Below are 55,106 nucleotides of genomic sequence, written 5' to 3'. Positions count from 1 at the left end.
GCAGCTCCTGCCCGCCGAGGTCGGTGGCCCGGAAACCGAGGATCTGCGCGGCCGAGGGGTTGACCAGGACGATCTTCCCGTCGGTGTCGACACCGACCACGCCCTCGCTGGCGGCGCGCAGGATCATCTCGGTCTGGCGCTGCTGGCGGGCGAGTTCGGCCTCGGTGTCCAGCGTCCCGGTGAGGTCCCGGACGACCAGCATCAGCAGCTCGTCACCGGTGTAGCTGTAGGTCTCGGCGAAGGGTGTGCGGGCGTCGTCGAGGTTCGCGCTCGTGACCTCCACCGGAATTTCACTGCCGTCGGTCCGCCGGGCGACCATCCGGGTCGGCTTGGTGCGGCCCACGTCGTCGTCGGGACGGCGCATCGAACCCGGGATGCGACGCGCGTCGAACGACGGCAGGAGGTCGAGCAGCCCGCGGCCCACGAGGGCGGTGCCCGGCGACTCGAAGGTCTCCAGGGCGATGGAATTGGCGTTGACGACGGTCCCGTTGGCGTTCACCAGCAGCAGGGCGTCGGGGAGCGCGTCGAGTATTGCCGCGAGGCGAGCAGCGCCTCGGGATGGCCTGCTGCTCACGAGACGCGTCCTCCCTGGAAACCGCACTTGCTGCCGCGCCACCACCCGCGAAGGGGGCATCCACCGGTGGTGGCCAATCTTGCCGCCGACCGGGGGGCATGTCACTAGAGCGAGTGTACGGGCAGCCGTTGGCGGCGAGGCTCCGGATGCCCATGTCCCTTACGCGTGAGTAGTGTTCGTGGCCGAGCCGTGCGGATGTGGTGTCGGTCACCTCCGCAGGTCGGGCTGCCGGCCACCTGACCCCTCGTGCACCGCGGGCGCGGGCAGCACGGGGGCCATCCGCCGCCAGCGCGCCGTCTCGCAGCCGTTGCTGCGGTCGTAGCGGGCGTCCACGGGCCGGCCGCGCCAGCTGCCCCGGACCGTCGCCCGCTGCGGGCCGCTGTAGATCATCGTGCACATCGTCCCCTCGGGCTCCGGTCCCACGGGACCGCCCAGCCGTTCCAGGAGGGCGCACGCCTCCGACGCCTCGGGGTGGGTCCCGCCGACGGGATCGCAGCGCAGGTCGTACTCGGACAGGTGGCCGCCCCCGTCGTCCACGGTCACCCGCAGCACGTCGGGGGGCCCCAGCGGCCCGGGAGGGCAGGCCAGGGCCGGCGCGGCCGCCGTCAGCGGCAGGCCGAGCGCGAGCGCGGCAGTCATGGGCACACGAGCCAATCGCATGCTCCGTCCCTACCTCCCCGCCCCGGCCCGCGCCTCCCAATCCACCCGATCGTGGGCGCGTCGCCCCGGCGCCCGCCGCAACGCCTTTGCCCTGGCCGCACGCGGCCTAGTAATCTGGTCAGCGATTGGTCCCAGCCCGGTGGGCTGTGCCATCATCTGCACACACCCGCTCGCGCGGGCACATCAGGAGGCGTCGCCTAGTCCGGTCTATGGCGCCGCACTGCTAATGCGGTTTGGGTCTTACCGCCCATCGAGGGTTCAAATCCCTCCGCCTCCGCTCCACAGAAGCCCCGGCCACCCGGCTGGGGCTTCTGCCGTTCCCGGGACCCCTGCTGGGCCGCCGTTCCGGCGTTTCCGCAGGTCAGGCCGGGTGCGGCTAATGGATTTCACCTCACGGCGCGGGTCATGTAATGTTGTTCCCGCAACGCCGACCGGCAAGAAAACGCCGGGAAGCACAAGCACTCGTAGCTCAACGGATAGAGCATCTGACTACGGATCAGAAGGTTGCAGGTTCGAATCCTGCCGAGTGCACAGCAGACCAGAAGGCCTCCGGGATCACCCCGGGGGCCTTCTGGCATTAGTGGCCGGCACCAACACGTCGTTCCGCGAGTGACGGCTCTCGATCACCTGCGTCGGGCAACCCCGAGGACGTCAGGGTTGTGGCCATCACGTGTCCGTAGGTGTCCGGAGTTATCGCGATGATGATGCTGTACCCCAGCGTCTCCATGATCGTCCGAGTGCCGACGCTGTGAGCTAGCAACGGCGACTCGCAGGTGTGACTGAGGTGAACCCGTACGCGGCAGACTGTCTCGTCGCCACTGAGGACCGTGGGCATGCTGTTGAGGCTCCGGGGGCCAGCGGCCGTGGTGAAGATCAGTCCACTCGGTTGCTGGAGTAGGGGCACTACTCATCGCCGGCCAGAGCTCGTCCACGGCCGAAGTGACCTTGTGGCGAGTGCGGCGACGTAGCGCTTTCGAAGCAAGATGGTTCGTGCCGAGCGCAGCGTCTTCGACGTCTCGAAGATCAACTCACTCCTGGTGTAATGAAGATTGCGCCGGACTCTGAGCTGATCGTTGGCGAGGTCGATGTTTGCCCACGTGAGGCCCAATATGCGGATGCCGTGTGACGGGCAATCCACACCGAGAGCGCGCACTTGAGGTTGGCGTACCTCGATCTTCCTGCGGGCCGAGACTGGGGCACGTAGCGCGGGTGGGTTCGGCCCACCAGAGGCTGAGGCTGCCTAGCTGTAGGCGTCGCCTCTGCCCCATGCTCACGCTCAGTTCCGTGTGTCGGTATTCGGGTGAGCTTCACTCTCCGTGTCTCAAGTCGGCCTGGATCAAGGGGAGTAGCGCCTATGATGACGCCCAGTCATATGGAGAAGGGGGTGGGGCGTGGACGCCGAATTGATGGCGCTCGCCTCGGCAGCCGGGACCACGGTCGTGACAGTGCTCACGACCGATGCTTGGGGGAGGGCCAAGACTGCCATCGGCGCCCTCTGGCGGCGGGCTTACCCCGACCGCGCGGAGACCATCGAAGCCGAGCTTTCGGAGACCCGGGAAATGCTCCTTGCCGCGCAGGAGCGGGCACAAGAACAGGGCGACGACGTTGTCCTTGGTGAGCAAGAGCTTGCAGAAGGAATGGCCGACGAGTGGCGTGGCAGGTTTCGGAGGCTGCTTGCAGCCAACCCCGACATTGCTCGGGAGGTGCGCCGCATCCTGGAGGAGGAACTAGTGGTGTCTCCCCAGGAGGAAGATCAGATTACGTCCATCGTCTTCCACGCCAACCCGACCGGGCACGCCCGTGTCTACCAGGCTGGCCGCGATCAGCACATTGCCGAACGATGACCGAAAAAGCACCCCAGCCCGAGGGCTCCGCTTCCTCGTCCTTCACCTCTACGCCGTCGTCCAGCGGGCGGGCGTATCAGACGGGCGGGAACCAGAATATTTATGAGTATCACTACCACGGATCGGCGGTGCCGCCGCCTGTTCCTCCCCCCGCTTCCGCCCCGCAAAAGGCTTCTGGGCTCAACCTGACGTGGGCTCTAGCCGCGACGGCCGTTGTCTTGGCGCTCCTGCTCGGAGGGGGCGGGGCCTGGCTTTGGCTGAAGGACACGTCATCCACCGATGCTTCGAACAAGGCGGATGTCCTGCGTTCCACAGGACCGAAAACGCCCGTAGCGTCACATACGCCCACGCCTTCCACCACACCATTGTCGAGTGCACCGAGCGCTGCTGCAGCCACCAAGGTTCCTCCCTCACCCAAGCCGGACCGTGCGGTTCAAAGCAGCCCCGCTTCGGCTCCGTTCGCAAAGAATCCGGCAGATGGCTGCCGCGCGTGGGCGGCGACCAGCGTGCCTAATGTTGAGGCCCGTCCATGTTGGAGGGTGGACGGTGATCGCGCGTACATGATTGCTGAGTGGCGCGCGACATCGAGCACTGCCCTCGTGGACGTCTTCCTTTGGCTGGAGGACAGCGCCAGCAAGCAGGTCGTCTACCCGGATGGCCCGAGTGCGAAGGGGTGGCATGGCATGGGCGCCTACCCGGCGAGCGCCGGCAAGAAGCAGTGGCTTGAATGGGAGATTCGTGCCGATTTGAGTCGGGGTGTCACTTACGAGGTCTGCCTCAGTGTGGGCCCCCAGGGATCCGGCGCTGGTCCGAACATCCAGAGCACGAACGTGGGTGGCTCGCAGGTTCACTTCGAGTACTAGCGGGGAGCTCTCAGGACCGCACTTTTCGCGGGCAGTTCGGGGGCCCGGAACGGCGGGGCCTGACATCAACGTGCGCAGACCTGCGGCGACAGTGGCTTACGAGTGGAGAGTCGCCACCGCGTTCTGAGGCGGTTGCAGGTTCGAATCCTGCCGAGTGCGTAGCAGGCCAGAAGGCCCCCAGGATCATCCTGGGGGCCTTCTGGCCTCAGTGACGCGCATGTGGCGGAGATCGTGCATTCCGATGCGGCGGAGCTTGGTGTTGCTGCAGAGGGCGGCGGCCGCCCTTGTTGTCACTTAGGGGCGGGACAGGTCGTGGAGAGATGCATGGATGTCTGGCCCGTCGTGGACGACGCTGACCGCGCGTAGTTGACGCTCGTGCCGCATGAGAGCGTCGGGCCGCTTCGATATGGGATGAGTGTCGAAGACGTGGCGGCGGTGATGGACGCCAACGGCTTTGAGGTGAGGAGGCGGGAGGGCCCCGGGACGACCCGGGGGCCTCTCGCGTCGGGGCGTCGTCGCGGCGGCTAGGGTGTGCGCAGTCAGGACCGGGTTCACACAAGGAGGGGTGGTCACGATGGCGGACATCGAGGCGGCCAAGAAGGCGTTCACGCGATTCGATGTCGACGGGGACGGGCTCATCACGGCGAGCGAGTACAAGAGCGTGATGGCACAGCTCGGGGACTTCAACGTGACCGAGACCGTGGCGCAGAGCGTCATCAAGGCCGTCGACGCCAACGGCGACGGCAAGATCTCGTGGGACGAGTTCTGGGCGGCCCAGCAGGTCTGACGCCGGGCCGGGGGTCAGGTCTCCTCGAGGAGGAGCTGGGGGACCTCGGTCGCGCCGCAGAGCCGCAGGGTGCGCGCGTGAAGTCGCGGGCAGCGCAGGGTGACGCGGTCGGCGGGGCCGAGGGACGCCGCGTGGCGGATCAGGACGGATGCGCAGCGGGCGTCGATGAAGGACAGCCGGGTGAGGTCGACCCGGGACGGCGGGCCGGCGGGCGCCGCGAAGGCGTGACGGACGGCCAGTTCGAAGTCGTTGCGCGTGGCGAGGTCCGCGTCGCCGCGGAGGGTGAGGGTTCCGCCGGAGCGTTCCGCGCGCAGTGATCCGTGGCGCGGGCGTACGCAGACCGGGTGGGCGGCCCGGACCCGGTCGAGGAGCGAGGCGGCGAAGCGCCGCTGGTCGTACTCGCAGATGGCGGTGAGGCCGAGGCCCGCGAGGACCGGGGTCATCGCGGTCTCGTGGCCCAGCAGGCGCTCGCGGTCGAGGCCGGGACCCAGTGCCCAGGACATGTCGCCGGCGACGCGCAGACCGGAGAAGCCCTGGCGGTGGGCGGTGTTCGTCAGCGCGGTCCAGGCCTCGGCTGCGTCGTAGCCGGGGATCTCGGGGGTGATGACGAGCGCCCGGTGCCGCAGCGCGCCGGCGGCGCGGACCCCGTGGGCGGTGAGGCGGGTGACGGCCTCCGCCGGGGACGTGCCGGGGTCGGCGGAGAGCAGAACGCGTTCGCCGCGGGCCAGGCCGATCGAGGTGAAGGCGGCGCGGATCTCCCAGCGGTCTTCCTCGTCCTGGAAACCGAGGCAGGCGTGGTCACCGGACGCCATGCGGTCGACCGGGACGGTGCGGGTCGTGGTGCCGCTGTCCATGCGGCCGAACATACGCCCGGCCCCGTGGCGGGGCCGGGCGCTGAACGCCTTTGAGCGGAGCGTTCCGTTCCTGTTCGGCGGGCTGTCCCCGATTGCCTCCGCGCCGACCTTCAGTGACCGGTCGGCTTGAGCGCCGCGGCCAGTCGGCGCCACTGCTCGCGCGGCAGTCCGGACCGGTCCTCGCCCGAGGCCAGTACCTGGACGGCGACGTGGTCGGCGCCCGCGTCGAGGAAGGCGTCGATCCGCTGCCGGACCCGCTCCTCGTCACCCCAGCCGAAGAGCGCGTCGACCAGGCGGTCGCTGCCGCCGTCGGTGAGGTCGTCCTCGCCGAAGCCCAGCCGCAGCCAGTTGCCGGTGTAGTTGGGGAGCGTCAGGTAGAACGCCAGCATCTCCCGGGCGGTCTCGCGGGCCCGGGTCGGATCGGTCTCCAGGACGACCGTGAACTCGGGGGCCAGCAGGGGCCCTTCGCCCAGCGTGGCGCGCGCCTGCGCGGTGTGCTCGACGGTGACCAGGTACGGATGGGCGCCCGCCGAGCGGTCGCGGGAGAGCTCCAGCATCCTCGGGCCGAGCGCGGCGAGCACGCGGGAGCCGGCCGGTGCTCCCGCGGCGTCGAGTTCGTCGAGGTAGCGGGTCATCGCGGCGTAGGGGCGCTTGTACTGCTCGGCGAGGCGGGCGTGGCTGACGCCCAGGCCCAGCAGGAAGCGTCCGGGGTGGGCGGCCTCCAGCGCGGCCTGGCGGGCGGCGGTGTCCCCGGCCCCGTACTGCCAGATGCTGAGGATGCCGGTCGCGACGGTGATCGAGGAGGTGGCCGCGATCAGGGGGGCCGCGTGCTCGACGCCGCTGCTGCCGCCGAGCCACAGGGCCCCGTACCCCAGCTCCTCCAGCTCGGCCGCGGTCTCGGCGAGTTCGGCCGCGCGGGCCGGGTCCGGGTCGCGCAGCCCGGCGTTCCACAGGCCGTAGCGTCCGATCGCCGGTGTCTGGCTGTCGCTCATGGGTCTTCTCCCGCCACGAAGTCCGTGTGAAGTCCGACTGGGGTCCGCGTCCTTCGTAGCAAAGCGCCGTCCGCGGCCGGCGCATTCCCCGCCCGGCGGCGCGTCAGGCTGCCGGGCCGGCCTCGCGACCGGCCCCGCGACAGGCGATTCTCAGGGAATTCACAGACGGCGGAAAGGGTGTTCTCAGCGGCCGCTCACAGGATGCGGGCATGACCGCGTCTCCCTCCGCCGCCGCCGACCTCACACGTCCGGACGGCTCCCCCGTCCGGGTTCTCGTCGTGGACGACGAGAACGCCCTCGCCGACCTGCTCTCCATGGCCCTGCGCTACGAGGGCTGGGACGTCCGCACCGAAGGCACCGGCTCCGACGCGCTGCGCACCGCGCGCGAGCTGCGGCCGGACGCCGTGGTCCTCGACGTCATGCTGCCCGACATGGACGGGCTGGAGGTCCTGGCCCGGCTGCGCCGTGAACTGCCGGACGTGCCGGTGCTGTTCCTCACCGCCAAGGACGCCGTCGAGGACCGCATCGCGGGGCTGACCGCGGGCGGCGACGACTACGTCACCAAGCCGTTCAGCCTGGAGGAGGTCGTGGCCCGGCTGCGCGGCCTGCTGCGCCGGGCCGGGGCTGCCGCCGTCCGCCAGGACTCCCTGCTGGTCGTGGGCGACCTCGTGCTCAACGAGGACAGCCACGAGGTCAGCCGCGGGGGACAGGGCATCCACCTCACGGCCACCGAGTTCGAACTGCTGCGGTACCTGATGCGCAATCCGCGCCGGGTGCTGAGCAAGGCGCAGATCCTGGACCGGGTCTGGTCCTACGACTTCGGAGGCCAGGCCAACGTCGTCGAGCTCTACATCTCCTACCTGCGCAAGAAGATCGACGCGGGCCGCACCCCGATGATCCACACCCGGCGCGGCGCCGGCTACCTGATCAAGCCCGGCGAAGCGGCGTGAGCCCGGCCCGCCGGCGCCCCTCCCTGCGGACCCGGCTGGTGGTCTCCTCGGTCGTGCTCATCGCGGTCGTGTGCGCGGTCATCGGTACGGTCACCACGCTCGCCCTGCAGTCCTTCCTCTTCACACAGCTGGACAAGCAGGTCGCGGCGGTCGCCGACCGGGCCCGGACGGACCTCGGCCACGGCGTCCTCCGACCGGGTGGGCCGCCGGTGGCCCCGGGGACCACCGGGACCACCGGGGCGGTGACCGGCGGCTCCGGCGACGACCCCCTGCGTTTCATCACCGGGCCCGGCACCGCCCCCGGAACGGTGGGCGCCCGGCTCGACGCGACCGGCGCGGTGACCGTCGCCGGCCTCAGCGTGCAGCCCAGCAGCACCTCGCAGGAACGGCTGGGGGCCCGGCCGCTCACCGCCGCGCAGCGCAGGGCGTTCGCCGCGGTCCCCCTGGACGGGCTGCCGCACACGCTCGACGTCCCGGGGGCCGGGGGCTTCCGCGTCCAGTCGGTGACCGACGGCACCGGCGGACGGTTCCTGGTGGGACTGCCGACGAAGACCGTGCGGGACACCATCGGCACCCTCGTGGTCGTCGAGGTCTGCGTCACCGCCGCGGGCCTGGCCGCCGCCGCGATGGCCGGCTTCGTGGTGATCCGGCTCAGCCTGCACCCGCTGCGCCGGGTCGCGGCCACCGCCACCCGGGTCTCCGAACTCACCCTCCACCGCGGCGAGGTCGCCCTCCACGAACGGGTGCCGGACGCCGACACCGACCCGCGCACCGAGGTCGGCCAGGTCGGAGCCGCCCTCAACCGCATGCTCGACCACGTCGGCAGCGCCCTGCACGCGCGGCAGGAGAGCGAGACCCGGGTCCGGCTGTTCGTCGCCGACGCCAGTCACGAACTGCGCACCCCGCTGGCCTCCATCCGCGGGTACGCCGAGCTGACCCGGCGCGGCCGGGAGGAGATCGGCCCGGACACCCGGCACGCGCTCGGCCGGATCGAGTCGGAGGCGGGCCGGATGACCACCCTGGTGGAGGATCTGCTGCTGCTCGCCCGGCTGGACGCCGGGCGGCCGCTCGGCCTCACCGGGACGGACATGTCCCCGCTGGTCGTCGACGCCGTCAGTGACGCCCGCGCGGCCGGCCGCGACCACCGCTGGCTGCTGAGCCTCCCGGACGAACCCGCCGTCGTGCACGGCGACCCTCAGCGGCTGCACCAGGTGCTGACCAACCTGCTCGCCAACGCCCGCACCCACACCCCACCGGGCAGCACCGTCGTCGCGCGCGTCGTGCCGTGCGGCCGGGAGGTGCTGGTCGAGGTCGAGGACGACGGTCCCGGCATCCCGCCCGCCCTGCTGCCGCACGTCTTCGAGCGCTTCGCCCGTGGTGACGCCTCCCGCTCCCGGACGGCCGGCAGCACCGGCCTGGGGCTCGCCATCGTCCAGGCCGTGGTGGCCGCGCACCGGGGCGCTGTGTCCATCGACAGCGTGCCCGGCCGCACCGTCTTCCGCGTCCACCTGCCCGTCGGGCACTCACAGCCGCCGCTCAGCGTCGCCACAACGTCATGACAGCGCGCCCGCCGAGGGTCGTGGCCATGCGAACACAACAGCTCCCGCCGACCGGCCGGCCGGCCCGGGGCCCGGAGGCCCTCCCCGCCCGCGAGCACCTGGCCGTCCCGCAGACCGAACCGGTGCTCGACGTCGTGATCCCCGTGCACAACGAGGAGAAGGACCTCGAAGGGTGCGTTCGCCGGCTCCACACGCACCTCCGGCGCACCTTCCCCTACCCGTTCCGGATCACCGTCGCCGACAACGCCAGCACCGACCGCACCCCGCTGATCGCCACGGCCCTGGAGGCCGAACTCCCCGAGGTCACCGCCTTCCGGCTGGAGGGCAAGGGCCGCGGCCGCGCCCTGCACGCGGTCTGGTCGGCCTCCGGCGCGCCGGTGCTGGCGTACATGGACGCCGACCTGTCCACCGACCTCAACGCGCTGCTGCCGCTGGTGGCCCCGCTGATCTCGGGCCACTCCGACCTGGCGATCGGCTCGCGGCTGACCCGCAGCTCGCGCGTCGTGCGGGGCGCCGGGCGGGAGTTCGTCTCCCGCTCCTACAACGTCCTGCTGCGGACCTCGCTGGCCGCGCGCTTCTCCGACGCGCAGTGCGGCTTCAAGGCGATCCGCAAGGACGTGGCGGAGCGGCTGCTCCCGCTGGTGGAGGACACCGGCTGGTTCTTCGACACCGAGATGCTCGTGCTGGCCGAACGGGCCGGGCTGCGCATCCACGAGGTGCCGGTCGACTGGGTCGACGACCCCGACTCGAGCGTGGACCTGGTCAGGACGGCCGCCGACGACCTCAAGGGCGTGTGGCGGGTGGGCAGGGCCCTCGCCACGGGCGCCCTCCCGCTGGACCGGCTGCGCAGGCCCTTCGGCGACGATCCGCGCGACCGCGGCATCGCCGACGTACCGCCCGGGCTCGCCCGGCAACTGGTCGGCTTCTGCGTCGTCGGCGGGCTGAGCACGGTCGCGTACCTGCTGCTGTACACGCTCCTGCGCACCCTCACCGGTGCCCAGGCGGCCAACGCCCTGGCCCTGCTCCTCTCCGCGGTGGGCAACACGGCCGCGAACCGGCGGCTGACCTTCGGTGTGCGCGGCAGGGACAAGGCCGTGCGGCACCAGGCGCAGGGGCTGGCCGTCCTCGGCATCGGCCTGGCGCTCACCGGCGGATCGCTGGCCGCGCTGCACACCGCCGACGCCACGCCCGCGCACGGCACCGAACTCGCCGTGCTGGTCGCGGCCAACCTCGCCGCGACCGTGCTGCGCTTCCTGCTCTTCCGGGCCTGGGTCTTCCCCGACCGCGCCGCCGGCCGGCCCGTAACCGCCACCGACCCCGTCCGGGACGCCGCCGTCCCCCCGCCGGCAGTGCGTCCCGGCGCCCACGACCCGAGGAGCGACCGATGACCACGTCGCGCAGCGACGAGGCCCGGGACCGGGCCGTGCCTGCTCCGCGCCCCCTCCCCCCGCCCCCGGCCCACGCCCCCGCGGTCGTGAGCCGTACCCCTGTCCCGGCGGACGCAGCACCGCCCGGTACGAGCGGGCGCAGCCCCGTCCCGGCGGACGCCGCGCCGCCGGGGGTGGTGGCACCCCCCGCGCCGCAGGACCCGCGCTGGGCACGGCCCGCCTTCCTGACACTGCTCGCCCTCACGGCCTTCGTGTACCTGTGGGACCTGAGCGCCTCGGGCTACGCCAACAGCTTCTACTCGGCGGCCGCCCAGGCGGGCAGCGCGAGCTGGAAGGCGTTCTTCTTCGGTTCGTCCGACGCGGCGAACTCCATCACGGTCGACAAACCCCCGGCCGCGCTGTGGCCGATGGCGCTGTCCGTGCGGCTGTTCGGCCTGAACTCCTGGGCGATCCTGGTGCCCGAGGCCCTGATGGGCGTCGCCTCGGTGGGCGTCCTCCACGCCGCTGTGCGCCGCCGCTCCGGCCCGGCCGCCGCTCTGATCGCCGGAGCGGCCCTGGCCGTCACCCCGGTCGCGGCGCTGATGTTCCGCTTCAACAACCCCGACGCGCTGCTGTGCCTGCTGATGGTGACGGCGGTGTACTGCGTCCTGCGCGCTCTGGAGGACGCCCGTACGAAGTGGCTGCTGCTCGCCGGCGTCGCGTTCGGCCTCGGCTTCCTCACCAAGACGCTGCAGGCCTGGCTGATCCTGCCGCCGCTCGCTCTGGTGTACGCGTTCTGCGCCCCGGCGACGGTGAAGCGGCGGTTCGCCCAGCTCGGCCTGGCCGGTCTGGTGACCGTCGCCTCGGGCGGCTGGTGGGTCGCGATCGTGGAGCTGTGGCCGGCGTCCTCCCGCCCCTACATCGGCGGTTCGCAGGACAACAGCTTCCTGTCGCTGACCTTCGGCTACAACGGCCTCGGCCGGATCACCGGCGACGAGACCGGTTCGGTCGGGGGCGGCGGCCCGGGCGGCGGCGGGCAGTGGGGCGAGACCGGATGGGGCCGGCTGTTCGGCTCGGACATGGGCGGTCAGATCGCCTGGCTGCTGCCCGCGGCCCTCGTGCTCCTCGCCGCCGGTCTCTGGCTGACCCGGCGTGCGCCGCGCACGGACACCGGCCGCGCGGCCCTCCTGGCCTGGGGCGGTGCGCTGGTCTTCACCTTCCTGACCTTCAGTTTCATGTCCGGGATCTTCCACCAGTACTACAACATCGCATTGGCGCCCTACATCGCGGCGCTGACCGGCACGGGCGCGGTGCTGCTCTGGGAGCGGCGTGCGCACCCCGCGGCCGCGGCCGTCCTCGCGGGCACGGCCTTGCTGACGGCGGTCTGGTCGTACGTTCTGCTGGGCCGTTCCGCCGACTGGTACCCCTGGGTGCGGTACGCGGTCCTGGCCACCGGGATCGTCGCGGCGGCCGGGCTGCTGCCCTGGCCCCGGCCGGTACGGCGGCTCGCACCGCTCGCGGCCGCGGCCGGCCTGGCGGCCGTCCTCGGCGGGCCGCTGGCGTACACGCTGCAGACCGCCGGTACTGCGCACACCGGCTCCATCGTGACCGCCGGCCCGGCCGTGCGCGGCGGCGGCCCGGGCGGCATGCGCGGCGGGTTCCCCGGCGGCACGCAGAACGGCAACGGACGCCAGGGCCAGGGCGGGCAGGGCTTCCCCGGCGGCGGCCCCGGCGGCACGGGCGGCTTCCCCGGCGGCATGCCCGGCGGCGACGGGCAGCAGGGCCAAGGCGGCCGGGCCCAAGACGGCCAGGGTCTCCCCGGCGGCGAGAACCGCCGCGGCGCCGCGGGAGGCTTCGGCGGGCTGCTGGGCGGCGCCCAGGTCGCCGACGCCGCCAAGGACGCGCTGCTGGCGGACGCCGACGCCTACACCTGGGTCGCCGCCGCCGTCGGCTCCCAGAACGCCGCGAGTTACCAGCTGGCCACCGGCAAACCGGTGATGGCGATCGGCGGCTTCAACGGCAGCGACCCGTCCCCGACGCTGGATCGGTTCAAGGAGTACGTGGCCGCGGGGAGGATCCACTACTTCATCGCCTCCGGCGGCACGGGCGGGGGCGGCGGCCGGGGCGGCAGCGGAACCTCCTCGCAGATCAGCTCATGGGTGGAGGAGAACTTCGGCTCCACCACCCTGGGCGGAACGACCGTCTACGACCTGACCGACCCGAGCTGACCCCAGGTCGTGGGACGCGGAAGGGGCGGCGGCCACCGGGCCGCCGCCCCTTTCCGGCATCCCGGAAGACCCGGGTGCCGGACGGCCGCTAGTCCTTCGGGGCCAGCCGGGCCGGGAAGCCGCCCGTGGCGATCGGGCCCCAGCGCTCGGGGGTCACGCGCACCAGGGACTTGCCCTGCCTGAGCATGGCGGCGCGGTACTCGTCCCAGTCCGGGTGCTCGCCCGCGATGTTGCGGTAGTACTCCACCAGCGGCTCGACCGAGTCGGGCGAGTCGATGACCTCGGCGGTGCCGTCGACCTGCACCCAGGGGCCGTCCCACTCGTCCGACAGGACGATCACCGAGGCCCGCGCGTCGCGGCGGGCGTTGCGGGCCTTGGCCCGCTCGGGGTAGGTCGAGACGACCAGGCGCCCCGCGTCGTCCACTCCGCAGGTGACGGGGGAGCCCTGGGGGCGGCCGTCGGCGCGGGTGGTCAGCAGCAGGGCGCGGTGGCGCGGTCGTACGAATTCCAGCAACTGGTCGAGTTGCACGTCGGTGTTGGTCGCGATGTTGGCAGCCATGGACGGCAGCCTATGCGGCCCGCCGCTATACGGCGGGGAGGGCCGTGCCCTGGACCGCCTGGATGTCGAGGGTGACCCTGAGCGTCGTCCCCATGGTGGCGATGCCGGCCCGGACGACCTGGTTCCAGTTCATCGCGAAGTCCTCGCGGCGCAGTTCGGCCGTCGCGCGGAAGGCGGCGCGCACGCCGCCCCAGGGGTCCGGGCCGGTGCCCAGGTAGGCGAGGTCCAGGTCGACGGGGCGGGTGATGCCGCGCATCGTCAGCTCTCCGTGCACGGTCCAGCGGTCGCCGGCGGCAGGCACCATCGAGGTGCTGCGGTAGGTGACGGCCGGGTGCTCCGCGGCGTCGAGGAAGTCGGCCGAGCGCAGGTGCGCGTCGCGGGTGCCGTTGCCGGTGTCGATCGACGCGGCGTCGATGACGGCCTCGACGGAGGACGCGAGCGGCTGCTCCGCGACGTCGATCCGGCCCGCGAAGGTCGTGAAGCGGCCGTGCACGCTGGACAGGCCCAGGTGCTGGGCGACCGCGCCGACCTCGGAGTGCGCCGGGTCGATCGTCCACGGCCCGGGCGGCGGCAGTTCGAGGCCGCCCGCGCGTGCCAGCAGCAGGGTCCCCAGGTCCGCCGAGCCGGAGGCGGTCACCAGCGCCGTCGCGGCGGCCGGACGGTAGCCCACGGCGGTCACGATCACGGTGTACGCCCCAGGGGCCAGCGCGGCGCTGCGCACGGCGCCCTCGGCGTCCGCCGCCTCCCGCGCGATCTGCTGCCCGGTCATGTCGGTGACGGTGACCACGGCGTGCGGCACCGCCCAGCCGTCCTTCGTCCGGATCCGCCCGCGCAGCCCGGCTCCTGCCCTCGTGTTCATGTACCTCGTTCGCCCTTCGGTGCGTTCCCCCGGCCGGGTCCGGTCCGGACGGCCCTGGCCGTCCCCTGCCCCGGCCGCCGGACCGGACCCGTTCTCCCCCGTCCACCGGTCCGTGCGTCTCCGCGGCGCACGGACCGGCCGGTCGTTCACCCCTCGGGGTGGTTCAGCTCGACGTCGAAGCCGTCCTCGGGGCCGGCCGTGGCGCCGTTGCCCACGGTGACCTGGGTTGCCACCGGCGGGTAGCCGCTCGCGACCAGCGAGTACTCGCCGGCGTCCAGGTCGCCGAAGGCGTAGGCGCCGTCGGTGCCGGTGGTGGCGGTCGCCACCACGTTCCCGGCCGCGTCGACCAGCGTGACGCGGGCCTCCGGGAGCGGCGTCCGCGCGGTGCCGCCGAGGACGGTGCCGTGCAGGCGGGCTCCGGGGCGGAGCGGGACCTCGACGTGGGTGGGGCCGTTGCCCGCGACCTCGACGGGCAGTGCGGCCGGGCGGTAGCCGGCGGCGTTGACGGCGAGGGTGAAGTCGCCGGCGGGCAGGTCGTCGAAGCCGAAGGCGCCGTCGGTGCCGGTGCCGCCGGTGGCCAGGACCTCACCGCGGACGTCGGTCACCACGACCATGGCGCCCGCGACGGGTATGCCGCTCGCCTCGGCCACCACCGTGCCGGTGAGCCCGCTGGTGCCGGCCAGGACCACGTCGTACGGGACGGGCTCCTCGCCGACCAGCACGGTGGAGGCCTGCGGCTGGTGGCCGTCGGCGGCGGCGATGAGCACGTACGAGCCGGCGCCGGGCGCGATCAGCTCGTAGCCGCCGTCCGCGCGGGTGGAGGCCCGGCCGAGCTGCCGGCCGGTGAGCGAGATCAGGGTGAGCGTGGCCCGCTCGACGCCCGCGCCGTCGGCGTTGCGCACCTGGCCGTGGACCGTGGTGCCCCCGGCGGGCAGGGGGATCACCGGCGCGGCCACGCCGGCCGCCTCGGCCGCGGTCTCGGCCGCCGCTTCGGCGACGGTCTCGGCCGCGGAGGCCTGGGCCGGTATGACCGGGGCCTGCTCGGTCTGGCCGGAGACACCGGCCGCCTGCTGCAGACCGCTCGCGGTCTTCAGCGGCACTTCCTTGATGAAGAGCACCAGCAGCAGCGCGAGGAACGCGACCGGGGCGGCGACCAGGAAGACGTCGCCGGCGCCGTGGCCGTACGCGCTCTCCACGACGTGGCGGATCGGCGCCGGCAGTGTGGCCAGGTCCGGGATGGCGCCGTCGGACTGACCGGTGGACTTCACGCCCAGGGCGGCCAGGCCGTCCTTGACGTAGTGCGTCACGCGGTTGCCGAGTATCGCGCCCAGCGCGGAGACGCCGATCGCGCCGCCGAGGGTGCGGAAGAAGGTGACGACGGAGCTGGCGGCACCGAGGTCGGCGGCGCCCACCTGGTTCTGCACGGCCAGCACCAGGTTCTGCAGCATCATGCCGACGCCGAGGCCCAGCAGCGCCATGAAGAGCGCCAGGTGCCAGTACGTCGTGTCGGCCCGCATCGAGCCCAGCAGGGCGAGACCGCCGGTGAGCAGCACGCCGCCGGAGACCAGGAACGCCTTCCAGCGGCCGGTGCGGGTGATGATCAGACCGGAGGCGGTGGAGGAGAGGAAGAGACCGGCGATCAGCGGGATGGTCATGACCCCGGACATCGTCGGCGACTCGCCGCGGGCCAGCTGGAAGTACTGGCTGAGGAAGACCGTGCTGCCGAACATCCCGGTGCCGACGAACATCGAGGCGACCGAGGTCAGGCTGATCGTCTTGTTGCGGAACAGCCGCAGCGGCATGATCGGCTCGCTCGCGCGGGACTCGACCAGGACGAAGACCAGGACGAGCAGCAGGGCGCCCGCGAGCATCGCGTAGGTCTGCCAGGAGATCCAGTCGTACTTGTCGCCGGCGAAGGTGACCCAGACCAGCAGCAGGCTGACGGCGGCGGTGACGAAGAAGGCGCCCGCCCAGTCGACCTTGACCCGGCGCTTGACGACCGGCAGGTGCAGGGTCTTCTGCAGCACGATCAGCGCGATGATTGCGAAGGGCACGCCGACGTAGAAGCACCAGCGCCAGCCGAGCCAGTCGGTGTCGACGATGACGCCGCCGAGCAGCGGGCCGCCGACGGTGCCGAGGGCGAAGGCCGCGCCGAGGTAGCCGCTGTAACGGCCGCGCTCCCGCGGGGAGATCATCGCGGCCATGATGACCTGGGTCAGCGCGGTCAGACCGCCGGCGCCGATGCCCTGGACGACGCGGCAGGCGATGAGCATCCCGGCGTTCTGCGACAGGCCCGCGACCAGCGAGCCCACCACGTAGATCACCAGCGCCAGCTGGACCAGCAGCTTCTTGCTGAACAGGTCGGAGAGCTTGCCCCACAGCGGGGTGGTGGCGGTGGTGGAGAGCAGGGCGGCGGTGACGACCCAGGTGTAGGCGCTCTGCCCGCCGTGCAGATCGGAGATGATCTTCGGCAGGGCGTTGGAGACGATCGTGGACGACAGGATCGCCACGAACAAGCCGAGGATCAGCCCGGTCAGGGCCTCCATGATCTGCCGGTGCGACATGGGGGCCGCGTGTCCTGCGTGGGCATCGGTCCCCCGCACACCGGCCGGTGATGCGGTTGTTGCCATCGTCATCCTCTTCACGTCGTGGAATGTGTACGGGGGCGGCAGGCGGCCGCGAAGTCCGTTCGCAGCCGGTCCAGCAGCCGGGAGAACTCACTGACGTCCTCGTCCGGCCAGTCCCTCAGGTGGTGGGCCAGCGCCTCGGCGACCCGGTCCTGGGCGGCGCGCAGCATGTCCGCACCGCCGGGGGTCAGGCGAAGCAACCGTGACCGCTTGTCGTGCGGGTCGGGCAGCCGGTCGATCCAGCCGCGCTCGGCGAGGTGGGCCACGTGTCTGCTGGTGACGGACATGTCGACCTCCAGCAGCTCGGCCAGCCGGCTCATCCGCATCTCGCCGTGGCGGCTGATCACCGAGAGCACGCCGAGCGATGACGGCGGGCACTCTGGTGGGCAGGCCCGGCTGAGTTCGCGGGCGACCACCGGGATCGCGCGCAGCTGGCTCGCGAGTTCCGCGAACTGCTCCTGCGTCGCCATGGCGCCTCGCTTTCCGACCCTTGTTGGTTGCCTCAAGCAACCTTAGGATCGTTGGTTGCTGCAGGCAAATTCTTTAGGGTAAAAACCTCCAAAAGGAACGACCCGCCTCCGGTCAAGAAGGCGGGTCGTCGGATGAAAGGCGCAGGTCAGGCGGAAGCCTCCGTGAGCCGCTCCAGCTCCGCGGCGGTCAGTTCCAGGTCCACCGAGGCCAGCAATGCGGTCAGCTGCCCGGGCGTACGGGCGCTGGCGATCGGCGCCACGACGGTGGGCCGGGAGCGCAGCCAGGCAAGCGCGACGCTCGCCGGCTCCACGCCGTGCGCCGCCGCCACCTCGTCGAGCGCGGCCAGCACCCGCGGCCCGCGCTCCGACCCCAGGTAGGCGCCCGCGCCTTCCGCCCGGGCGCTGTCCACGGTGACGCCGGGCCGGTACTTGCCGGTGAGGAAGCCCCGCGCCAGACCGAAGTACGGCACGGAGGCGAGGCCGTGCGCCTCGACGACCCCGCGCAGCGGCCCCTCGTACTGCTCCCGCTCCACCAGGTTGTAGTGCTGCTGCAGCGCCACGTACTTCGTCAGGCCCTCGCGCTCGGCGAACTCCAGGGAGGCCGCGAGCCGTTCGGGGCTGATGTTGGAGGCCGCGACCTGACGGACCTTGCCCTCGCGGACCAGCGCGTCCAGGGCGGTGACGATCTCCTCGACGGGGGTCTCGGGGTCGTCGTAGTGCGTGTAGTAGAGGTCGATCCGGTCGGTGCCCAGCCGGCGCAGCGACTCCTCCGCGGCGGCCCTGACCGTCGCGGCCTTCAGGCCCTTGAAGCCGGGGTGGGAGCCGGCCTTGGTCGCGACGACGACGTCGTCGCGGCGGCCGCGCTTGGCGAGCCAGGAGCCGATGACGGTCTCGGACTCCCCTCCGGTGTGGCCGGGGACCCAGGCCGAGTACACGTCCGCGGTGTCGACGAAGTTGCCGCCCGCCTCCGCGTAGGCGTCCAGCACCTCGAAGGAGGTCGCCTCGTCCGCGGTCCAGCCGAAGACGTTGCCGCCGAGGCAGAGGGGGAAGACGTCGAGATCAGAGTTGCCGATGAGTGCCATGTGCTCTTGGACGCGGCGGGGACGGGCGGTATTCCCCGGCTGTTCCCCTCGCCAACGGCGGACCGGGGGTGACCACCGCAACATGACTTCGCTAGGGTCCTGCCCCATGACTACCCCTGACAACAACAACTACGACCCGGCCGGCAACACGCAGATGTTCCGCGCCTTCGTCGACGAGGAGCCCGCCCAGGTCCAGGCCGCGGGCGGCAACAAGACCGGGCTGATCGTCGGCGTCATCGCGGCCGTCGTCGTGATCGCCGCCGTGGTCTGGTTCGCGGTCGCCTGACCGGCGCGCCACACCCCGTCCACCGACACCGGACGCCGGCGGTCGCCGGCCGTCCGGCGGCCGTCGTGCGCCCGTGCCCGGCGGCCCCGCCCCGCTCAGCGGAACAGCGACGCCAGCTCGACGCGTGAGCGCACCCCGAGCCGGCTGAAGACGTTCCGCAGGTGGTACTCGACCGTCCGCGTGCTGAGCAGCAGCAGATCGGCGATCTCGCGGTTGGTGGCGCCCTGTGCCACCAGCTCGGAGATCCTCGTCTGCTGCGCCGTCAGCTCCCGGCGGCCGCCGGGCTCCCGGTCCACCGGGCCCACCCGGTCCCCGGCGGCGCGCAGTTCCGCCGCGGCCCGTTCCGCCCAGGGGCGGGCGTCGAACTGCCGGAACACCGCCACCGCGTCCCGCAGCAGGCCGCGGGCCTCGCCGGGCCGGCGGGTGCGCCGCAGGCGGGACGCGAAGAACAGCTCCGTCTTGGCCATTTCCAGCACGGTGTCGTCGCCCTTGTGCAGCCGCAGCGCCTCCCGAAAGTGGTCCACCGCGCTCGCGTCGTCCTCCGCCAGCAGCCCGTGGCAGCGGTGCGCCAGCGCCAGCCGTACGCTGCTGCGGCTCGCCGCCGCCCAGTGCTCGTACGCGCGCAGTGCCCCCGCCGCCTTCGCCCGCTGTCCGCAGCGCACCGCCGCCTCGACGAAGTGGGGCGCGGCCATCCCCCGGACCGCCAGGTTCACCTGGCCCGCGCCGCCGCGCATGCGGGCGAAGCGGGACAGCGCGTCGGCGGGCCGGTCCGCGGCGAGGTCCGCGCAGGCGGACACCCAGCAGTTGAAGGCCCCGGGACGGCCCAGCCCCCGTACGGCGACGGCGCGTTCCGCGGCCCCCATCCGCAGCCCGGCGGTGGCGCTGTCGCCCTGCAGCGCCGCGAGCAGCGCCAGCACCGCGAGGTGGTCGACGGCGAGGTTGCGCTGGCCGGTCGCCTCCGCGAGCCGCAGCCCCTCCTCGGCGGCGGCCCCGGCCGCGGCGTACCGGTCGAGCGCCAGCGCGCACAGCGCCTCGTAGACCAGGGCCGCAGGCACCAGCGCGCCCGCACCCTGGCGCCGCGCCCGGTGCACGGCCGAGGTCGCCAGGGCGTGCGCCCTCGGTGCGTCCCCCAGGGTGTACGCGGCCTGGGCCGCCCAGATCGCGGACTCCGGGTCCGTCAGCGTCTCGGCGAGCCGGACCACCCGGCGCAGCGCCCACTGCGCGCGGTCGTGCCGGCCCCGGAAGGTCGCCGCGAGGCCCGCGAAGTGGTCGAAGACCAGGCGCTGTTCCGGCGGGTCGTCGCTGCGGCGCAGGGCGTCGGCACGGTCCGCGAGGGCGAAGAAGGCGGCGAAGTCCCCTGCCACGCAGCCCGCTTCGCCGGCGAGCATCAGGGCCCGTACGGCCGGTGCGCGCCGGTCGGCGCTGAAGCCGCCGACCGCGGCGGTCAGGTCGCGGCAGGCCACGGCGGGCACCCCGTCGCGCAGTTCGATCTCGCCCTGCACCAGCGCGCCCGGCGCCCCGCCCGGTGCCGGACCGCCCTGCGCGCCGGCCCGGCGCAGCAGGCCGCGCGCCCACCGGGTCTGCCCGGCGGCCTGTGCGTCGGCGGCGGCCGCGACCAGCCAGCGGACCCGGGTGTGCGGACGGCCGGCGGCCTCGGCGCCGCGCTCCCACGCGGCGGCGGCCGCCGCGTGGCCGGCCGACCTCCGGGCGGCCCCGGCCGCGGCCTCCAGTTCCCGTTCCGTCCCCGGCGACGGCTCGGCCGCTCGGCCGAGCCGGTGCAGGGCCCGGAACAGCCGGGCGGCCGGGGGGTCCAGCACCGAGGCCAGCGTCCCGTGCGCGGCCAGCCGGTCGGCGGGGGAGAGCAGTGCGGTCAGCGAGGCGCGCAGCAGCCGTCCCGGTACGGTCGCCGTCCCGTCGCGCAGCTCGACCAGCCCGCCGGCACGGGCCTCCTCGACGCCGCCGGCGCCCGGCCCTCGGCGGCGGGCGGCGGACTCCAGTACGGGTACGGCCAGCGGTCCGCCGCAGAGCAGGAGTGCCACCACGGCGCGGGCGCCCGGCGTGAGGGCGAGGAAGCGCTCCCGGTGCCGCTCGCGCAGCCTGCTGCCCTCGGGCAGCGCGGGCGGTTCGGGCAGCCGCCCGTCCACGGCCGCCGCGGCGAGTTCCACCAGGGCCAGCGGGTTGCCCGCCGCCAGGTCGAGCACCGTGACCGCGTCCGAACCGCGTGGCGGCAGCCCGGGGAAGCGGTCGGCGAGCGTCCGGCGGGCGGCGTCCGGTGACAGCGGTCCCAGGCGCAGGACGTCCAGGCCCTCCAGCGCCGCGGCGGCGGGGCGGCCCTCGTCGGCGGCGAACACCACGGCGGCCGCGATCCCGGTGAGGCGGCGCGCCGCCATGCCCAGCGCGCGCAGCGTCTCGGGATCCAGCAGGTGCGCGTCGTCCACGCACCACAGCAGCGGCGCCGGGCGGGCGAGTCCGGCGACCAGGCCGGACAGCGCGGCGCCCAGCGCGAGTTCGCCCCCCGCGGGCACCCGGCCGGCCAGGACCTCGGCCAGCGTCGCGCCGTGCGGTCCCGGCAAGGCCCGGACGCGCGGGTCGAGCGGCAGCAGGGTGCGGTGCAGTCCGGCGAGCGGGACCCGCGCCTCGGCCCGTACGCCGTCGGTGCGCAGCACGGTCGCGCCGGACGCCGCGGCGGCCCGCGCCGTGGCCGTGAGCAGGGAGGTCCGTCCGGTGCCCGGTCCGCCGAGCAGCAGCAGCGCCCGTCCCCCGCCGTGCCGGGCCCGGTCCGGCAGGGCGTCCAGGAGGGTGCGTTCGCGGTCCCGGCCGTACAGCGCCGGCGGCCACGCGGCGGGTTCGGTCCGTCCGGCCTCCATGACGCCAGTGTCTGCTGGCGCCCACGGGGAGGGAAGGGTCGTGCGTCATGTTCCGTTCATGACAGGAACGACACTGGTGATTCCACCGGTCCGTCGCCCGCGAACCGCTCCGAGACTCCTGTCGACCCCCACGACAAGGAGTTCAGATGCGACGAATATGGGCGATCCTGCTCACCGTGGCGGCCGCCGTCGGCCTCGGCACCTTCGCGGCGCCGGGCACCGCGAACGCCGCGACCCACACCCCGGTGGTCTTCGTGCACGGCTACACCGGCAGCGCGAGCAACTGGGACTACGCGGAGTCGGTCTTCGTGGCCGGCGGCTACAGCCGCAGCGAGCTCTTCGCGTACGAGTACAACTGGGCGCAGTCGAACAAGACCAGCGCCGCGGGGCTGGCGGGCTACGTGCGCCAGGTGCTGTCCCGCACCGGCGCGACCAAGGTCGACATCGTCAACCACTCGATGGGCGGCCTGGTCACCCAGTGGTACCTCACACAGCTCGGCGGCACCTCGTCCGTCCGCCGGGTCGCCTCGGTCGCGGGCGCGAACCACGGCACCACCTACGCCTCGGCCTGCGTGATCTACGCGTCCTGCGTCGAGATGCTCCCGGGCTCGTCCTTCGTCCGCACCATCAGCAGCGGTGACGAGACTCCGGGCAGCACGGTCTACGCGACCTGGTACTCGCCGTGCGACGGGATCATCATCCCGTACACCAGCACCCCGCTGAGCGGCGCGAACAACCACCTGGTGGCCTGCACGACCCACATCGGGTTCCTCAGCGACACCGGCACCCTCGGCCAGATCCGCTCCTACCTGGCCGGCTGATCGCACCACCACGCCTTCCCGTGAAGCGGGGGCCGGTCCGGCGACGGAGCGGCCCCCGTCCGCGCGTGCCCGCGGCGAGCGGGCGGTCAGGAGTCCGCGACGGAGACGTCCCGGGTCTCGACGTGCATGCCCAGCGGGACCCGCCAGGCCTCGACGCAGACCTCCCAGGTCCCCTTCGCGCTGCCGCCGCCGGGCACCGGCACCGGTGCGGTGCGGCTGCTGCCGACCGTGGCCCAGTCGACCCCCAGCAGGCCGATGACATGGGTGCCGAAGGTGACCGTGCCCGCGGTGGCGGCACGGTCGCCGGTGTTGGCGAGGGTGACGGTGACCTTCTCGCACCAGCGGTCGGCGGCCGCCGCACGCTCGACCGCGCCCACCACCAAATGCGCCGGCGCGCCGGGCGCGGGTGCGGAAGAGGAGGAGGCCGGACCTCCGGGAGCCGGGTGCCCCGTGGGGTCCTTGGAGGAGGCCGGAGGCGGCGTGGTGCCGTCCTGCCGTGGCGGGGCGCTCGTGGGGCCGGGTCCCCCGGGAGCGTCCGCGGGAGGCGAGGAGCCGGCACCGGCGCGGGCGTCCGGGACACCCGCCGCGGCGGGCGGAGTGCGGCCGGGCCCGGAGGGCGAGGCGGAGCGGCCGTCCAGCGGCACGAGGTCCACGTCACCGGAGGGCGGGGCGTTCACCGCGGGGCCGCCGGCCGGTCCCGGGACGCCGACGGCCACGTAACCCGGCCCGTCGCCCCCGCAGTCCGGGCCCAGCGCGGCGAAGGCACCCAGACAGACGACGGCCGCCGAGGCAGCGGCCAGCGCGCCCCGGCGGCCCGGTGGTATGTGCACCATCACGCCAGTGTACTGACGAACCGTCAGGAATGAACCGCCCGGTCCGGTCCCTCCGGCGGCCGGCCCCCGCCCTACTGCTCGGCGGTCAGGCCCTCGCGCAGCTGCGCCAGGGTCCGGGTCAGCAGCCGGGAGACGTGCATCTGGGAGATGCCGACCTCCTCGCCGATCTGCGACTGCGTCATGTTGGCGAAGAAGCGGAGCATGATGATCCGCCGCTCCCGCGCGGGCAGCTGGGCGAGCAGCGGCTTGAGCGACTCGCGGTACTCCACGCCCTCCAGCGCGGTGTCCTCGTAGCCCAGCCGGTCGGCCAGCGAGCCCTCGCCGCCGTCGTCCTCCGGGGGCGGGGAGTCCAGCGAGCTGGCGGTGTACGCGTTCCCGACCGCCAGGCCGTCGACCACGTCCTCCTCGGAGACGCCGAGCGCCGCCGCGAGTTCGGAGACGGTGGGCGAGCGGTCCAGCCGCTGGGCGAGCTCGTCGCTGGTCTTGGTCAGCGCCAGCCGCAGCTCCTGCAGCCGGCGCGGCACCCGCACCGACCACGAGGTGTCGCGGAAGAAGCGCTTCACCTCGCCGACGATCGTGGGCATCGCGAAGGTGGGGAACTCCACTCCGCGGTTGCAGTCGAAGCGGTCAATCGCCTTGATCAGCCCGATCGTGCCGACCTGGACGATGTCCTCCATCGGCTCGTTGCGGCTGCGGAAGCGGGCCGCGGCGTAGCGCACGAGCGGCAGGTTCAGCTCGATGAGCGTGTCCCGTACGTACGCCCGCTCCGGGCTGTCGTCCGACAGCTCGGCGAGCCGCAGGAACAGCGAGCGGGAGAGCGTGCGGGTGTCGACGCTCGTGTCGATGGCCTCGATCGTGCTGTCGACGGTGGTGGTGTCGGCGACGGCGGTGCCGGCGGCGTCGATGGCCTTGCCGTCAGGAGCATCGTGCGGCGCGTCGGTGTTCAGCACCTTCGGACTGCCCACTTCTACGGACATGCCACCCCCTTGAGGTCGCGGACGGGTGTCGCGGGCGACGGTTCGTTCCTCCACTGGAATACCGGAGGCCGGACCGCGACAAACGCGGTTCCCGCAGAATGTCACATGTCGGCAACGCGCTGTAGCGCCATGTCGACTTATTTCTCAGGGGGTGGGTAGTCCGCAAGGGTTACGATTCGAGCTGATTTGCGGATCGGAGCCGGGCGAAGCTGCGGGACAGCAGACGCGACACATGCATCTGCGAAACGCCGAGTTCGGCGCTGATCTGCGATTGCGTCAGATTGCCGAAGTAGCGCAGCAGCAGGATCCGCCGTTCCCGCTCGGGGAGCTGCACCAGCAGGTGCCGCACCAGGTCCCGGTGCTCCACACCGGTCAGGGCCGGGTCCTCGTAGCCGAGCCGGTCCAGCAGCCCGGGCGCCCCGTCGCCGCCCTCCTGGGCCGCCTCCAGGGACGTCGCGTGGTACGCCCGCCCGGCCTCCAGGCAGGCCAGCACCTCGTCCTCGGAGAGCTTCAGCCGGTCGGCGATCTCCGCGGTGGTGGGGGTGCGTCCGTGGGCCACCGTCAGGTCCTCGATGGCGCCGCTGACCTGGACCCACAGCTCGTGCAGCCGGCGCGGGACGTGAACGGTGCGGACGTTGTCCCTGAAGTAACGTTTGATCTCGCCGACGACGGTCGGCATCGCGAACGTCGGGAACTGCACCCCGCGTTCCGGGTCGAAGCGGTCGATGGCGTTGATCAGCCCGATCGTGCCGACCTGGACGACGTCCTCCATCGGCTCGTTGCGGCTGCGGAAGCGGGCGGCCGCGTAGCGCACCAGCGGCAGGTTCACCTCGATGAGGGCGGCCCTGACCCGGGCGTGCTCCGGAGTGCCCGGCTCCAGCCCCGACAACTGCTCGAACAGCACCTGCGTCAGCGCCCGCGCCTCCACCGCGTTGCTGTTGGTGCTCCTCTCGCGGTTGCCGCCGCCGGTCGCCGTACCGGTCCCGCTCCCGTCTCCGGAGGTCGATGGTGACGCGGGTCGGGCCGACACGGACATGCCACTCCTCATCGGTCCACTCATCCGGCAAAAGCGGTCATAGCATCACAATTCATGTGGACTGTGTGCAAGTGAGGCGCGGCCCTCAGAGAAAAAGCCCTCCGCCCGGCGGGCGGAGGGCTGTGCGTCAGGAGCGGGGCCGGAGGGGCCGCCGCGGGGCGTCACTCGAACACGTAGTCGGCGACCACCCAGGTGGAGAACTCGCGCCACAGCGCCACCCCGGCCTGGTGTGCGGGATGCTCCAGGTACGCCTTGAGCGCGTCGGCGTCCGCCACGGAGGAGTTGATCGCGAAGTCGTAGGCGATCGGGCGGTCCGAGATGTTCCAGCCCAGTTCCCAGGAGGCCAGCTCGGGGATCTGCCCGCCGAGCCGCTCGAAGGCGTCGACGCCGGCCACGACCCGGGGGTCGTCGCGCTCGACGTCCGCGTCGAGTTTGAAAAGGACCAGGTGGCGTATCACGGTGCTGCGCTCCTCACCGGCTCCCGGCCGGTCAGTTGACCAGCGCGGTCATGAACTCCCCGACGCCCTTGGCGGCGTCCGATATGCCCTGGAAGCCTATCTGCACGAGATCGGCTGCGCGGGCCGGCGACGTCACGATCGTATAGAGCACGAAAGCCACGATGACGTACATGGTGATTTTCTTCGCCTGCGCCATGGCTGGAGTGTATCCACCGGATGGCCCAATCAGACCGGGTGGCGGAAGGCCTCCTTGCGGGTGATCCGCGACCCGCGCCGCTGCGTGTGTGACGCTCGCCACAGCACGTCCGGAAGGCCGGAAAACACCGGAACACCCGGTCCGGCAGCGGCACCTGTCCGACCGCGTGGCCCCGGGACTTCCGCGGCCGAGGGGAGGAGCTGCGCGCGGGGAGCCGGGCAGCGCCCACCACCCTGGTCGGGCTCCGGTGCCCGCGCGTCAGGCAATCCACGCCTCGCCGTGTCGATGCCGGTCCAACCCCACGGCTGAGAACTCGTCCTCGCCGGCGCCTGCCACTGCGCCCCACCGCCGCAGCGCCTGGGAGATCGGACTGCCGCTGGACGGAAAGGGCCGGCCCTCCGCCACGTGGAGCGGTCCCGGCGCGATGGTGCCGCCGTCCCAGACGGCAGCCCGCTGCTCGCCCACACCGCCGAAGTACTCGGCTTCCACGTGGGCCACCGGACCACCGGCCGACGCGTCGGCGAGGGCCCGCGCAAACCCATCCGGCAACCGCCGGAACCCCAGCACGCGCGCACCGCTGTCCTCCGCGACGGAAGCGAACTGGGTGTCCGTCATCCGCATCGGCGACAGGCCCCGCTCGGTACGCGCCGCCCGGCCCCACCCACCCGCACGCGGGACATCGCCGGACCGGACATGGAGGCGCGTGTGGCGGAGGTCACGCGGGCCGCTGCCGGGAGCGTACGTCCGTACGGCCGGCCGCGAAGGACAAGGGAATCGCGGGCGGGGAGGCGGCCGATCGGGCTACCGCGCCGCTCGGCGTACCGCGGCCACCGTCGGCCATGAACGAAGGGCGGCACCCGGGAAATGTCCCGGGTGCCGCCCTTCACAAGCTCAGAGCGGTAGCGGTGGGATTTGAACCCACGGAGGAGTTGCCCCCTCACACGCTTTCGAGGCGTGCTCCTTAGGCCGCTCGGACACGCTACCGAGAGAGAGCTTAGCGGACGTCCGGGTGTGCTCCGAAATCCTTTGAGCGGAAGAAACGGGTGAGCAGCTCACCGCACTCCTCGGCCAGCACGCCGTGGATCACTTCCGGACGGTGGTTGAGCCGGCGGTCGCGGACGAGGTCCCACAGGGAGCCCGCCGCGCCGGCCTTCTCGTCGGGCGCCCCGTAGACGACGCGCTCGAGGCGGGAGGCGACGACGGCCCCCGCGCACATCGTGCAGGGCTCCAGGGTCACCACCAGCGTGCAGCCGGTCAGCCGCCACTCCCCGAGCGCCTTCGCGGCCTCGCGGACGGCGATGACCTCCGCGTGGGCGGTCGGGTCGCCGACCGCCTCGCGTTCGTTGCGGCCGCGGCCGATGACCGTGCCCTGCGGGGACAGCACGACCGCGCCCACCGGCACGTCCCCGGTGCGCGGGGCGAGGCGTGCCTCCTCGAGGGCGAGCCGCATCGGGGAGACCCAGGGGTCGCGCAGCGGGTCGGGACCGGTCAGCGGACCGCCTCCAGCACGTCGGCGCAGCCCAGCGAGTCGGCGATCTCCCCGAGCGCCTCCCCGGTCAGCGCGCCGTCGCCGCTGAGGCCCAGCAGTTCCTTGTCGCTCATCCCGAAGTCCGCGAGGAGATCGGCGTCCCCGAGCGGGCCGACGGGGACGTGCACCTCCGTCGGGCCGGGCACCACGTCGTCGTCGAGGTCGTCGGCGTCACCTTCCTCGGTGCCGTCGAGGTCGACGATCTCGTCCAGGTCCTCCGGGTCCCGGCCGAGCAGTTCGTCGGTGAGCAGGATCTCCCCGTACGAGCTGCGCGCCGCGGCGGCGGCGTCGGACACGTAGATCCGCGGGTCCTCCTCACCGTCGACGCGGACGACGCCGAACCAGGCGTCCTCCTGTTCGATGAAGACCAGGACCGTATCCTCCCCGGCTGAAGCCGCCCGGGCCAAGTCGGTCAGGTCGCCGAGGGTTTCCACATCGTCGAGATCGGTCTCGCGCGCTTCCCAACCGTCCTCGGTGCGCGCGAGCAGTGCGGCGAAGTACACCGTGACTCTCCCACAGGTCTCAGGCCGTCCGGACTAACGGGCGGGAGCCGAATGATCTGGCGCAGGTCCCCGCCCACACTCGGCATCGTGGCAGAAACCTCGGCTTTGCGAAGGGTCTTCCGCGCGTGCCGCGTGCCAGGCCTTGCGGCTTTTTTCCGCGCGGCGGCCTGCGCGGACCCCGCCGGTGCCCGCCAGGTGGGGGCATCGTGCCGACCTGGGGACTACCAGCGGAACGTCCGCATCCGCATCTGCTGCCGCGCGCGTGCCGCGCGCGCCCGGCGCGGCTGGACGCGGTCGCGGAGTTCCTTGGCCTCGTTCAGTTCGCGCAGGAACATGGCGCGCCGCCGTCGGCGTTCGGCGTCGCGCTCCTGCTGCGTACGGGCGTCGCCCGCGTCGTCCGCGCCGGCGCCGTCGCTGCCGCGCTCCGCCATGGGGCACCACCCCTAGAGATCCACGTGCCCGGCCGGGACAGTCCGGGCGTAAGTGCACGCATTCCCTCTCCCGGGTGGTTCGAAGCCTGACCGGCCGTACGGACCGGGCAGGCCGGGGCACAGGCCGAAGGTTAGAGTCGTGGACATGCGGATCCACGTCGTCGACCACCCCCTGGTGGCGCACAAACTCACCACCCTGCGCGACGAGCGCACCGACTCGCCGACCTTCCGTCGGCTGGCCGACGAGCTGGTCACCCTGCTCGCCTACGAGGCGACCCGTGACGTGCGCACCGAGCAGGTGGACATCAGCACGCCCGTCGCCGGCACCACGGGCGTGCGCCTGTCCCACCCGCGTCCGCTGGTCGTGCCGATCCTGCGGGCCGGCCTCGGGATGCTGGAGGGCCTGGTGCGTCTCCTGCCGACCGCGGAGGTCGGCTTCCTCGGCATGATCCGCGACGAGGAGACCCTGGAGGCCAAGACCTACGCCACCCGCATGCCGGAGGACCTGTCCGGCCGGCAGGTGTACGTCCTGGACCCGATGCTGGCCACCGGCGGCACGCTGATCGCCGCGATCGAGCTGCTGATCGAGCGGGGCGCCGACGACGTGACGGCCGTGGTGCTGCTCGCCTCCCCGGAGGGCGTCGACGCGATGGAGCGCGCGCTGGCCGGCAAGCCGGTCACCGTGGTCACCGCGGCGGTCGACGACCACCTCAACGAGCAGGGCTACATCGTCCCCGGCCTCGGCGACGCGGGCGACCGCCTCTACGGCACGGCGGGCTGACGCCCGCCGTCCCACGCACACGGAACCGGCCGCGGGGGCCTGACGCCCCGGCGGCCGGTTCCGTCGTACTGCGGTACCGCGGTACCTAGCAGGTGCCGGCGCTCGGCGCCGCGCTCGGACGGGCCAGGGCGGCGAGGGCCTTCTCGACGGCCTTGTCGCCGGAGAGCTTGGTGAAGCCCTTGCCGAGCATCACGTCCACCGTGCCGGTGGGGCGCTTGGAGCCGGCGGCCGCGGGCTTCAGCGTGCTGGTGCCCTTGATCTGGGCGCTGACCAGCTTCATCGCGGCCTCGGCCTTGGGCCCGTGGCCGCCGATCAGCAGCGCGGCCTCCTTGACCTTGCGGTCGTACTGGGGGTCGGCGTTGCCGAAGGTGCCCACCTTGAAGCCCCGTGCGGCGAACTCGTCCGCGGTGTCCTTGGCCAGCCCGCCCTTGGCGGTGGCGTTGTAGACGTTGATCGTGAGTTCGCCGGGTTCCGGGAAGGCGGTGGGGGCCGACCCGGCGGAACCCGGGGCGGCCGCGGTCTTGCAGGTGCGCTCCTTGCCGGTGTTCCCGGCCTTGGCGGCCGCGGGTTTCACCGGCGTGGACTTGCCGCCGAAGACGTCCACCAGTTGGAGCGTGCCCCAGCCGGCCAGGCCGACCACGGCGACGGTCGTCACGACGACCGCCACGATGCGCACCCTGCTCCGGGGGCGGCGCATCCGCGGGTACTGGTTCCCGGTCACCCGGTACTTTCCGCCCATGCCAGGGGGCGTCAGCATGCTCATGTGCGCAGCGTAGTGCGATCGGGCGTCCGGGCCTACTAAACGATCAACCAATCGGGGCCATTCAGGGGGACTTGAACCCGAAAGGGCGAAGGAGTCCCCCGGTGCAGACGGGCCGGCGGAGCGGTCCTGAGGTCAGTCCATCTCCAGCACGCGGGCGTGCAGTACCTGGCGCTGCTGCAGCGCCGCGCGCACCGCCCGGTGGAGGCCGTCCTCCAGGTAGAGGTCGCCCTGCCACTTCACGACGTGAGCGAACAGGTCCCCGTAGAACGTCGAGTCCTCGGCGAGCAGGGTCTCCAGGTCGAGTTGCCCCTTGGTGGTGACCAACTGGTCGAGGCGTACCGGACGTGGGGCGACGTCCGCCCATTCACGGGTGCTTTTCCGGCCGTGGTCGGGGTACGGCCGCCCGTTTCCGATGCGCTTGAAGATCACACGGAAAGCCTACCGGGCAAGGGCGTACGGGCGCAGCAACGGCGCAGGAGTGCGATGGTGGGCAAATACGGTGATAGCGGGAGCAGCGGAGCAGCCCATGACCACGCCGAGCCCACCCGGCGCCGCCCGGGCCATCGCCGAGGGGTACGCCTTCACCGGTCCGGCCCTCGAACTCGGCGCCCTGCTCTGGGAGGAGCGGGCACTGCCCGAGGCCCCCGTCCGGGTCCCGCTGGCGGTGCTCAACCGGCACGGCCTCGTCGCGGGCGCCACCGGCACCGGCAAGACCAAGACGCTCCAACTCGTCGCGGAACAGCTCTCCGCGCAGGGCGTGCCGGTCTTCCTGGCCGACGTCAAGGGCGACGTCTCCGGCATCTCGGCCCCGGGCGCGCCCGGCGACCGCGTCGCCCGGCGGGCCGCCGAGGTGGGGCAGGACTGGAGCCCGGCCGGCTGCCCCGCCGAGTTCTACGCCCTCGGCGGCATGGGCCGGGGCATCCCGCTGCGGGCCACGGTGACGAGCTTCGGGCCCGTGCTGTTGTCCAAGGTGCTGGGGCTCAACACCACGCAGGAGCAGTCGCTCGGCCTGATCTTCCACTACGCCGACACCAAGGGCCTGGAACTGCTGGACCTGAAGGACCTGCGGGCCGTGGTCACCTTCCTCACCTCCGACGAGGGCAAGCCGGAGCTTAAGGGGATCGGCGGGGTCTCACCCGCGACGGCGGGGGTGATCCTGCGGTCGCTGACGGCCTTCGAGGCACAGGGGGCGGGGGCGTTCTTCGGCGAGCCGGAGTTCGACACCGCCGAACTGCTGCGGAGCGACGGCGACGGGCGGGGCGTCGTCTCCGTTCTGGAGCTGCCCGCAGTGCAGGACCGGCCGCAGCTCTTCTCCACCTTCCTCATGTGGCTGCTGGCCGACCTCTTCGAGGAACTGCCTGAGGTCGGCGACCTGGACCGGCCCAAGCTGGTGTTCTTCTTCGACGAGGCGCACCTGCTCTTCTCCGGGGCGAGCAAGGCCTTCCTGGAGGCCATCACGCAGACCGTGCGGCTGATCCGCTCCAAGGGCGTCGGCATCTTCTTCGTGACGCAGACCCCGAAGGACGTGCCCTCCGAGGTGCTCGGGCAGCTGGGCAACCGGGTGCAGCACGCTCTGCGCGCCTTCACTCCGGAGGACGCCAAGGCGCTCAAGGCGACGGTGCGCACCTTCCCCACCTCGCCGTACGACCTGGAGGAACTGCTCACCGGGCTCGGCACCGGCGAGGCCGTGGTCACCGTCCTCGACGAGGACGGCGCCCCCACCCCGGTCGCCGCGGTGCGGCTGCGGGCGCCGCGTTCGCTGATGGGCCCCGCGGACCCGGCGGCGATGGACGCGGCGATCGGGAACTCACCGCTGTACGGGCGCTACGCGCAGGCGGTGGACCGGGAGTCGGCGTACGAACGGCTGGCCGGACGGCCCGAGCCGGCCCCCGCGCGGCCGTCCGCGCCGGGTCCCGCGGGCCGCGGGCGCCGGGAGCGGCCGCAGGAGGAGACGGGGGTGGTGGAACAGGTGATGGGCAGCGGGGTCTTCCAGTCGCTGGCCCGCTCCATCGGCACCCAGATCGGGCGGGAGATCACGCGGTCGCTCTTCGGCACGTCCAAGCGCCGCCGTCGTTAGGGTCGGGACGGGGTCAGGTCGGGTCAGGACCCCTTCGCGGCCTTCGCCTCCTTGGCGGCCCGCTTCTGCTCCTGCTTGAAGGCCCGCACCTTGTCCAGCGACTCCGGGCCGGTGATGTCGGCCACCGACCGGTGGGAGTCCCGCTCCCCGTAGGCGCCCGCCGCCTCGCGCCACCCCCCGGGCGTCACGCCGAGCTGCTTGCCCAGCAGCGCGAGGAAGATCTGCGCCTTCTGCTTCCCGAAGCCGGGCAGTTCGTTGAGCCTGGTCAGCAGCTCGCGGCCGTCGGAGACCCCGCTCCAGACCGCCCCGGCGTCGCCTTCGTAGTGCTCCACGAGGTACTGGCACAGCTGCTGGACCCGCTTGGCCATCGACCCCGGGTAGCGGTGGACGGCGGGCTTCTGCGAGAGCAGCCCGGAGAAGGCCTCGGGGTCGTAGGCCGCGATCTCTCCGGCGTCGAGGTCGTCGCGGCCCATGCGCTGCGCGATGGTCCAGGGGCCGGAGAAGGCCCATTCCATGGGGATCTGCTGGTCGAGCAGCATGCCGACCAGGGCCGCCAGCGGACTGCGGGAGAGCAGGGCATCGGCCTCGGGCTGCTGGGCGAGGTGGAGTGTGGTTGCCATGCACCGATGATCTCGCCTGCCGGGGTTTGCCGCCCGCGGGTCACCCGGACGGCGGTGCGCGGATGGCCGTACCCACCGGGCGGGCGGACCGTGTGGAGTGTCCGGGCAGCGAGCCCGGGCACCGAGGGACGGGAGCCATCTCATGAGCCAGCAGACACAGCCGGTCACCGAGCGCCGGCACTCGGGGTGGGCGACGGGCGGTACCACCTTCGCCGGGGTGCTGCTCCTCGTCTCCGGTGTCGTGATGATCCTGGAGGGCATCTCGGCCATCGCCCAGGACGACGTCTGGGTCCGGCTCGGCGACTACGTCTTCAAGTTCAACCTGACGGCGTGGGGCTGGATCCACCTCGTGCTCGGCGTGCTGGTCATCGTGGTCGGCGCCGCCCTGCTCCAGAACGCCCCCGACTGGGCCCGGGTCGCCGGTGTCGCCCTCGCGGCGTTCAACATCATCGTGAACTTCGCGTGGATGCCGTACACGCCGGTCTGGGCGATCATCGTCATCGCGATCGATGTCTTCGTCATCTGGGCGCTGTGCAGGAGCTGGGGGGAGCACCCGAAGCGGGTCTGACGTCCGCGGACGACGAGGGCCGGCCCGGCGCACGGGCCGGCCCCGCTGTTTCCGGGGGAGTTTTCACCCGTTCGTAGGGGTTGCCCGCGATGCCGGATAGCGCCCGAGGCGCCGGGTAGCGCTGAACGAGTGACGCAGCCATTTGAACTGCCCGACTTCTACCTGCCGCACCCCGCGCGACTCAACCCCCATGTGGAGGAGGCCCGCGAGCACTCCCGCGGGTGGGCGCGGGAGATGGGGATGCTCGAGGGCTCGGGCATCTGGGACACCGGCGACCTCGACTCGCACGACTACGCGTTGCTGTGCGCGTACACGCATCCGGACTGCTCCGGACCGGCCCTCTCGCTGGTGACGGACTGGTACGTGTGGGTCTTCTTCTTCGACGACCACTTCCTGGAGGCGTTCAAGCGCACGCAGGACCGCGAGGGCGGCAAGGCGTACCTGGACCGGTTGCCGGCCTTCATGCCGATGGACCTGGCGCAGGGCATGCCCGAGCCGCGGAACCCGGTGGAGGCGGGCCTGGCCGACCTGTGGACGCGCACGGTGCCCGCGATGTCGATGGAGTGGCGCGGGCGCTTCGCGGAGAGCACGGAGCACCTGCTCAACGAATCCCTGTGGGAGCTGTCCAACATCAACGCGGGCCGGGTGCCCAACCCGGTGGAGTACATCGAGATGCGCCGCAAGGTCGGCGGCGCGCCCTGGTCGGCGGGACTGGTGGAGTACGCCGCCGGGGCCGAGGTGCCGGCCGCCGTCGCCGGGGCGCGGCCGCTGCTCGTGCTGCGGGACGCCTTCTCCGACGCGGTGCACCTGCGCAACGACCTCTTCTCGTACCAGCGCGAGACCGAGGAGGAGGGCGAGCTCAGCAACGGCGTGCTGGTCCTGGAGACCTTCCTCGGCTGCACGACGCAGGAGGCCGCGGAGTCGGTCAACGACCTGCTCACCTCCCGGCTGCAGCAGTTCGAGAACACCGCGCTCACCGAGCTGCCGCCGCTCTTCGCCGAGCACGCGCTCGACCCGGAGCAGTGCGCGCGCGTGCTGGCGTACGCCAAGGGCCTGCAGGACTGGCAGTCCGGCGGCCACGAGTGGCACATGCGCTCCAGCCGCTACATGAACGGCGGTGGGTCGGGCGGCGGCGCGGACACCGGATGGTCGCCGTTCGCGCTGCCCGGCGGGCTCGGGGTGTCCGCGGGCACCGTGCGGACCACCGGCCGCGCCGAGGCGGCCCGCGTCCGCGGCTTCCTGCACGTGCCGCGGCCGGTCGGGCCGACCCCGCTGCCCGACTTCCTCATGCCCTACCGGGCCACGCTCAGCCCGCACCTGGACACCGCCCGGCGCCATGTCGTCGACTGGGCCCACCGGATGGGCCTGCTGCTGCCGCAGCCCGGGGTCCCGCACTCCCACCTGTGGGACGAGCGCAAGCTGCTCGCCTTCGACTTCCCGCTGTGCGCCGCCGGCATCCACCCCGACGCGACGCCCGAGGGGCTGGACCTCACCTCGGGCTGGCTCACCTGGGGCACCTACGCCGACGACTGGTTCCCCGCCGTGTACGGCCGCACCCGCGACCTGGCCGGCGCCCGCGCGGCCAACGAGCGCCTGTCGGCCTGCATGCCGGTCGACGGCTCCGCCGCGCCGGTCCCGGCGACCGCCCTGGAACGGAGCCTGTCCGACCTGTGGACGCGGACGGCCGGGCCGATGGAACCGCAGGCGCGACGCCGCTTCCGCACCGCCGTGGAGAACATGACCGCCAGTTGGCTGTGGGAACTCGCCAACCAGGCGCAGAACCGCATCCCCGACCCCGTCGACTACCTGGAGATGCGCCGCCACACCTTCGGTTCCGACCTGACGATGAGCCTGTGCCGGCTGGGCCACGGCCGGCAGGTGCCCGAGGAGGTCTACCGCAGCGGGCCGATGCGGTCGCTGGAGAACTCCGCCGCCGACTACGCCTGTCTGATGAACGACGTCTTCTCCTACCGGAAGGAGATCGAGTACGAGGGCGAGATCCACAACGCCCTGCTGGTCGTTCGGAACTTCTTCGACTGCGACGAGCCGGCCTCGCTCGCCGTCGTCCACGACCTGATGAGCGGGCGGATGCGGCAGTTCCAGCACGTCGCGGCGAACGAACTTCCCGTCCTGTACGACGACTTCGCCCTCGACGCGGACGCGCGGGCGGTGCTGGACGGCTACGTGCGCGAGCTGCAGAACTGGCTCGCGGGCATCCTGGCCTGGCACCGCGGCTGCCACCGCTACGACGAGGCGGAACTGCGCCGCCCGGTGGGGGGAGTCCGCCTGCCCACCGGCCCGACCGGCCTGGGCACGTCCGCGGCCCGCCTCGGGGTCCCGGCCGCGCGCTGACCCCGGGGGGCGGGGGGCGCGCGAGACCTGCGTCCCCCGCCCCCGGTGGCGCGGGAGGAGGGAGCGCCGGGCGCGCGGTGTGCGGCTTGTGGGCGAGGGCCGTCCGGGCCGGCCCGTTGTGCAGGTCCCGGCCGGCCCCGGACCCGGGCGACGGCGGGACCCCGCCCGACACGGACGAGGCCTTCCGCTCCTTCGCGGCCCGGCCGGCGGGCCGTTGGCCGGGCGGGCCGCGGGAATGGGCCGCCCCGTCCGGTCCGGTGCGCAGCGGCCGCTTCGCGTGAGACGGCGGGTCGGCGTCAGTCCATCCAGGCCTGGTAGGACATGACGTCGCCCGCCTTCACCCGGTACTCGGGCTGGTCCCGCGTGAACGTCTCCTCGATGCCCAGGACGCGTCCGTCGGCCGGGTCGAGGACGAGCATGCGGCGCAGCCCGGCGGCGTCGTGGACGTAGGCCTGGCCCCGCCTGCCCAGCCGGTCGGTGACGGCGCCGGCCGGTCGCAGGCCCGGGGCGGACGCGAGGAGTTCGTCGACCGCGGCGGCGCCGGCGGGCCCCGGCGTCCAGTCCTGCAGCAGCGAGGCCAGCGCGTCCACCAGTTCCGGTGTGCCGGCGCAGGCGCAGCCGTACACCTGGGACAGGTACGCCCGCAGCTCCTGCGCGGAGTCCGGGGGCTCGGTCCCCGAGCGGCCGTACGGGGGGAGGGTGCCCGGCGGGTACGCGGCGCGGTGCAGCACCTCGCCGTCCGCGACGGTGTGCGGGGAGCCGCCGGAGTCGCTGATCACCGGCTCCCCTGGGTGCCGCGGGTCGGTGGCGACGACCAGTTCGGTGCCACTGCCGTCGGCGTTCCAGCGGGTGAGGTGCTCCTCGGGCAGGGTGACGGGCGGGCGGGCGCCCGGGCCCGCCTCCATGGCCATGCTCCACGTCATCACGTGGCTCCCGCGGCGGGTGCCCGGGCCGCCGCCCCGCGTCGCCGCGTCCCGTGCCGCCCCGGCCACGTCGGCCAGCAGGACCTCCCGCGACCCGGCCAGCGGACGCAGCGCCACGGGGGCGGCGACCGCCGGGGTCGTGCCGGCCCCGGAGAGCACGACGACCAGGACGGCCACCACGGTCGCGGCGACGGCGGCCAGGCCGGTGGCGAGTCCGCCGATCCGCCGGACGGTCCGGCGGGCGGCGGGTGCGGGCACCGCCGCGGAGTCCAGCAACCGCCGCAGTCCCCGTTCGGCGCGCGCGTCCAGGGGGCGGTCGCGCCAGCGCGGATCCCCGGCCGGCACGGGATCGGCCCGGCGCAGCAGCTCCAGCTCGGGTTCCAGCTCGGTCATGGCCCCTCCTGGGTGACGGTCATCCCCATGCGGTCGATCTGCTCGCGCAGCCTGCGGCGCGCCCGGTGCAGGCGCATGGCGGCCGCGGAGCGCCCACAGCCGAGGGACACCGCCAGCTCCGCGACGTCCAGCTCCTCCCAGGCGGTCAGCCGCAGCACCTCCTGGTCGGCCGCCGCGAGCCGGCCCAGCGCCTCGTGCACCCAGGTGCCGGGTGCGTCGTCGCCGGGGCTCGGCACGAGGTGCGCGCCGTGCGCCGTCTCGTGGTTCCCGATCCGGTCCAGCAGCCTGCGCCGCCGCCCCTGCCCGCGCATGCTGTTCGCCAGGCAGTTGCGGGCGACGCCGTACAGCCAGGGCAGCGTGTACGAGACCTCCTCGGTACGACGCCGCCAAGCGACGGCGAAGACCTCCGCCACCACTTCCTCCACCTCGTCGTACGCCGCCCACCCCGCCGTCCGCCGGGCGACGTAGCGGCTGACCGCCCAGTAGTGCTCGCGGTAGGCAGCGGCGAACGCCTGTGACCGCGTCTCGTCCGTGCTCATGACCGCTTGGTGTCCGCCATGACACCGATCATCACACTTCGCCGCTGTGACGTTTTCCGCGTGACGCCCCATGCGGGCCCGGACACCTAACGGGCATGAGGCTCACGTTCCCCCGGCGCACGGCGTCCGCCGTGCGATGGCTGACCACGACCGACCACAAGGCGATCGGCACGCTCTACCTCGGTACGGCGTTCGCCTTCTTCTGCGGGGGCGGCGTGATGGCCCTGCTGATGCGCGCCGAGCTCGCCCGCCCCGGGCTGCAGGTGATGTCGAACGAGCAGTTCAACCAGCTGTTCACGATGCACGGCACCGTGATGCTGCTGATGTTCGCGACGCCGCTGTTCTCCGGTTTCGCGAACTGGATCATGCCGCTGCAGATCGGCGCCCCGGACGTCGCGTTCCCCCGGCTCAACATGCTCGCGTACTGGCTCTACCTCTTCGGCTCGCTGATCGCGGTGGGTGGCTTCCTCACCCCGCAGGGCGCGGCGGACTTCGGCTGGTTCGCCTACGCGCCGCTGTCGAGCGCCGTGCACTCGCCGGGTGCGGGCGGCGACCTGTGGATCATGGGGCTGGCGCTGTCCGGCTTCGGGACCATCCTCGGCGCGGTCAACCTCATCACCACGATCGTCTGCATGCGGGCCCCGGGCATGACGATGTTCCGGATGCCGATCTTCACCTGGAACGTGCTGCTCACCGGGGTGCTGGTGCTGATGGCCTTCCCGGTGCTGGCCGCGGCGCTCCTCGCGCTGGAGCTGGACCGGAAGTTCGGGGCGCACATCTTCGACCCGGCGAACGGCGGCGCCCTGCTGTGGCAGCACCTGTTCTGGTTCTTCGGCCACCCCGAGGTCTACATCATCGCGCTGCCGTTCTTCGGGATAGTGAGCGAGGTCATACCGGTCTTCTCGCGCAAGCCGATGTTCGGCTACACCGGCCTGATCGCGGCGACGATCTCCATCGCCGGGCTGTCGGCGACGGTGTGGGCGCACCACATGTACGTCACCGGCGGTGTGCTGCTGCCCTTCTTCTCCTTCATGACGCTGCTCATCGCGGTGCCGACCGGGGTGAAGGTCTTCAACTGGATCGGCACGATGTGGAAGGGCTCGCTGAGCTTCGAGACGCCGATGCTCTGGGCGACCGGCTTCCTCGTGACCTTCGTCTTCGGCGGCCTCACCGGGGTGATCATGGCGTCCGCGCCGCTGGACTTCCAGGTCTCCGACACCTACTTCGTGGTGGCGCACTTCCACTACGTCGTCTTCGGCACCGTCGTCTTCGCCATGTTCTCCGGGCTGCACTTCTGGTGGCCGAAGTTCACCGGCAAGATGCTCGACGAGCGCCTGGGCAAGATCACCTTTTGGACGCTCTTCACCGGCTTCCACGGCACCTTCCTCGTCCAGCACTGGCTGGGCACGCAGGGCATGCTGCGGCGCGTCCCCGACTACCTGGCCGCCGACGGCTTCACCACGCTCAACACCGTCTCGACGATCAGCTCCTTCCTGCTGGGCTTGTCGTTCCTGCCGTTCCTCTACAACGTGTGGAAGACGGCGAAGTACGGCGAGCCGGTCGGGACGGACGACCCGTGGGGCTGGGGCCGCTCCCTGGAGTGGGCGACGAGCTGCCCGCCGCCGCGCCACAACTTCCGCTCCCTGCCGCGTATCCGGTCCGAATCGCCTGCCTTCGACCTGCACCACGTCGCACCCATGGTGTCGGGAACGGTATCCAAGCTGCCGGATGCGCCACTCCCGGCGACCCGGTCCGAGGCCTAGCGTCGGTGCCATGACGACGTACGGCACCGCCACCGCCACCCGCTCGCGCACCCACACCTGGGAGCCGCGCCCCGAGCCCACCCCGGAACTCCTGGCGCTGACCGGGCGCGAGGTCCTGCAGGGCGCGATCGACGGCCGCTTCCCAGAGTCCTCGATCATGAGCACCCTGGGCTTCCGCTTCGTCGAGGTCGGCGACGGGCGCGCGGTCTTCGAGGGCGATCCCGGTGACCACCTGCTCAATCCGATGGGCACGGTGCACGGCGGCTTCCTGGCCACCCTGCTGGACTCCGCGCTCGGCTCGGCCGTGATGAGCCGCCTCCCGGCCGGATCCACCTACACCACCGTGCAGCTGGGGGTGCACCTGATCCGGCCGGTGCTCCCCGGCACGTCCGCGCTGCGCTGCGAGGGCGTGGCGCTCCACGTCGGCCGGACGACGGCCACCGCCGAGGCCCGGGTGACCGGCGCGGCCGACGGGAAGCTCTACGCCCACGGCACGACGACCTGCGCGGTGCTGCGCTTCGGCTGACCCCTCAGCCGGCCGCCCGCACCGCGCCCTCGCCGACGGCCAGGGCCAGGGCCATGATGCTGAGCTGCGGGTTCACCTCGGGGCAGCTGGGCAGCGCCGAGGCGTCGGCGATCAGCACCCCGTGCACGCCGCGCAGCCGGCCCGCGGGATCGGCGGGCGCCACCTGCGGGTCCGCGCCCAGCGCGACCGTCCCCGTGGGGTGGAAGGCCGACAGGTGCAGCTGCCGTGCCGTCACTCCCTCCAGGGCGGCCGCGAACTCCCTCGGCGTACGCGCCCGCGGCGCGGCGGGGACTCCGGTGAGGACCTCCTCGGCCCCGGAGGCGAAGAGCAGATCGCCCATCGCGCGGACGGCGCGCAGCAGCCGGCGGCCGTCGCGGGGGTCGAGGTCGTAGCGGAGCAGGGCGCCCTCGCGGCCGAGGACGCGTCCGCCGGGCCGGTCCGCGATCATCGCGCCGAAGGTGGCCAGCCGTCCGGAGTCCTCCAGTTCCGCGCGCAGTTCCCGGCCGACGCCCGGCAGCACGAACGAGCCCATGCCGGGCGGCGGGGCGGTCGCCTCGACGAGGATGCCGTCCCCGTGCAGCTCCTCCACGCCGACGCTCTGCAGCACGGCCGGCCCGCCGTCCGCGACCGGCTCGGCGAACCGCCCGGCGACGCTCGTGGCGGGGTGCACGGCCAGGTTGCGGCCGGTCCGCGGGTGCCCGCCGAGGCCGGAGCGGCGCAGCAGCGGGGGAGTGCGCAGCGCGCCCGCGGCCACCACGACCAGCGGGGCGAGGATCTCCAGTTCGCTGCCGTCCGGCCGCCGTACCGCCACCCCGCAGGCGCGCGGGCCGCCGGGCCGGTCGGGCTCGGTCAGCACCCGCCGCACATGGGCCCCGGTGACGATCCGGGCCCCGGCCGCGCACGCCTGCGGCAGCACCGACAGCTGGACGCTCTGCTTCGCCCCGGACGGGCAGCCCACCACGCACTGGCACGAGCCCCGGCACCCGGGGGCGTTGCGCCGCAGGGGCGCGGCCCGCCAGCCGAGTCCGTCCGCGCCGAGCAGGGCGAGGGTGCCGTTGCGCCCCAGTACGTCCCGCGGCTGGGGGGCCACGCGCAGGGTGCGCTCCACCTCGTCCAGGTACGCGCCGAAGGCCACCGGGTCCGCGAGGTCACCGAGCCCGTGCTCCTCGCGCCACCGGGCCAGCACGCGGTGCGGAGTGCGGTAGCAGGTGCCGGAGTTGACGACCGTCGTGCCACCGACGGCGCGCCCGGTCGGCACGATCAGCGGGGGGTTGCCGAGGGCGACGGTGGCGCCGCCGTCCCGGTACAGCTCGGCGAACCGGTCGAGCGGGGCGCGCCGTCCGAACTCCGCCGTGGTGTGCCACCGGCCCTCCTCCAGGACGACCACCCGCAGACCCGCCCGGGCCAGGGTGCGCGCCGCCATCGCCCCGCCGGCGCCCGAGCCGACGACGACGGCGTCCGCGCGCGAGCGGTCCGGCCACTCGCGGGCGGGCACGCAGTCCAGCGGCGGGTCCTGCGGGGCCGCCGGCGCCGCGGCGCGGGGCGGCCCCGCCAGCAGCCGCTCGGTGCCGGCCGCCAGCAGCACCGGCACCTTCACCACGTCGAGCAGGGGCAGCAGCGCGGGCCGTGCGGCCAGTCCCGCCAGCACCCGTTCCCGCTCCCCCGGGCCCAGCCGGTCCAGCCGCCGTCCGGTGCGCGCCGCCGCGTAGGCGTCCACCGCGGCCGCCGCGGCGCGGAAGCCGTGCCGGGTCCGCGCGGGCATCGCCGCCAGCAGACCGTCCAGCCTGTGCGGGACGCCCGCGGGCCAGCCGCCGTCATCGGCGTCGGCGAGCAGCGCGGCGACCAGGCCGCGGACGGCGACGCTCACCGGTCGCCCACTTCGGCGTGGGCGGTGCCGGCGAGCGTCCACTGCGCCTCCGTGCGCCAGCCGCCGCGGCCCCGGCGCTCGAGCAGGACGTGGGCGTCGGCGGTCTCGCTGTTGCGGCACACGGCGGGGGAGCCGTCGGGGTCGGCGTAGTCGAGGGCGAGGGTGCGCTCCGGCGGCTGGTCGACCCGTACGGTGATCCGCCGCCCGCCCGCGCGGCCGGTCACCGTCCAGCGCGGCAGGCCAATGTCGGCGGTGAAGCGGCCGAGGCCGGCGCGCCCCAGGGCCGGACGCAGACCGCCGCGCGGCCAGTCGCGCCCGTCCCTGCGCAGCCGCAGGAACACCAGCGGCGGCAGCCGGTCCAGGCCCGGTCGGGTGGAGACCGCGGCGACGACCTCCAGCACGTCCCCGTCGCCGAGGTCGGCGTGCAGCCAGGCCCAGCGCCGGGCGTTGCCGTGGCCGTAGATGCGGGCCGAGGCCCCCGGAGCGGCGTGCAGGGCGAGTCCGGACGTGCCGTGGCGGACGGTGCCCGTGTACCGGGCGCGGGGCGACGGCACGATCTGCGCGGCGGGCAGCAGCGGGTGCCGCCACGACCAGCGCGGGAAGGTGTACAGCGGCCGCTCGGCGCCGGCGTCCTCGGTGAGGTCCCAGGAGAGCTCGCCCGCCGCGCCCCGCAGCCGGCCCGGGACGGCCTCGACGCCCTCGGCCGTGAAGCCCTCGGCGTCCGTCGCGGGATCCCAGGGCAGCGGGCCGAAGCGGGCGTGCTCCACGGGGCCCTTGCCGTCCGGGGGGAAGACGGCGGCCCAGCCGTGGACGAAGGCGGGGGAGCCGTCGGCGGGGGCGACGAGTTCGTGGTGGAGCCACAGTCCGGTGCCCGTCGCCGGGTCGGTGGCCGTGGTGTACCAGACCTCGGTGCGGCCCGCGGCGCCGTCCCAGCGAGGTGCCCACTGCGCCCGGGGGTCGTCCCGGCGCGGGAAGCGGAAGCTCGCCAGGAACGGCAGGAGCGAGGTCGCCGTCCGGAAGCGCAGGGTGCCCGTGCCGGCCGGCTCCGGGCCGTCCCCGGTGGTGAGGGTGAAGGGCAGAGTGGTCGTCGAGGCCAGCGGCCGCCGCGGGGTGACGGACTTCCAGCCCTCCAGGAGGCAGCCCTCACCGTCGAGTTCGCACTCCAGCCGGTAGTGGATGCGCCGCCGGGCCAGCGGCGAGACCTCCAGCGTGCCGGTGACGGCGGTGTCGGCGCGGTCCGCGACGCGCAGCCGTCCGGTGACGCGGGCCGTGGTCGTGCGGTGGGGCAGCAGCAGTTCGTCGCTGCGTGCCGTCAGCTCCAGCCGTACCGGCCGGTCCCGGTCCTCGCCGCGCAGCCGTACGGTGCCCGTCATGGTCTCCGCGAAGACCGTCCCCCGTGCCGCGCTCACCGGGACCTCAGCCCCTCGCGCATGATCGCCTCGGTCGCCGTCAGGTACGCCTCCGCCGCCGCGCGGGCGGCCGCGGAGTCGCCCTCCTCCACCGCGGCGACCACCGGCGCCAGCCGCCCGTACGCCTCCTCCGCGTCCTGGAAGGGGCCCGCGAGGTGCCGGCGCATCGGAAGATAGGCGTTGAACAGGGTGTTGGTGAGGAGGACGTAGACACGGTTGCCGGTGGCGCGGGCCAGCGCCCGGTGCACCTCGGCGTCCGCCAGCTGCACGGCGTCCGGGTCCCCGGCCGTGCGTACGGCCTCCACCAGCTCCCGCAGCCGGGTGCGTGCGGCGCCGTTCGCCCGGGTCGCCGCGGCGCCGGCGATCAGGGCGCCCACCCCGCGCCGCACCTCGAAGATCTCGGAGAGCCAGCGCGCGTCGTGCCGGACGAGCATGGGCAGCAGATCGGCACCGCCGAGGCGTTCGTAGTCCCGGACCCGGGTCCCGACGCCGTGCCGCGTCTCCAGCAACCCGGCCTGCACCAGCCGCCCGAAGGCGTGCTTGAGGGTGGTGCGGGTGACGCCGTACCCCTCGGCCAGCGTGCGTTCGGGCGGCAGCAGGCTGCCCGCGGGGCGGCGGCCGGTGAGGATCTCCTCGCGGATGCGGTCCTCCAGGACGTCCACGATCGACGTGCGCGGCAGCGCTTCCATCACTCCTCCATGGGTCAGTGGATGAGCCACTCAACCAATGAGCCGACGCACCGTCAAGACCCGCCCCCGCGCCGGGCGTCACCCGCCCGGCCGCGCGGCACCCGCCGTCCGGTCGCCGCACCGCGGCGGTCGGCTTACGTTCGCGAGGGCGTGCCCTCGCCCCGCCCGTCCCCCACGGCCGAAAGGCACAGACATGACGCACCCGTGCGCCCGTCCGTCCGGGCTCCGCAGCACCGTGCGGAGGGCCGTCGCGACGGCCCTCGCCGCCGCCGCGCTCCCCACGGCCCTGGCGTGCGGCGGTCCCGCGGACACCGCCCGCTCCCCCGAGGGCACCAGGACGGCGACGTCCGCCCCGGCCTCGCCGCTCGCGCGGGCCGAGGAGCAGAACCGGACGGCGGGCCCCGCCTCCGCCCCTCCGGCCTCCGCCTCCCCCGCGCAGGCCTCGCCCAGCGGCTCGCCGGGTGCCGGCGGGAACTTCCCGGCGCTCTCCGGCGACGTCGTCGGGAAGCTCGACGGTGCGCTGAAGGACACCCTGAAGAGGACCGGAGTGCCCGGCGTGAGCGTCGGGTTGTGGGCCCCGGGCAAGGGCTCCTGGGTACGTGCGCTCGGCATGGCCGACAAGAAGTCGAAGGCGCGGATGTCGCCCGACCTCTACATGCGGATCGGGAGCGAGACCAAGACCTTCACCGTGACGGCCCTGCTGACCCTGGTCGACCAGAAGAAGGCCGGGCTCGACGACCCCGTCGCCCGGTACGTGGACGGCGTGCCCGGCGGTGACCGCATCACCCTGCGGCAGCTCGCCGAGATGCGCAGCGGGCTCTACAACTACACCGACGACCCGAACTTCCAGAAGGCCCTCAAGGCCGACCCCCACCGGGAGTTCGTCCCCGCCGAGCTGCTCGCCTACGCCTTCCAGCACCCCTCGCCGTCCGGTCCGGGCGCCCGCTTCCAGTACTGCAACACCAACACCGTCCTGCTGGGCCTGGTGATCGAGAAGGCGAGCGGCCTGCCGTTCGGCGACTACCTGCAGCGCACCGTGCTCGGTCCGGCCAAGCTGAAGCACACCGTCTTCCCCGCCGGACGCGCCTTCCCGAACCCGCACGCCCGCGGCTACACGCGGCAGACCAAGGACGGCAAGGAGGCCGACGCCACCGACTGGAACCCCTCCTGGGCCTGGGCCGCCGGCGCCATGATCTCCGACCAGCAGGACCTGCGGGCCTGGGCCCGCATCGTGGCCGACGGCACCCTGCTCGGCAAGGCGACCCAGGCGCAGCGCACGGCCTTCCTCCCCACCCCGTACCCGGGCATCCGCTACGGCCTCGGCCTCTTCGACAACCACGGCTGGATCGGGCACAACGGCTCGCTGCCCGGCTACCAGAGCACCGCCGTGTACCTGCCGGACGCCAAGGCGACCATGGTCGTGCTGCTCAACACCGACACCGCCGTCGGCGGCAACGAGCCCAGCAGCCTCTTCGCCGAGGCGATCACCAAGATCGTCACCCCGGACCACGTCTACGCGTTCCCGCCCACCAACGGCACCGGCACCAGCCCCAGCAGCAGCTGAGCGCCGGCCGCCCGGGCCGGGCCGGTGCCGTCGACGGGGCTCAGCCCACCAGCAGCGGCGGCCTGCGGTCCCGCCACGGGACGGCCTGCTCCAGCTGCGCGGCCACACCCAGCAGCAGGTCCTCGCGGCCCTGGGCGGCGACCAGTTGCACCCCCACCGGCAGTCCCTCGCGGCTCTGGCCGAGCGGCAGGCTGACCGCCGGATGCCCCGAGACGTTGAAGGCGGCCGTGAACGGCCCGTACGCGAACAGCTCGCGCAGCCAGGAGCGCACCGTGTGCCGGGGGTCGTCGTGGCCGAGGGTGCCGTGCGGCGCGGGGAGCGCGCCGAGCGTCGGCGTGACGAGCAGGTCGTACGCGGTGAAGAAGCGGCCCGCCGCGCGGGTCACGCGGTGCTGTGCGTCGATCGCCGCCATCAGCCCGAGCGCGGTGCACGCCTCGGTCTCGGCGAGCACCGCCCGCGACACCGCCTCCAGCAGCGAGCGGTCCATGCGCGGCGCCGCCCGCAGCAGCGCGCCGCCACTGGCGAACGCGCCCAGCGCGGTGGCCTCCACGAGGTCGTCCGCGTCCAGGCGCGGTGCGTCCTCGGTGACCCGGTGACCGATCCATTCGAGCACCTTGCCCGCGTCGACGGTGACCGCGGCGACCTGCGGGTCCACCGGTGTGCCCGTCCACGCGGCGGTGGTCAGGGCGATCCGCAGCCGCCCCGGGTCGGTGCGCACGGCCCGCGCGTACGGCACCGGGGGCGCCGGGAGCGGGTACTTGTCGCCGTACGAGGGCCCGCCCACGGCGTCGAGCAGCGCGGCCGCGTCCCGTACCGTCCTGGTCACGGCGAACTCCACCTGCAGCCCGAACGCCGCCTCGCCCGCGAGCGGCCCGCACGGGGTGCGCCCCCGGCTCGGCTTGAGCCCGACCAGCCCGCAGCAGGACGCCGGGATGCGGATCGAACCGCCCGCGTCGTTGGCGTGCGCCAGCGGCACCGCCCCCGCGGCGACCAGCGCGGCCGAGCCACCGCTCGACCCGCCCACCCCGCGCGCCGGGTCCCAGGGGTTGCGCGTCGGTCCGTACCTGACGGGTTCCGTGGCGAAGCTCAGGCCGAACTCCGGCGCGGTGCTCTGGCCGAGCGCCACCAGGCCGGCCTCCCGGAACCGGGCCATCAGATCGTGGTCGGCGTCCGCGACGGCACCCCGCAGCGCTCGGCTGCCGAGGGTGAACGGCACGCCCCGCACGAACGGCCCGCCGTCCTTGACCACGAAGGGCACACCCCCGAACGGCCCGTCCGCCCGGTACGCGGGAGCGGGGTCGAACAGCGGCAGCGTCAGCGCGTTGAGCTCCGCCCCCGCCGCCTCCAGCGCCCTGCGCGCGACGGTCTCCACCTCGCCGGCGGTGACCTCCCCGGCGCGGATCAGCTCCCGCAGGCCGGTCGCGTCCCGCTCCGCGTACTCGTGCAGCTCCAGCGTTCCGCCCTCCCGCGCCCCGTTTCCCGCGGCCAGCGTGGCACGCGCCGCCGGGGTGCGACCACGGGGTTTTCGCCGGCGGGGGCGCCCCGGGCTCAGGCGCGTACCGCGCCGGGTGCGCGGGTCAGACGACCTTCCGGCGCACCAGCGCGCCCAGGACGAGCGCCCCGGGGACCAGGGGGAGCCAGACCGTCACGATGCGGTAGCCGAGGACGGCCGAGGTGGCCGCCGCGAGGGAGGCGCCCGTGGCGACGAGGGCCACCACGAGGGCCGCGTCGACGGAGCCGACACCGCCGGGTGTGGGCAGCGCCGCCGCCGCGACGCTGGCGACGAGGTAGGCGAGGGCGACGTGCGCGAACGGCACCGGGACGCCCAGCGCCATCGTGACCGCGACGAGGCCGGCGGCCTGCAGGGCGGGGAAGGCCAGCGAGCCGCCCCACAGCGCGAGGGCCCTCGACGGCCGGGCGTGCAGCGTCCGCGCGTCGGTGAACGCCGTGGTCAGGAACGTGCGCACCACCTGCCGCAGCCGCGGCGCGGCGACCAGCACGACCGTGACGACCGCGCAGATCCCGGCCGCCACCCCCGCCGTCGGGCCGACCGGTACGGAGATGCCGTCGGGCAGCAGCCCGTCGAGCCGCAGCGCGTGCGGGAACACGGCGAACAGCACCACCAGCAGCGTCCCGCGGCCCACGCACTCGGCCAGGAAGTACAGCGCGATGGCCGCCGCCGACCGGGCGGGCGGCAGCCCGCACGCCCGCATGAAGCGGAGGTTGACCGCGCTCGCCCCGATGCCCGCGGGCAGCAGGTGGTTCGCGGTGCCCGCGGCGAACTGCGTGGCCAGCAGCCGTCCCGCGGGCAGCCGTTCCAGGACCGTGCCCTGCCGCATGAACGACACCGCCACCCAGGCCAGCCCGGTCGCCGCGACGGCGGCCAGCAGCCAGCCCCGGTCGGCGCCGAGCAGGCCGCGGCCCCCGTCGGCGATCAGCTGCCAGTGCCGGGCCACCCACCACCCGACGAGCACGATCGGGGCCAGGCAGGCGATCCGGCGCAGTGTGGCGCCGCTCAGGAGGTGTGGAGTCGTCGTGGTGGTGATGCCCATGTCCGGTCGCCCCCGCGCGTCGTGCGCCTGTCCGCAGGCGTTGTCGCCCCTTCATGCCCTGTCAGCGCGACCAGCGGGTGTCCTGCGGCTGACGTGCGACCCGTTCCCGGATGGCGGAACGGCTTCGCGGTGCCCGCCCGGCCCGCCTGCGCCGGTGCCGGGGACCCGCGTGGAGGGCTCGCGGACGGACGGGCACCCGGTCGCGCCGTGGCCCGGCCGGGCACGGCCACGGGGCTGTTCAAGCTGCTGCGGGCGACCGTCGCCGTGCTGATGATCGCGCGTCCCCGCTCCTCGGCGGGAGCGTGACCGTGGTTCCCGCCCCGACCGGGTCCCGGGCGCTGGCCCCGCCCCGCCGCCGACGGCCGCCGGCGGTACCGCGGTTCACCGCGATCTGACGGGCACTCATCCCCGTGCGACGGGGCGGGGTTTGCGTGCCGCCGCTCCGGGCAGGCGATCCCCGTGCTTCGGAAGGGAGGCACGCACGCGCGGGGCGTCCCGGCAGGGACCCCGGGCGCGGAGCGTGCCCTTCCGCACGGCACGCCCTGCGCGGCGCGGCTCCCGTTCCCCGCAGGAAGGCGCAGGACCAGCCATGGCCGTTCGAGAGCCCCGTACCGGGCAACCGCATCCGTGCCCGCCGGCGCACCCGTCCCCGGGTGCCCGGCCGCGTCCGCACGACGACACCCCGGACACCGCCGAGGCCCTGCGGCGGATCGCGGCCCTCCCCGACGGCCCGGAGAAGGACGCCCTGCGCGAGCAGGTCGTCATCGCCTGGATCCCCATGTCCGAACGGCTCGCCCGCCGCTTCCGGCACCGCGGCGAGTCCGCCGAGGACCTGCGGCAGGTCGCCGCGCTGGGCCTGGTGAAGGCCGTACGGCGCTACGACCCCGCACGCGGCAGCGCCTTCGAGAGCTTCGCCGTCCCCACCATCGTCGGCGAGGTGAAACGCCACTTCCGCGACCACATGTGGGGTGTCCACGTCCCCCGCAGGGTGCAGGAACTGCGCAGCCGGGTCCGTACCGTCCGCCACGAACTCGTCGGGACGAAGGGCCGCACCCCCACCGTCGCCGAGATCGCCGCGCACGCCCGGATGAGCGAGGAGGACGTGCTGGCGGCCATGGAGGCCCTCGACAGCTTCGCCCCCGCCTCCCTGGACTCGGCCACCCCCGGCGCGGAGGGCCGCACCTTCCTCGACACCCTGGGGTCCGAGGACCCCTGCCTGGACTTCGTCGTGGACCGGGTGGCCGTCGCACCGCGGCTGCGTGAACTCCCGCCGCGCGAGCGGCAGATCCTCTACCTGCGGTTCTTCCGCGACATGACGCAGACCCAGATAGCCGACCAGCTGGGTCTGTCCCAGATGCACGTCTCCCGGCTGATCAGCCGCACCTGCCACCGCCTCCGCGAGGCGGTCGAGGAGGCCGAGGAGGCCGGGGCGGCCGAGCTGACCGGGGACTCCGGGCCCGCAGGAGGGCGCGGTGGACGTCCGCCGGCAGGGGCCGGCCCCCGGCGCTCGCCACGAGCGCGGCCGCGACGTCACGGAGCTTGACGTTGCCGTACTGGGAGGCCCGGACGAGGACCGCCCAGGCCACGTCCCCGGGGCAGGGCGTCAGCGCCATCACCATGCCGACGGCCTGGTCGATGACCGACCGGCTGCCCAGCGCGCGACGCAGCTGCTCGTTCTCCGCGCGCAGCCGTCCGGCCTCGCTCTGCGCGTCGTCCTCGGGGCCGGCCGGCAGGGGGACCATCGTCAGCACCTCCTGACGTCCGGATGCCCCGAATGCGCGTTTCCATACGGGTAAGGGAGGTGACGGCCCGGCAGCCCGCCTCAGCCGCGCAGCGCGGCGTCCGGTGCGACGGCGGTGGGCACGTTGCGGATGTGCGCGTCCAGCGCCGAGCCGAGCACGCACTGCTCGGTGACCTGCCCGCACAGCACCAGGCGGCCCACGCCCGGCTGCCCCGGACCGAGTGCCGGGCCTTCACGACGAACAGCGAGTCCGCGTCAGGGCGTACCGGCTCCACGAGGCCGGTGTGCGGGCCGGCGGCCGAAGTTGTCGTTGCCGTGGATGACGTCCACGCCCTCCTCCCGGGCCCGGGAGATCAGCCCCCGCACCCCGGGCAGCGCCTCGCGCACCGAGGTCAGGCGGGTGGCGGTTCGCGCCGGCGGGCGGTGTCCGGGGCCCGTTGGGCCGCTCGGGCGGACGGCACGGCGCGCGCGGCGTCGCGGGCCAGGGGCGCCGGGGCCCGGCTGGTAGCTTCGCCAGCCTCGCGGGTCCGTCCAGTGCCGTGTCCCGCGCGCCATTCTTCTCGGGGACGGAGACCTGGGTGACGGAACCGGTGGACGACCAGGACAACGGGCACGGGACCGCCGTGACCTCGCCGCCCGCACTCGACCGCCGGGGCTTCGTCAAGTCGGCCGCGGCGGCCGCCGTCAGCCCCGCCGTCCTCGGCACCGCCGCCAGCGCGGCCCCGCTCGCACCGGCGCTGCCGGTGACCGTCCAGACCGCCGCAGCGGCGGCACCTGCGGTCGCCCCCGCCTTCGCCGCGGCGGCCGCGCACGGCATGGTGGCCCGGCTGCTGGCCGTCCCCGCACCCTCCCGCGGCACCGACTGGCTGCACCGGGCGCTGCAGGTGGCCGTGGAACTGGAACTCGCCACCATCCCGCCGTACCTCTGCGCCTGGTGGTCGGTACGGGACCGGTCCGCGACCGTCGCCCGCCTGATCCGCGGCATCGTCACCGACGAGATGTTCCACATGGGCCTGGCCTGCAACATGCTCGTCGCCGTGGGCGGACGGCCGCGGATCGCCGCCGTCACCCCCGACTACCCCTGCTGCCTGCCCGGCGGCGTGCGCAGCGAGCTGACGGTGTCCCTCTCCGGGCTGACCCGCGCGTACGTACGGGACGTCCTCATGGCCATCGAGACCCCGGAGTCGCCGCTCGCCGATCCGTCCGCGGGTCCGCCGACCATCGGGGACTTCTACAACGGGGTCGTCACCGCCTTCCTCGACCACCGCCCCGAGCTCAGCGTCCGCGGCCAGATCGGCCAGCGCATCGGCCCCGACGAACTGCGGCCGATGCGGACCCTGGACGACATCGTCGCCGCCGTGGAGATCATCAAGGAGCAGGGCGAGGGCAGTTCGGACTCCCCCGAGGCGCCGACCGGCGAGGCGACCGGGGGCCACCGCGCCGTGGCCCACTACTACGCCTTCGCCGAGATCTACCACGGACGCACCCTGGAGGAGTCCGACGGGCTGTGGGCGTTCAGCGGCCCGCCCATCCCGTTCCCGGACGTCCGCCCCATGGGCGTGGTCCCCCGGGGCGGCTGGCCGCACCCGCCCCGCGAGGCCGCGACCCTGCTGCGCCGCTTCGACACCGCGTACGGCGAGCTGCTGCGCGACCTGGAGGCCGCCTGGCAGTCCGGGGACCACGACGCGCTCAACCGGGCGGTCAGGACGATGGACCAGCTGGAGGAGCCCGCCCTCGCCCTCATGGAGATCCCGCTCGGCGACGGACGCCACACCTACGGCCCCCAGTTCCGCCCGCTCGCCCCGGGCGCCGAACAGCCGCCCGCGGCCGCGGGCAGCGGCTCCCCCGGACGCCGTCCGTAGGGGTCACGACCCCGGCGCGGCTCCGTCCTGGCCCGCCCGGTCGCGGCGCGCCAGGGCGGTCCTCCGCCGCTGCCGGAGGGGAGGGCCGCGCCGTCCGCACCTTCTCGGCGCCAGGCGTGGGATTTTTTGCGACGCGCGGGTGAGCCCGGGCTGTCATATGCCGGACGCGCAGTCCCGCGGGGCACCCATACGGGGCCGCGGCGCCAACGGGCGCCGCCCTGTCGCGGCCGTACCGGGCCGCCCGTACGAGGGAGTCCCCCGCCTCATGATCCGCCCGATAGCGCTCGCCGCCGCTGCCGTCCTGGCCGCGGGCGCCTCCGTCATATCCGCAGTTCCCAGTTCCTCCGCCCCCCGCGTCGAACAGGTCCGGGCCGCCGATCTCGGGCCGGGTGGGCCCTGGTTCCGGCTCCAGGACCAGCCGGGCAACGGCGATCGCACCCCCGGTGTCCAGGAGGTCTCGCCCTTCGCGGACCCCGTCCGCTTCAACGGCAGCCTCCACCTGGCCATCACCGGCGACCAGCAGTCCCAGGCGGCGCACCCCTTCACCGCCAGGGTCCCGCTCGCCACGATCGCGGCCTCGGAGCTGTCGTACGACTCCTTCGTCACCACCAGCAGCGTCACCGGCACGGCGGCGAACCTCCAGCTCCCCATGATCTGCGCCGGCAGCTTCACCACGCTCAGCTTCCAGCCGCAGCTCGCCACCGACACCCGGGGCCGTCAGGGCGTCGTCCAGGGCGTCTGGCAGCACTTCGTCAACGGTCCCGCCACGCTGTGGCGGACCTCGCGGCAGGTGGCGACGATCCCCGCGCAGGCCGACCGCACCCTCGCCGAGTACATCGCCGCCTGCACCTCGGCCGGCGACGGCGTCGACGGGGTCATCGCCAACGCGGGCCGGCTGGGCCAGCCCAACACGGGGCTCACGCTCGACACGTACGTCGACAACCCGACCGTCGGCGGCACCACGTACGACTTCCTCGTCGACGGCCGCACCACCGCCCGCATCACCCTCGGCAACAGCACGCCGGGGCGGCCCTGCCACGCGGCCTCCGGGCAGATCGTCTTCACCGACCCGGCGGACGGCCCCGCGTACCGTGCCGTCGGCATCCGGTTGATCCTCGCCCGCACCCGCGGCATCGACCCGGGCGACCTGACCGTCACCGTGGGCGGCACCCCGGTGGTCCTCACCCCCGGGCCCGGTGACAGCCTCGTCGGCACCTACGCCCCGTCGCCCGCCGTCGACCTCGGGCCGGGCGGCACCTTCAGCGTCCCGGTCACAGTGACCTTCAACAACGGCCCCTACACCGTCGACGGCGCCGAGACCGCGGAGACCGCGGAGACCGCGGGCGGTCCGGGCGGTCCGGGCCACCGGGGCGGCACCCTGACGCTCACCGCCCATCTGCTCGCCCTCGGCTACGAACCCCTGCAGTTCACCGGGGTCGCGGCCGTCACCACGCTCCGCGCCTGACGCGACCGGCCGGGGCCCGGGCCCCGGCCGCTACGCGCCCCGGAACTCGTGGACGACCTCGATGCGGCCCACGATGTGCCGGTTGAACTCGGGCAGTTCCTCCGCCGGCACCCACAGCTCGAGGATCGTCCGGCCGCCCGCCTGGCGCACCGGGTACCGGGCGGCGAACCCGGCCTCGACCTCGAAGCGCGTCACGTAACCGGCTCCGGAGGCGGGGACGTTCCAGTCACGGGCGATGCGGATCGCGTAGTCCTCGTCGAGCACCGGGTAGAAGATCGGCTGCTCGGGCAGCCGCGGCGGCCACTCCCGCCATCCCGACGCCTCGACCAGGGCCAGTTCCTCCGGCCCGGTGGGGCGCCACAGCGTCACCGTGTCCGTCATCGTCGTCCTCCCGCCCTTCCCGTCCGCCACGGCCGTTCGGGCCGTTCCGGCCGTCCACCGTACGGGCCGACACCGCCGAGGGCCCACCGGATTACGGCCCGGCATAGGATCGCGCGCACGGCATCGCGTGCCGGTCACCGACCGGGTGAGGCATGGAGGTGCCCGTGAGAATGCCTTACGGAGGCATCCCACCGTGTCAGTCGAGTTGAACCACACCATCGTGCACGCCCGGGACAACCGGGAATCCGCCGACTTCCTCGCGCACATCCTCGGCCTGCGGGCCGGCGAGGCATGGGGCCCGTTCGTCCCCCTCCGGCTGAGCAACGGCGTCACCCTCGACTTCGCCACCGTCCCGGCGGAGACGATCGTCATGCAGCACTACGCCTTCCTCGTCCCCGAGACCGCGTTCGACGGCATCCTGAGCAGGATCCAGGAGGCCGGACTCACGTACTGGGCCGACCCGCACGGCAAGCGGCCCGGGGAGATCAACCGCAACGACGGCGGCCGCGGCGTCTACTTCACGGACCCGGCGGGCCACGGCATGGAGGTCTTCACCCGTCCCTACGGGAGCGGCGGCACCACCACCGGCGAGAGCTGAGCGGCCGGTGGGGAGGGGTCGCAAGGCCCCTCCCCACCCCTGATCTTGATGGAGTGTCAGGTACGCCCGTACCCTGCCGACAGCGCGCCTCGCGCCCGTCGAGGGGAGTGGTCGTCATGGCCGAGGACCCGTCCGGTACACCGTCCGACGACGAGATGCTCCAAGCCCTGGCGCGGTACCTCTCCGGGGACGGCGGCGCCGTCCGGCTCGACTCCTCCGCCGGGGCGGACCTCTCCTGGCACTCCGTCCTCGACTGCCGCATCCGCCGCACCACGGAGACCCGCAAGGAGACCGCCAGGACCGAGAAGGGCCGTAAGGACCTCTCCGCGCTCCCCACTTACGCCCGACTCGCCGACTACCGGCCCGGCCCGCCCGGTGAGCACGCCACCGTGCGCCGGATCGAGCTGGTGCGCGAGGGATCCGTGCGCCACAACACCTGTGAGTGCGGCAACGGCGAATGGGCCTGCAGGCGTTGCGAGGGCCGCGGCCGGCTCCCCTGCGACCCGACGACGGCCTGCCCCGACTGCCGCGGGCTGGCGTCATGCGCCGAGTGCGACGGCACCGGCAAACCGCGACCGCGCACCAAGGACCGCGACCGGGACCGCGCCGCGGCGGCGACCGCGTCCCGCACCGTCCAAAGGCGCGTCCGCTGCGCCAAGTGCCGGCGGCCCGACGCCGCATGCCCCACCTGTGCCGGGCGGGGCCGTACGCAGTGCTCGCAGTGCTCGGGGACGGGGCTCGTCGACTGCCCCAGGTGCAAGGGCGGCGGCACCGTCGCGCACGAGGCGTGCGGGGGGAGCGGAGCCGTCACCACCTGGGTCGGCGGCCTCATCGAGCAGCGCAGCCACGAGGAGGCGGTGCGCCGCCCCCGCAAGCGGCCGCCGTGGCCGGTCCGCCGGCGCACCGCGCGCCTGGGCCGGTGGCGCAAGGCCGTGCTGACCGGCGACGACCCGCTGCCCGGCGACCTCGACGCCACGCACGCCGAAGCGCTCGCCCCGTACCTCGCCTCCCGCGCCGACGAGGCCCATCGCAGGGTCGTCCTGCGTCACTTGCCCCTCGCCCGCCTCACCGTCCCCACCGACCCCGACCGCGTCTTCTACGCCTTCCCCGGGACCGGCGGCATCGAGGTGCTCGGGCTGCCCTCCCGCCGCCGGGTCGCCCGCGGCCTCGCGATCGGGGCGGCGGTCCTGGCCGTCGCCGTGCTGCTGCTGAGCCTCTTCGCGTAGCCGGGCCCCGGCGTGCTGCCCGCGCGCGTTCGCCCGCAGCATGGCGAGGGCCCCGGTCCCGTCGGGGACCGGGGCCTTCGTGCCGCCGCGGGCGGCCGCGAAGCGCGGTGGATCAGGCCAGTACCGGCTCGCCGCCGATCTGGCAGGCCTGGCAGGGCGGCCGGCCGCAGGTGCACTGGGTGATCGCCTCGAGCACGCCGCGGTCGTGGTACAGGCACTCGTCGCGGCAGGTGTGG

52 protein-coding genes, 3 tRNA genes and 1 pseudogene (1 of these 56 running past the window's edge) are annotated in these 55,106 nt (G+C 73.7%); 24 read left to right on the top strand and 32 right to left on the bottom strand.

The genetic code is table 11. The annotated features are described in order from the left end of the window. A protein-coding gene (locus ACFW3D_RS07020) for a hybrid sensor histidine kinase/response regulator (protein WP_500502290.1) crosses the window boundary here: on the bottom strand, positions 1-574 show its 5' end (the start). It extends 2,804 nt beyond the left edge of the window; only the first 574 of its 3,378 coding nucleotides appear in the window; its start codon is at positions 572-574; the stop codon falls past the left edge of the window. Positions 575-781: 207 nt separating this feature from the next. After that, on the bottom strand, positions 782-1,213 hold the full coding sequence (locus tag ACFW3D_RS07015; protein WP_500502287.1) for an SSI family serine proteinase inhibitor: 432 nt from the start codon (positions 1,211-1,213) through the stop codon (positions 782-784). A gap of 207 nt (positions 1,214-1,420) precedes the next feature. Between ACFW3D_RS07015 and ACFW3D_RS07010 the strand changes: the two genes are divergently transcribed. From ACFW3D_RS07010 to ACFW3D_RS06990, 5 genes are all read left to right on the top strand, one after another. After that, positions 1,421-1,511, top strand: a tRNA-Ser gene (locus tag ACFW3D_RS07010). 181 nt (positions 1,512-1,692) lie between these two features. Continuing rightward, positions 1,693-1,765 (top strand) — tRNA-Arg (locus tag ACFW3D_RS07005). Positions 1,766-2,625: 860 nt separating this feature from the next. Further along, positions 2,626-3,078: a hypothetical protein gene (locus tag ACFW3D_RS07000; RefSeq protein ID WP_500502285.1), complete on the top strand. Its 453-nt coding sequence runs from the start codon at positions 2,626-2,628 to the stop codon at positions 3,076-3,078. Positions 3,079-3,638: 560 nt separating this feature from the next. Further along, positions 3,639-3,941, top strand: coding sequence for a hypothetical protein (locus ACFW3D_RS06995; RefSeq protein ID WP_500502283.1), 303 nt, complete (start codon positions 3,639-3,641; stop codon positions 3,939-3,941). A 574-nt stretch (positions 3,942-4,515) separates the two neighbouring features. Beyond that, positions 4,516-4,728 carry an EF-hand domain-containing protein gene (locus ACFW3D_RS06990; protein ID WP_500502281.1) on the top strand — a complete coding sequence of 71 codons (213 nt, stop codon included), beginning with the start codon at positions 4,516-4,518 and terminating at the stop codon, positions 4,726-4,728. A gap of 14 nt (positions 4,729-4,742) precedes the next feature. Here ACFW3D_RS06990 and ACFW3D_RS06985 read toward each other — a convergent pair whose 3' ends face one another. Continuing rightward, entirely contained in the window at positions 4,743-5,582 is an 840-nt protein-coding gene (locus tag ACFW3D_RS06985; protein WP_500502278.1) for an MEDS domain-containing protein, read from the bottom strand. 110 nt (positions 5,583-5,692) lie between these two features. Next, entirely contained in the window at positions 5,693-6,574 is an 882-nt protein-coding gene (locus tag ACFW3D_RS06980) for an LLM class F420-dependent oxidoreductase (RefSeq protein WP_500502275.1), read from the bottom strand. Positions 6,575-6,783: 209 nt separating this feature from the next. Here ACFW3D_RS06980 and ACFW3D_RS06975 point away from each other — a divergent pair, with 209 nt between their 5' ends. The 4 genes from ACFW3D_RS06975 to ACFW3D_RS06960 are packed head-to-tail and all read left to right on the top strand — an operon-like array spanning position 6,784 to position 12,678. Further along, positions 6,784-7,524, top strand: a complete 741-nt coding sequence (locus ACFW3D_RS06975; protein WP_500502272.1) for a response regulator transcription factor — start codon at positions 6,784-6,786, stop codon at positions 7,522-7,524. Then, on the top strand, positions 7,521-9,083 hold the full coding sequence (locus tag ACFW3D_RS06970; protein ID WP_500502270.1) for a sensor histidine kinase: 1,563 nt from the start codon (positions 7,521-7,523) through the stop codon (positions 9,081-9,083). The genes ACFW3D_RS06975 and ACFW3D_RS06970 overlap by 4 nt, the downstream gene beginning before the upstream one ends. Before the next feature lie 26 nt (positions 9,084-9,109). Further along, positions 9,110-10,471, top strand: a complete 1,362-nt coding sequence (locus ACFW3D_RS06965; protein ID WP_500502268.1) for a bifunctional glycosyltransferase family 2/GtrA family protein — start codon at positions 9,110-9,112, stop codon at positions 10,469-10,471. Then, a complete protein-coding gene (locus tag ACFW3D_RS06960; RefSeq protein ID WP_500502264.1) occupies positions 10,468-12,678 on the top strand; it encodes an ArnT family glycosyltransferase in 2,211 nt (736 codons plus the stop codon). The genes ACFW3D_RS06965 and ACFW3D_RS06960 overlap by 4 nt, the downstream gene beginning before the upstream one ends. Positions 12,679-12,766: 88 nt before the next feature. Here ACFW3D_RS06960 and ACFW3D_RS06955 read toward each other — a convergent pair whose 3' ends face one another. The 5 genes from ACFW3D_RS06955 to ACFW3D_RS06935 form a co-directional block, all read right to left on the bottom strand. Further along, positions 12,767-13,237 (bottom strand): PPOX class F420-dependent oxidoreductase, encoded by a 471-nt coding sequence (locus ACFW3D_RS06955; protein ID WP_500502262.1) that lies wholly within the window; start codon positions 13,235-13,237, stop codon positions 12,767-12,769. Positions 13,238-13,262: 25 nt separating this feature from the next. After that, entirely contained in the window at positions 13,263-14,096 is an 834-nt protein-coding gene (locus ACFW3D_RS06950; RefSeq protein ID WP_500502258.1) for a YceI family protein, read from the bottom strand. 146 nt (positions 14,097-14,242) lie between these two features. Continuing rightward, positions 14,243-16,660 (bottom strand): MFS transporter, encoded by a 2,418-nt coding sequence (locus ACFW3D_RS06945; protein WP_500502255.1) that lies wholly within the window; start codon positions 16,658-16,660, stop codon positions 14,243-14,245. Positions 16,661-16,737: 77 nt separating this feature from the next. After that, positions 16,738-17,193: a MarR family winged helix-turn-helix transcriptional regulator gene (locus ACFW3D_RS06940; RefSeq protein WP_500502252.1), complete on the bottom strand. Its 456-nt coding sequence runs from the start codon at positions 17,191-17,193 to the stop codon at positions 16,738-16,740. Between the two features lie 146 nt (positions 17,194-17,339). Continuing rightward, complete coding sequence (locus ACFW3D_RS06935; protein ID WP_500502249.1) at positions 17,340-18,275, bottom strand: aldo/keto reductase; 936 nt, start codon at positions 18,273-18,275, stop codon at positions 17,340-17,342. A gap of 106 nt (positions 18,276-18,381) precedes the next feature. Here ACFW3D_RS06935 and ACFW3D_RS06930 point away from each other — a divergent pair, with 106 nt between their 5' ends. After that, on the top strand, positions 18,382-18,561 hold the full coding sequence (locus ACFW3D_RS06930) for a hypothetical protein (protein WP_500502246.1): 180 nt from the start codon (positions 18,382-18,384) through the stop codon (positions 18,559-18,561). A 95-nt stretch (positions 18,562-18,656) separates the two neighbouring features. On the opposite strand, the gene ACFW3D_RS06925 is transcribed toward ACFW3D_RS06930, so the two are convergent. After that, positions 18,657-21,428: a helix-turn-helix transcriptional regulator gene (locus ACFW3D_RS06925; RefSeq protein ID WP_500502243.1), complete on the bottom strand. Its 2,772-nt coding sequence runs from the start codon at positions 21,426-21,428 to the stop codon at positions 18,657-18,659. A 146-nt stretch (positions 21,429-21,574) separates the two neighbouring features. Here ACFW3D_RS06925 and ACFW3D_RS06920 point away from each other — a divergent pair, with 146 nt between their 5' ends. After that, the gene (locus tag ACFW3D_RS06920; RefSeq protein ID WP_500502241.1) at positions 21,575-22,249 is read left to right on the top strand and encodes an esterase/lipase family protein; all 675 of its coding nucleotides are present in this window, start codon (positions 21,575-21,577) and stop codon (positions 22,247-22,249) included. A gap of 86 nt (positions 22,250-22,335) precedes the next feature. Here the strand turns inward: ACFW3D_RS06920 and ACFW3D_RS06915 are convergent, their stop codons facing one another. The 10 genes from ACFW3D_RS06915 to ACFW3D_RS06870 form a co-directional block, all read right to left on the bottom strand. Further along, positions 22,336-23,082, bottom strand: a complete 747-nt coding sequence (locus tag ACFW3D_RS06915) for a hypothetical protein (protein ID WP_500502238.1) — start codon at positions 23,080-23,082, stop codon at positions 22,336-22,338. Positions 23,083-23,153: 71 nt separating this feature from the next. Further along, on the bottom strand, positions 23,154-24,059 hold the full coding sequence (locus tag ACFW3D_RS06910; RefSeq protein ID WP_500502235.1) for an RNA polymerase sigma factor SigF: 906 nt from the start codon (positions 24,057-24,059) through the stop codon (positions 23,154-23,156). A 169-nt stretch (positions 24,060-24,228) separates the two neighbouring features. Further along, on the bottom strand, positions 24,229-25,095 hold the full coding sequence (locus ACFW3D_RS06905) for an RNA polymerase sigma factor SigF (RefSeq protein WP_500502233.1): 867 nt from the start codon (positions 25,093-25,095) through the stop codon (positions 24,229-24,231). 161 nt (positions 25,096-25,256) lie between these two features. Then, positions 25,257-25,553 carry a Dabb family protein gene (locus ACFW3D_RS06900; RefSeq protein WP_500502231.1) on the bottom strand — a complete coding sequence of 99 codons (297 nt, stop codon included), beginning with the start codon at positions 25,551-25,553 and terminating at the stop codon, positions 25,257-25,259. 31 nt (positions 25,554-25,584) lie between these two features. Further along, positions 25,585-25,749 (bottom strand): hypothetical protein, encoded by a 165-nt coding sequence (locus ACFW3D_RS06895; protein ID WP_018558266.1) that lies wholly within the window; start codon positions 25,747-25,749, stop codon positions 25,585-25,587. 258 nt (positions 25,750-26,007) lie between these two features. Beyond that, positions 26,008-26,364 (bottom strand): hypothetical protein, encoded by a 357-nt coding sequence (locus ACFW3D_RS06890; RefSeq protein ID WP_500502229.1) that lies wholly within the window; start codon positions 26,362-26,364, stop codon positions 26,008-26,010. Between the two features lie 282 nt (positions 26,365-26,646). Then, positions 26,647-26,733, bottom strand: a tRNA-Ser gene (locus ACFW3D_RS06885). 10 nt (positions 26,734-26,743) lie between these two features. Then, positions 26,744-27,199, bottom strand: a complete 456-nt coding sequence (gene tadA, locus ACFW3D_RS06880; RefSeq protein WP_500502227.1) for a tRNA adenosine(34) deaminase TadA — start codon at positions 27,197-27,199, stop codon at positions 26,744-26,746. 38 nt (positions 27,200-27,237) lie between these two features. Next, on the bottom strand, positions 27,238-27,780 hold the full coding sequence (locus tag ACFW3D_RS06875; RefSeq protein ID WP_500502224.1) for a tRNA adenosine deaminase-associated protein: 543 nt from the start codon (positions 27,778-27,780) through the stop codon (positions 27,238-27,240). 221 nt (positions 27,781-28,001) lie between these two features. After that, the gene (locus ACFW3D_RS06870) at positions 28,002-28,211 is read right to left on the bottom strand and encodes a hypothetical protein (protein WP_500460686.1); all 210 of its coding nucleotides are present in this window, start codon (positions 28,209-28,211) and stop codon (positions 28,002-28,004) included. A 145-nt stretch (positions 28,212-28,356) separates the two neighbouring features. On the opposite strand from ACFW3D_RS06870, the gene upp reads away from it, so the two are divergent. Further along, a complete protein-coding gene (upp, locus tag ACFW3D_RS06865; protein WP_500502220.1) occupies positions 28,357-28,992 on the top strand; it encodes a uracil phosphoribosyltransferase in 636 nt (211 codons plus the stop codon). A gap of 85 nt (positions 28,993-29,077) precedes the next feature. Here upp and ACFW3D_RS06860 read toward each other — a convergent pair whose 3' ends face one another. Together ACFW3D_RS06860 and ACFW3D_RS06855 are read right to left on the bottom strand one after the other, a co-directional pair. After that, positions 29,078-29,755, bottom strand: a complete 678-nt coding sequence (locus ACFW3D_RS06860; protein ID WP_500502218.1) for a LytR C-terminal domain-containing protein — start codon at positions 29,753-29,755, stop codon at positions 29,078-29,080. Positions 29,756-29,887: 132 nt separating this feature from the next. Then, positions 29,888-30,184 (bottom strand): type II toxin-antitoxin system VapB family antitoxin, encoded by a 297-nt coding sequence (locus ACFW3D_RS06855; RefSeq protein ID WP_319134963.1) that lies wholly within the window; start codon positions 30,182-30,184, stop codon positions 29,888-29,890. Positions 30,185-30,281: 97 nt separating this feature from the next. On the opposite strand from ACFW3D_RS06855, the gene ACFW3D_RS06850 reads away from it, so the two are divergent. After that, entirely contained in the window at positions 30,282-31,832 is a 1,551-nt protein-coding gene (locus tag ACFW3D_RS06850) for a helicase HerA-like domain-containing protein (protein ID WP_500502215.1), read from the top strand. A 23-nt stretch (positions 31,833-31,855) separates the two neighbouring features. Here the strand turns inward: ACFW3D_RS06850 and ACFW3D_RS06845 are convergent, their stop codons facing one another. Beyond that, on the bottom strand, positions 31,856-32,452 hold the full coding sequence (locus tag ACFW3D_RS06845; protein ID WP_500502214.1) for an HhH-GPD-type base excision DNA repair protein: 597 nt from the start codon (positions 32,450-32,452) through the stop codon (positions 31,856-31,858). A gap of 142 nt (positions 32,453-32,594) precedes the next feature. Between ACFW3D_RS06845 and ACFW3D_RS06840 the strand changes: the two genes are divergently transcribed. Further along, entirely contained in the window at positions 32,595-33,020 is a 426-nt protein-coding gene (locus ACFW3D_RS06840) for a DUF7144 family membrane protein (RefSeq protein WP_500502211.1), read from the top strand. A gap of 129 nt (positions 33,021-33,149) precedes the next feature. Beyond that, positions 33,150-35,372, top strand: coding sequence for a family 2 encapsulin nanocompartment cargo protein terpene cyclase (locus ACFW3D_RS06835; RefSeq protein WP_500502209.1), 2,223 nt, complete (start codon positions 33,150-33,152; stop codon positions 35,370-35,372). Between the two features lie 296 nt (positions 35,373-35,668). Here the strand turns inward: ACFW3D_RS06835 and ACFW3D_RS06830 are convergent, their stop codons facing one another. After that, positions 35,669-36,688 (bottom strand): CU044_5270 family protein, encoded by a 1,020-nt coding sequence (locus tag ACFW3D_RS06830; RefSeq protein ID WP_500502207.1) that lies wholly within the window; start codon positions 36,686-36,688, stop codon positions 35,669-35,671. Continuing rightward, entirely contained in the window at positions 36,685-37,227 is a 543-nt protein-coding gene (locus ACFW3D_RS06825; protein ID WP_500502206.1) for a sigma-70 family RNA polymerase sigma factor, read from the bottom strand. The genes ACFW3D_RS06830 and ACFW3D_RS06825 overlap by 4 nt, the downstream gene beginning before the upstream one ends. Before the next feature lie 95 nt (positions 37,228-37,322). On the opposite strand from ACFW3D_RS06825, the gene ctaD reads away from it, so the two are divergent. Beyond that, positions 37,323-38,990 (top strand): aa3-type cytochrome oxidase subunit I, encoded by a 1,668-nt coding sequence (gene ctaD / locus ACFW3D_RS06820; protein ID WP_500502204.1) that lies wholly within the window; start codon positions 37,323-37,325, stop codon positions 38,988-38,990. 10 nt (positions 38,991-39,000) lie between these two features. Beyond that, entirely contained in the window at positions 39,001-39,516 is a 516-nt protein-coding gene (locus ACFW3D_RS06815; RefSeq protein WP_500502202.1) for a PaaI family thioesterase, read from the top strand. Between the two features lie 4 nt (positions 39,517-39,520). Here the strand turns inward: ACFW3D_RS06815 and ACFW3D_RS06810 are convergent, their stop codons facing one another. Genes ACFW3D_RS06810 through ACFW3D_RS06800 form a run of 3 tightly spaced genes read right to left on the bottom strand, consistent with a single transcriptional unit; the run spans position 39,521 to position 43,481 of the window. After that, complete coding sequence (locus tag ACFW3D_RS06810; RefSeq protein ID WP_500502200.1) at positions 39,521-41,383, bottom strand: GMC family oxidoreductase; 1,863 nt, start codon at positions 41,381-41,383, stop codon at positions 39,521-39,523. After that, positions 41,380-42,792 (bottom strand): tocopherol cyclase family protein, encoded by a 1,413-nt coding sequence (locus ACFW3D_RS06805; RefSeq protein ID WP_500502198.1) that lies wholly within the window; start codon positions 42,790-42,792, stop codon positions 41,380-41,382. Before ACFW3D_RS06805 ends, ACFW3D_RS06810 begins: the two co-directional genes overlap by 4 nt. Beyond that, positions 42,789-43,481 carry a FadR/GntR family transcriptional regulator gene (locus tag ACFW3D_RS06800; protein ID WP_500502196.1) on the bottom strand — a complete coding sequence of 231 codons (693 nt, stop codon included), beginning with the start codon at positions 43,479-43,481 and terminating at the stop codon, positions 42,789-42,791. Before ACFW3D_RS06800 ends, ACFW3D_RS06805 begins: the two co-directional genes overlap by 4 nt. 193 nt (positions 43,482-43,674) lie before the next feature. On the opposite strand from ACFW3D_RS06800, the gene ACFW3D_RS06795 reads away from it, so the two are divergent. Continuing rightward, positions 43,675-45,045, top strand: a complete 1,371-nt coding sequence (locus ACFW3D_RS06795; RefSeq protein ID WP_500502193.1) for a serine hydrolase domain-containing protein — start codon at positions 43,675-43,677, stop codon at positions 45,043-45,045. Between the two features lie 40 nt (positions 45,046-45,085). On the opposite strand, the gene ACFW3D_RS06790 is transcribed toward ACFW3D_RS06795, so the two are convergent. Continuing rightward, a complete protein-coding gene (locus ACFW3D_RS06790) occupies positions 45,086-46,417 on the bottom strand; it encodes an amidase (RefSeq protein WP_500502191.1) in 1,332 nt (443 codons plus the stop codon). A gap of 205 nt (positions 46,418-46,622) precedes the next feature. After that, positions 46,623-47,597 carry a lysylphosphatidylglycerol synthase transmembrane domain-containing protein gene (locus ACFW3D_RS06785; protein ID WP_500502189.1) on the bottom strand — a complete coding sequence of 325 codons (975 nt, stop codon included), beginning with the start codon at positions 47,595-47,597 and terminating at the stop codon, positions 46,623-46,625. 93 nt (positions 47,598-47,690) lie between these two features. Between ACFW3D_RS06785 and ACFW3D_RS06780 the strand changes: the two genes are divergently transcribed. Together ACFW3D_RS06780 and ACFW3D_RS06775 are read left to right on the top strand one after the other, a co-directional pair. Beyond that, positions 47,691-47,903, top strand: coding sequence for a hypothetical protein (locus ACFW3D_RS06780; protein ID WP_500502187.1), 213 nt, complete (start codon positions 47,691-47,693; stop codon positions 47,901-47,903). 283 nt (positions 47,904-48,186) lie between these two features. Then, positions 48,187-49,140 carry an RNA polymerase sigma factor SigF gene (locus ACFW3D_RS06775; RefSeq protein ID WP_500502185.1) on the top strand — a complete coding sequence of 318 codons (954 nt, stop codon included), beginning with the start codon at positions 48,187-48,189 and terminating at the stop codon, positions 49,138-49,140. Positions 49,141-49,434: 294 nt separating this feature from the next. Here ACFW3D_RS06775 and ACFW3D_RS06770 read toward each other — a convergent pair. After that, positions 49,435-49,734: pseudogene (locus ACFW3D_RS06770) on the bottom strand (cysteine hydrolase family protein); the annotation flags it as partial. Positions 49,735-49,916: 182 nt separating this feature from the next. Here ACFW3D_RS06770 and ACFW3D_RS06765 point away from each other — a divergent pair. Continuing rightward, positions 49,917-51,200 (top strand): ferritin-like domain-containing protein, encoded by a 1,284-nt coding sequence (locus ACFW3D_RS06765; protein WP_500502182.1) that lies wholly within the window; start codon positions 49,917-49,919, stop codon positions 51,198-51,200. A 265-nt stretch (positions 51,201-51,465) separates the two neighbouring features. Beyond that, the gene (locus tag ACFW3D_RS06760; RefSeq protein WP_500502180.1) at positions 51,466-52,665 is read left to right on the top strand and encodes a hypothetical protein; all 1,200 of its coding nucleotides are present in this window, start codon (positions 51,466-51,468) and stop codon (positions 52,663-52,665) included. Between the two features lie 30 nt (positions 52,666-52,695). Here the strand turns inward: ACFW3D_RS06760 and ACFW3D_RS06755 are convergent, their stop codons facing one another. Next, complete coding sequence (locus tag ACFW3D_RS06755) at positions 52,696-53,046, bottom strand: hypothetical protein (RefSeq protein ID WP_500502178.1); 351 nt, start codon at positions 53,044-53,046, stop codon at positions 52,696-52,698. A gap of 193 nt (positions 53,047-53,239) precedes the next feature. Between ACFW3D_RS06755 and ACFW3D_RS06750 the strand changes: the two genes are divergently transcribed. Together ACFW3D_RS06750 and ACFW3D_RS06745 are read left to right on the top strand one after the other, a co-directional pair. Further along, positions 53,240-53,644, top strand: a complete 405-nt coding sequence (locus tag ACFW3D_RS06750; protein ID WP_500502175.1) for a VOC family protein — start codon at positions 53,240-53,242, stop codon at positions 53,642-53,644. A 116-nt stretch (positions 53,645-53,760) separates the two neighbouring features. After that, complete coding sequence (locus ACFW3D_RS06745) at positions 53,761-54,870, top strand: hypothetical protein (protein WP_500502173.1); 1,110 nt, start codon at positions 53,761-53,763, stop codon at positions 54,868-54,870. Positions 54,871-55,106 lie beyond the last annotated feature (236 nt).

It is taken from the genome of Streptomyces sp. NPDC058864 (assembly GCF_042742985.1).
GTDB lineage: Bacteria > Actinomycetota > Actinomycetes > Streptomycetales > Streptomycetaceae > Actinacidiphila.
This window is presented reverse-complemented; position numbering and strand designations above follow the sequence as displayed.

Excerpts from the sequence above, each read along its gene's own strand:
- ACFW3D_RS06845 (WP_500502214.1), bottom strand. The coding sequence starts at position 32,452 with ATGGCAACCACACTCCACCTCGCCCAGCAGCCCGAGGCCGATGCCCTG.
- ACFW3D_RS06980 (WP_500502275.1), bottom strand. The coding sequence starts at position 6,574 with ATGAGCGACAGCCAGACACCGGCGATCGGACGCTACGGCCTGTGGAAC.
- ACFW3D_RS06825 (WP_500502206.1), bottom strand. The coding sequence starts at position 37,227 with ATGAGCACGGACGAGACGCGGTCACAGGCGTTCGCCGCTGCCTACCGC.
- ACFW3D_RS06965 (WP_500502268.1), top strand. The coding sequence starts at position 9,110 with ATGCGAACACAACAGCTCCCGCCGACCGGCCGGCCGGCCCGGGGCCCG.
- ACFW3D_RS06995 (WP_500502283.1), top strand. The coding sequence starts at position 3,639 with ATGATTGCTGAGTGGCGCGCGACATCGAGCACTGCCCTCGTGGACGTC.
- ACFW3D_RS06990 (WP_500502281.1), top strand. The coding sequence starts at position 4,516 with ATGGCGGACATCGAGGCGGCCAAGAAGGCGTTCACGCGATTCGATGTC.
- ACFW3D_RS06760 (WP_500502180.1), top strand. The coding sequence starts at position 51,466 with ATGATCCGCCCGATAGCGCTCGCCGCCGCTGCCGTCCTGGCCGCGGGC.
- ACFW3D_RS06910 (WP_500502235.1), bottom strand. The coding sequence starts at position 24,059 with ATGTCCGTAGAAGTGGGCAGTCCGAAGGTGCTGAACACCGACGCGCCG.
- ACFW3D_RS06830 (WP_500502207.1), bottom strand. The coding sequence starts at position 36,688 with ATGACCGAGCTGGAACCCGAGCTGGAGCTGCTGCGCCGGGCCGATCCC.
- upp (WP_500502220.1), top strand. The coding sequence starts at position 28,357 with ATGCGGATCCACGTCGTCGACCACCCCCTGGTGGCGCACAAACTCACC.
- ACFW3D_RS06755 (WP_500502178.1), bottom strand. The coding sequence starts at position 53,046 with ATGACGGACACGGTGACGCTGTGGCGCCCCACCGGGCCGGAGGAACTG.
- ACFW3D_RS06920 (WP_500502241.1), top strand. The coding sequence starts at position 21,575 with ATGCGACGAATATGGGCGATCCTGCTCACCGTGGCGGCCGCCGTCGGC.
- ACFW3D_RS06955 (WP_500502262.1), bottom strand. The coding sequence starts at position 13,237 with ATGGCTGCCAACATCGCGACCAACACCGACGTGCAACTCGACCAGTTG.
- ACFW3D_RS06945 (WP_500502255.1), bottom strand. The coding sequence starts at position 16,660 with ATGTCGCACCGGCAGATCATGGAGGCCCTGACCGGGCTGATCCTCGGC.
- ACFW3D_RS06870 (WP_500460686.1), bottom strand. The coding sequence starts at position 28,211 with ATGGCGGAGCGCGGCAGCGACGGCGCCGGCGCGGACGACGCGGGCGAC.
- ACFW3D_RS06895 (WP_018558266.1), bottom strand. The coding sequence starts at position 25,749 with ATGGCGCAGGCGAAGAAAATCACCATGTACGTCATCGTGGCTTTCGTG.
- ACFW3D_RS06745 (WP_500502173.1), top strand. The coding sequence starts at position 53,761 with ATGGCCGAGGACCCGTCCGGTACACCGTCCGACGACGAGATGCTCCAA.
- ACFW3D_RS06985 (WP_500502278.1), bottom strand. The coding sequence starts at position 5,582 with ATGGACAGCGGCACCACGACCCGCACCGTCCCGGTCGACCGCATGGCG.
- ACFW3D_RS06795 (WP_500502193.1), top strand. The coding sequence starts at position 43,675 with ATGACGCACCCGTGCGCCCGTCCGTCCGGGCTCCGCAGCACCGTGCGG.
- ACFW3D_RS06840 (WP_500502211.1), top strand. The coding sequence starts at position 32,595 with ATGAGCCAGCAGACACAGCCGGTCACCGAGCGCCGGCACTCGGGGTGG.
- ACFW3D_RS06815 (WP_500502202.1), top strand. The coding sequence starts at position 39,001 with ATGACGACGTACGGCACCGCCACCGCCACCCGCTCGCGCACCCACACC.
- ctaD (WP_500502204.1), top strand. The coding sequence starts at position 37,323 with ATGAGGCTCACGTTCCCCCGGCGCACGGCGTCCGCCGTGCGATGGCTG.
- ACFW3D_RS06930 (WP_500502246.1), top strand. The coding sequence starts at position 18,382 with ATGACTACCCCTGACAACAACAACTACGACCCGGCCGGCAACACGCAG.
- ACFW3D_RS06950 (WP_500502258.1), bottom strand. The coding sequence starts at position 14,096 with ATGAACACGAGGGCAGGAGCCGGGCTGCGCGGGCGGATCCGGACGAAG.
- ACFW3D_RS06775 (WP_500502185.1), top strand. The coding sequence starts at position 48,187 with ATGGCCGTTCGAGAGCCCCGTACCGGGCAACCGCATCCGTGCCCGCCG.
- ACFW3D_RS06940 (WP_500502252.1), bottom strand. The coding sequence starts at position 17,193 with ATGGCGACGCAGGAGCAGTTCGCGGAACTCGCGAGCCAGCTGCGCGCG.
- ACFW3D_RS06935 (WP_500502249.1), bottom strand. The coding sequence starts at position 18,275 with ATGGCACTCATCGGCAACTCTGATCTCGACGTCTTCCCCCTCTGCCTC.
- ACFW3D_RS06905 (WP_500502233.1), bottom strand. The coding sequence starts at position 25,095 with ATGTCCGTGTCGGCCCGACCCGCGTCACCATCGACCTCCGGAGACGGG.
- ACFW3D_RS06915 (WP_500502238.1), bottom strand. The coding sequence starts at position 23,082 with ATGGTGCACATACCACCGGGCCGCCGGGGCGCGCTGGCCGCTGCCTCG.
- ACFW3D_RS06850 (WP_500502215.1), top strand. The coding sequence starts at position 30,282 with ATGACCACGCCGAGCCCACCCGGCGCCGCCCGGGCCATCGCCGAGGGG.
- ACFW3D_RS07015 (WP_500502287.1), bottom strand. The coding sequence starts at position 1,213 with ATGACTGCCGCGCTCGCGCTCGGCCTGCCGCTGACGGCGGCCGCGCCG.
- ACFW3D_RS06960 (WP_500502264.1), top strand. The coding sequence starts at position 10,468 with ATGACCACGTCGCGCAGCGACGAGGCCCGGGACCGGGCCGTGCCTGCT.
- ACFW3D_RS06975 (WP_500502272.1), top strand. The coding sequence starts at position 6,784 with ATGACCGCGTCTCCCTCCGCCGCCGCCGACCTCACACGTCCGGACGGC.
- ACFW3D_RS06890 (WP_500502229.1), bottom strand. The coding sequence starts at position 26,364 with ATGACGGACACCCAGTTCGCTTCCGTCGCGGAGGACAGCGGTGCGCGC.
- ACFW3D_RS06860 (WP_500502218.1), bottom strand. The coding sequence starts at position 29,755 with ATGAGCATGCTGACGCCCCCTGGCATGGGCGGAAAGTACCGGGTGACC.
- ACFW3D_RS06925 (WP_500502243.1), bottom strand. The coding sequence starts at position 21,428 with ATGGAGGCCGGACGGACCGAACCCGCCGCGTGGCCGCCGGCGCTGTAC.
- ACFW3D_RS06785 (WP_500502189.1), bottom strand. The coding sequence starts at position 47,597 with ATGGGCATCACCACCACGACGACTCCACACCTCCTGAGCGGCGCCACA.
- tadA (WP_500502227.1), bottom strand. The coding sequence starts at position 27,199 with ATGCGGCTCGCCCTCGAGGAGGCACGCCTCGCCCCGCGCACCGGGGAC.
- ACFW3D_RS06800 (WP_500502196.1), bottom strand. The coding sequence starts at position 43,481 with ATGGAAGCGCTGCCGCGCACGTCGATCGTGGACGTCCTGGAGGACCGC.